Here is a 57,671-nt window from a genome sequence, read left to right on the forward strand (position 1 = left end):
AGCACCGCGTTCGAAAGCCCGACATAGCCGATACCGGCAACCGCGATTTTCATGTCTCACTCCAGCTCGATCCAGTGGCCCGGTCACACTCGCGGGTTTATCGCCCGCGGCATTTGAATTGGCAAGCCGCCCGCCAGTTCTATCTGGGCGACAGCCGGCATGGAGTGTCCCATGAGACCAGACTACTCGCCGCTTTGTCGATTCGCCTCCCGCCCCGCATTGGCGGCGCAAAGCCCCTTGATTGCCGGAACTTTCCCGGACTTGCGGAACACAGTGAGAACATGTATATTCGTTCTGGATTTGTTTCGAAGGGCCAGGGGCAGGAAATGCTGACACGCAAACAACAGGAATTGCTGTATTTCATTCACGAACGGATGAAAGAGACCGGTATTCCGCCGTCCTTCGATGAAATGAAGGAGGCGCTGGACCTCGCCTCGAAGTCCGGCATTCACCGGCTGATCACGGCGCTGGAGGAACGCGGCTTCATTCGCCGGCTTCCCAACCGGGCCCGCGCGCTCGAAATCCTGCGCATGCCGGACAGCGCGATCGGCCAGCAGCCGCGCCGGGGCTTCTCGCCCAGCGTGATCGAGGGCTCGCTCGGCAAGAAACAGGAAGAGCCGAAGGCGCCGGCCAGCGCCAATGACAGCGGTTCGGCGGGTATTCCGGTCATGGGCCGGATCGCCGCCGGCGTGCCGATCTCCGCGATCCAGGAAAACACCCACCAGATCAGCGTGCCGGCGGAAATGCTGGGCGCGGGCGAACATTACGCGCTGGAGGTGCAGGGCGATTCGATGATCGAGGCCGGGATTTTCGACGGCGACACGGTGATCATCCGCAATATCGCCACCGCCTCGCCCGGCGATATCGTGGTGGCGCTCGTCAATGACGAGGAAGCGACGCTGAAGCGGTTCCGCCGCAAGGGCGCGTCGATCGCGCTGGAAGCGGCCAACCCGGCCTACGAGACCCGTATCTTTTCGGCAAACCAGGTCAAGGTTCAGGGCAAGCTGGTCGGCCTGATCCGTCGTTACCACTGAAGGTGAGCGTCTCAGGAACCGAGATGACCGGCAGGTATTCGCCGGAGCGCCAGTCATAAAGCCGGTGCCTGTTCCACGGGCGGGTCAGTGCTCTGACCGATGTGCTGACTGAGATCGTCATGGGGCCGCAGGATGGTTTTATGGGCGCTGACGGGAGTGGTTGCGCCTTCGCATCCGCGATGCCTCCCGGCAACGGATTGGCATTGCCTGCCTGCTGATCGGGTTCGCCGACCCTGCCCGGCTCCGCGACCGAGCGCCGTATGTCGCCGTCGTCCATATCGCGACGGTCGGCCGGCGGCAGCGTGAATTGAAAGGCGCCGTGCTGGCGACGCATTGCTGGCGTGACGAGGTATGCGCCGGAACGGCAGGTCTGGAATCCGGGGCGGTAACGGCTGACGACGATATCGGCATTGTCGCAGGCAAGGCCGGCAAAGGCCGGCCGGTCGACCGTCATGATCCTGAGGCCCATCATGGTCGCATAGCACCATGCATCTTTCTTGCAGCGGAAGGTGCCGGGCATCCGGCCGGCTTCGGTGATCGTTTCGCTGAGCGCCCGCGCGGCGCTCGCCATATCCGCTGCTTCGAGCCGCGCGAAACGATCTTCCTCGTTCAGCACCAGTACGCTTTCCTCAACAGGCGGCAGCGACTCCGCGAGCGTGAGCGCCGTTTCCCACTGCTCGAACACGAAGGATGGCGGCCGCTTCGTGGTGAGCGCCGCGACATCGCCGGTGACGATCGCCACGAGATCGCCATCGCCAGCCACCAGGATTTGCGGCGGCGGAGGCTCGCGCGGCCAAGAGATCAGCGCGAAGGAAACCGCTATCGGGATCACACCGAGGAGACGCAGACGCGTGCGCAACAACACGAGCGGCAGGAAGCCGGCGAGAAACAGCAGCAGAAACCCCTCCGGGGCACGGCCGGTGGTGAACGCGCCGCCGAGGCTATCGACCCAAGTCACGGCCTGCATGACCCAATCAAGCCCCCAGCCCATGACGACCAGAAACGGCGCGTGGAGATTGAGCGGCATGGCGATGAGCGATAAAAGCCCGGCGGGCATGACGACGAAGGTGACCACCGGCATGGCGAGCAGATTGCCAAGCAGCCCGTAGCCCGCGATACGCGAAAAATGATGGATGGCGAACGGCGTCGTCGACAATCCCCCGATCAGCGCGGTGAGCACGATACCGGAGGCAGCGATCCAGAGCCAGCGGAGCGGCCCGCGGCTTTGGCGAAATCCTTGTGCGGGCCGGCGCTGCCATGCGCCGTAGCCCGCGATCAGCGCCAGCGTGGCGGCAAAGGACATCTGCATGCCCGGCCCCACCACTTCGGCGGGGGTCACGATCAGGATCACGAGCGCGGCCAGCGCCACATTGCGCAGGCTGATCGCCGGACGGTCGAAAATCGCCGCCGCCAGCATGACGGCCAGCATGATGAAGGCTCGTTCGGCGGACACCTGCATGCCCGAGATCAAGAGATAGAACAGTGCCGCCGCAATCGCCGCGGCCGCCGCGATCTTCTTCGTCGAAACCGCCTCGGCGGCGCGCGGCGACAGCGCCAGCAACAGCCTGAGGCTGGAGAAGAAGATGCCGGCGGCCAGCGCCATGTGCAGGCCGGAAATGGCGATGATATGGGCAAGACCGGCATTGCGGAGCACATCCAGCATGTCGTCGCTCAGCGCCCGTCGCTCGCCGGTGATGATCGCATTGGCAAAGGCACCGGTGTCGCCCGCAAGCACGGCCCGAATGCGACCCGCAATGCCATCGCGTATCCGCTCGATCGCAAAACCCGCCCTTGCGCTGAGCCCCGGCGCGGGCGCGAGGCCGGCATCACTCGGCGGCCCATAGAAAAAACCCACCGCACCGATGCCGTCAAAATAGGAGAGAAACCCGAAATCAACCAGGCCGGGCATGACCGGGGCGGAAGGCGGCAGCAACCGGCCAAGCCCCTGAATGGCGTGACCGATACCGACAGGCGGCAAATTGCCGCGGGCGACAAGCGTGACGCGTTCGGGCGGACGATGGATCACGGGGTCGTCCGTCGCCGTCACCCGCACAACATAGCGCCAGCCGGTTTCCGTCGGCTCGCGGCTTTCGACCACGCCGGTAATATGGGTGGTGACCGGCGAATCGAGCATCACCGTGGCCCGCCGCGCCGTCTCCAGCGCCGCAAGCAGCGCGCCGCAGAGGAACAGCGCGATGCAGGCGCTGGCAACGGGCAGCAGGCCTCTGCCGTTGCGCAGCAAGACGGCCGCGAACACCGCCAGACCGCAATAGATGCCAAGGCCCAGCGAAGACGGGCTCTCGTCGAGCGAGAACCACCAGCCTATACCGGCTGCCAGCGCCACCGGGACCATGAGAAACGGCCGGCCGAACGCCTGCTCTACGCGCCACAAGGCGGCAATATCGAACCGCCCTGCCCGGCCCGCGTCGCGCCTGCCAAAGCCGGCCTCGCGCTCGCCTTGCGGTTGGCGCCTTCTGAAGGGCGCGCGAAGCCGGTCGGCTCCGGCGCGCAAGCCCGTCGCCTTGTCTATCTCGCTCGTGCCTGTCCCGCTCCCGCGCATCCGAAACCGCCGCCCTACAACTTTTACATGTTGTGGCCAATGCTAATCGATTGCAATGCAAGCGCTGGCGGCAGAAGCAAAATTTTCCTTTTCTAAACCCCGTAAAACTTGCTAAACGCAGATATTACTCATCACCCGCCGCGCGGCTTCGTCGGCTTGGCAACATCTTGCCAATCCTATAGCTAATGAAAATCCCGATTGGCTTCGACAGCGTATTCGCGCCGGAAATTTGGAGGACAGGATGACGGAAACTGGAAAACTGCAACTCGACGGCAAGGAACTTGAGCTGTCGGTGGAAGAAGGCACATTCGGCCCGAAAGTCATCGACATCGCTTCGCTCTACAAGCAGTCGGGCATGTTCACCTACGATCCGGGTTTCACCTCGACGGCCTCGTGCAAATCCAAGATCACCTATATCGATGGCGATAACGGCATTCTGCTGCACCGCGGCTACCCGATCGATCAGCTGGCCGAAAACGCCGACTTCCTGGAAGTCTGCTATCTGCTGCTGTTCGGCGAACTGCCGACGGCCACGCAGAAGAAGGATTTCGACTTCCGCGTGACCCATCACACGATGATTCACGATCAACTCACGAGGCTCTTTAGCGGTTTCCGCCGTGATGCCCATCCCATGGCCATCATCTGCGGCGCCGTTGGAGCCATGTCTGCCTTCTACCACGACTCGATCGACATCTCCGATCCCTACAAGCGCGAGATCGCCAGCATCCGCATGATCGCCAAGATCCCGACGATCGCGGCCATGGCCTATAAATACCATGTCGGCGAGCCCTTCGTGTATCCGCGCAACGACCTCGGCTATGCCGCCAACTTCCTGCATATGTGCTTCGCCACGCCGTGCGAGGAGTACAAGGTCAACCCGATCCTTTCGCGCGCGCTCGACCGCATCTTCATCCTGCATGCCGATCACGAGCAGAACGCCTCGACCTCGACCGTGCGTCTGGCCGGTTCGTCTGGCGCCAATCCGTTCGCCTGCATCGCAGCCGGCATCGCCTGCCTGTGGGGGCCCGCCCATGGCGGCGCCAACGAGGCGGCGCTCAACATGCTGCAGGAGATCGGCTCGGTCGATCGCATCCCGGAATATATCAACCGCGCCAAGGACCGCGATGATCCCTTCCGCCTGATGGGCTTCGGTCACCGCGTCTACAAGAACTACGATCCGCGCGCCAAGATCATGCAGAAGACCTGCCATGAAGTTCTCAAGGAACTCGGCATCAAGGACGATCCGCTGCTGGACGTCGCGATGGAGCTGGAAAAGATCGCGCTGACGGATGAGTATTTCATCGAGAAGAAGCTCTATCCGAACATCGACTTCTATTCCGGCATCACGCTGAAGGCCTTGGGCTTCCCCACCACCATGTTCACCGTGCTGTTCGCGCTCGCGCGCACCGTCGGCTGGATCGCGCAGTGGGCGGAAATGATCGAGGATCCGGAACAGCGCATCGGCCGCCCGCGCCAGCTCTACACCGGCGCCCCGGAACGCGATTTCGTGGACATCTCCAAGCGCTGATCAAGGCTTGGCGAAACGACAAAAGGCCGGTCCAGCGACCGGCCTTTTCTGTATCCAGTGGGAAGCAGACGCTGCCGGACGGTCTACTTCGCAGGGCCCTTCTCCGCCAGAACATCCAGAACGATGGCCGCCGCGCGCTCGCCGGGCGGGACCTCGGTCTGCATCAGCGCGATGACCCGCTCGAAGCCTTCCATCATGCCGCGCCGCTGGTAGCTGTCCTTCGTCAAAAGCTCCATCCAGCGCGCCAGCGCGCCGGCGCGGATCGTGTCGTTGAAATATTCCGGCACCAGCGGCGCATCGGCGACCAGGTTGGGCAGCGACGCCGACCAGACGGTGATCTTGTTCAGCATGAAGCGGCCGATGAAATCCGCCTTGTAGGCGGAAACGGCGGGAATGCCCGAAAGCGCCAGTTCCAGCACCACCGTGCCCGAGGCGGCGACCGCGGCATCGGCCATGGCGAAGGCCTGCCACTTGGCCTCCTCGCCGACGAAGAGTTCCGGCTGCACCGGCCAGTCGGCGATGGCCGCGCGCACCTGCTGCTCCCGCCGCGTCACCGTCGGCAGGATAATGCGACACCCGTCATTGCGCGCCGCGAACGTCGCGGCGACATCGCGAAATATCGGTGCCAGCGCGTTGATCTCGGACTTGCGTGAGCCCGGCAGCAGCATGATGGTTGGCTTCGACCGTGCGCGCTCCAGACGGTTCTGGCGGCGCGCTTCGAGCACGCCCGGCTCCCCGGTCAGCCGATGGCCGACAAAGGTGGTCGGCGGGCCGCCGAGCCGCTCCATCGCCGCCGGCTCGAAGGGCAGCACGGCCAGCACATGGTCGACATAGGCGAGCATGTCACGCGCGCGATATTCCTTCCAGGCCCAGACGCTCGGGCAGACATAGTCGACGATCGGGATATCGGGTGCTGCGGCGCGCACGCGCCTCGCCACGCGGTGGGTGAAATCCGGGCTGTCAATGATGACGATGATATCCGGTTTCGCCGCGATCAGCGCATCGGCGGTCTGGCGGATGCGTCGCAGCAATTGCGGCAGGCGGGCGATCACCTGGGTGAACCCCATGATCGACAATTCGCTGTAGTCGAACAGTGATTCCAAGCCCTCGCCGGCAAGGCCGTCGCCGCCGACGCCGACCAGTTCCACCGGGCCGCCATGAAGCGCCTTCAGCGCCGCGATCAGGTTCGCGCCCAGTAGGTCGCCCGAAACCTCGCCGGCCACAATCCCGATTTTCAAAGCCACATCCCGCTCCCTTATGATCGAAGGTCAGGCTCCAGCCCGTAGACAAACAGACCGGCTGCATCGGCGGCCCGCAGGGTCTCTTCGCGCTCGAGTATCAGCGACCGCCCGGCCTCAACCACAATGCCGGCCAAGCCCGCTGCCGCCGCCAGTCGCGCCGTGTTGGCGCCGATCGATGGCAGGTCGGCGCGCAGATCCTGTTGCGGCTTGCACAGCTTGACAAGCACGCCGCGCCGCCGGGCGCTGATGCGGCCGGACTGGCGCAGCGCCGCCACCCGCTGCAGCATCTGGTCCGTGCCTTCCGCGCCTTCGAGCGCCACCACCCGTCCGCCGACGCTGACGGCGCCCTGCCCGATATCCATCACGCCGATCGTGCGCGCGGCGTGCGCGGCGGCCTCGATATCACCCTCGGCCTCGCGATCCGGCGCGTGCCTGCCAAGCGCGCCGGCCTCGGCCAGCAGATCGCCTGCGATCGATTGCGCGGCCACCACCTCGAAGCCATGCTTTTCAAACAGCGCGATCACCATGCGCAGGACCTTGTCATCCCCGCCGCTGCGCAGATTTGCGAGGATTGCGGGGATGGAAGCGAGCACGGAAAATGTGGGCCGCAGGCTCAAAAGCTCGGGCCGGCTGTTGACCCCGCCGGACAGCACGATCTTGTCGATCCCGCGTTTGCGCAGCGCCATCACCACCGGTCGGAAGCCACCGAGATCGGCGTCCATATGGTCAAAGCCCGACCAGTCATGGTCGCCCTCGCCGCGCAGCTGCACGATGAACGGGCTATGGCCGGCTTCGCGCGCCGCCTCGGCCACATAATAGGGCAACAGACCGTTGCCGGCGATGATCGCAATCGGCTCCTTTGCGGAGACCGCCGCGGAATTCACGCCGCGCCCTTGCGCCGCCTGGATCCCGGCGTCGTCAGCGAGCGCTCGGCATCGCGTTCGAGGATGAAACGCAGCATTTCGTCGACCGCATCGCTTTTGCCGCCGAATTCCGCGCGCGCCGCCTCGGCGTTTTCCAGGATCAGGCCCGAGGAGAAGATCGTCTTGTAGGCCTTGCGGACCAGATGAATCTCATCGCGCTCGATACCCGCGCGCTGCATGCCGACCACGTTGAGCCCGCCCATCATCGCCGGGTTGTCGACGATCATTGCATAGGGAATGACATCGTTGACGACGCCGGCAAGTCCGCCGACAAAGGCCTGCCGCCCGATCTGGACAAACTGATGGATCGCGGCGCCACCGCTGAGGATAACCTTGTCGTGCACCACGACGTGGCCGCCGATCATCACATTGTTCGACAGGATGACATTATTGCCGATCCGGCAGTCATGGCCGACATGGGAATTGGCCAGAAACAGGTTATTGTCGCCGACGACCGTGATGCCGCCGCCGTGGGAGGAGCCGGTGTTAACCGTGACGCCCTCTCGAAAGGTGCAGTTCTTGCCAATCTCGAGCCGCGTCTGGCTTGCATCGTGACGCACGCTCTGCGGCGCGCCGCCGATCACGGCCATCGGAAACACCTGACAGCCGGGACCAAGCCGGGTCGCGCCCTCGACGCTGGCGTGATGCATCACGACGACGCCATCGCCAAGCACCACGTCCGGACCGACATAGGACAGAGGTCCTATGACGGCGTTTTCACCGATAACGGCCCCGTCCTCCACGACCGCTTTCGGGTCGATCCGGGCGGAGCTGGCAATTCTGGTCATTCTTCATCCTTGCGCACCATCATGGCGCCGATATCAGCTTCCGCGACGAGTTGGCCGTCGACCGTCGCCTCGCAATGGAACTTCCACACCCGACGCCGCTGCTTCTGCTTGACGACCTTGTAGCGCACCTGGTCGCCCGGCACCACCGGTTTGCGAAAACGCGCATTATCGATGGTCATGAAATATACCAGATTGTCGACCTCGTCGGCCTTGCGCGCGCAGATCGCTCCGGCGGTCTGGGCCATGCCCTCCACAAGAAGCACGCCGGGCATGATCGGCATGGACGGAAAATGTCCCGTGAAATGCGGTTCATTCGCCGTCACGTTCTTGACGCCGACCGCGCTGTCGTCGCCCTCGATCTCGATAATCCTGTCAACCAGCAGAAACGGATAGCGATGCGGCAGGAACTTCATGATCTCCAGAAGTTCCATATGTTCCAAAGTCTCAGTCACAGCCTCATTCACCTTGCTCATCTCCCCCTGTCTGAGCCCGTCTGCTCAGTTCCGCAAGTTCGCGCAGATAGAGTTTCATCGGACGCGCCGGAATGCCGCCGACGCGCGATCCGGGCGCGATCGACGAAAGAACGCCGCTTCGCGCGGCAATCTGTACGCCGCTGCCAACCTCCAGGTGGCCATTGAGGCCTGCCTGCCCGCCGATCATCACGCCATCGCCGATCTTCGTGCTGCCGGCGATACCCACCTGGCTTACAATGCCGCAATGACGGCCGATCCGCACGTTATGGCCGATCTGAACAAGATTATCGATCTTGGTCCCCTCGCCGATCACGGTATCGTCCATCGCGCCGCGGTCGATCGTGGTGTTGGCGCCGATTTCGACATCGTCCTGGATGATCACCCGCCCGACCTGCGGCAGTTTGACCATTCCTGTCGGGCTGCCGGCATAGCCGAAGCCATCCTGGCCGATCCTGGCGCCGGTATGGATGATGACATTGTTGCCGATCAGCGCATTGGTGACGCTCACTTGGGCGCCAATCGTCACATTGCGCCCGATCTTCACGTCCGCGCCGATGACGGCGCCGCTCAGGATCCGGCTTCCCGCGCCGATCTGGGCGCGCGCGCCAATCACGGCGAATGGCGACACCTCGACGCCCGCTTCGAGCGCGGCCGTGGCGTCCACGGATGCCTGCGGAGAAATCTCGCCATCGCCCACAAGCGACTGCGGCCGCATCGCCGCCGGATACAGCAGCGCCGAGGCGCGAGCAAAGGCAAGCTGCGCATTGTCTGATACAAGCGCCGTCAGCCCATCCGGCAGCAACGAAGTCAACGCTTCGGGGCAAATGATCGCAGCCGCCCGGCAAGTCTTCAGATAATCCGCCGAACTCTTGGACTGTATATAGCAGATGTCTTTCGGTCCGGCGCGAGAGATCGGCGCGATCGATTCCACCAGACGATCGCCGGCGGTGGCCTGCGAGAGGGAAGCGCCGATTCGGCCGGCAAGCTCACCCAGAGGGATCGCCTGCCGTGCGCCGAAAAACTGGTTCTGATCCATATCCGTTCTCCAGAACAGTTAAGCTTTGAGTTCTGGAAACAGATATCAGAACGTGTTGGCGATGCCGAAACGGAAACGCTGGGTTTCGTCGAAGTCTTCCTTGGCGAACGGAACGGCATAGTCGAACCGGAGGTCGCCGAAGGGCGAATTCCAGATCAGCGCAACGCCGGCCGAAGCGCGGATCGAGAAATCGGTGCCCTCAATCGCCGTGTTGGTCACTTCCACGGCGTTGCCCCAGGCCGAACCGGCATCGACATAGGCGGCGCCGCGAAGGTTGATATCCTCCGGAATGCCCGGCAGCGGGAAATTGGTCTCTGCCGACAGCGTCGCGTAGTACTGCGATCCGAGTGCGTCACCGGTGGTGACGGTACGCGGACCGATACCGTTCTGCTTGAAGCCGCGAATCTGCTGGCCGCCGATCGTGAACTGGTCGAAGACGTTCAGATTATCATCGAACGGCGTGACGAAGCCGCCGCGTGCCGTGATTGAGCCGATGATATCGGCCTGATCGGAGATCATCTGATACCAGCGCGCCTTGCCGTCCAGCTTGTAATAATGCGAATCGCCGCCAAGACCGGCCACCGTATTGTTCAGCGCCGCCAGAATGCCTTCGCGCGGCAGCTGCCGGTTATCGACCGAAGAGAAGTTGAAAGACTGCTGCAGCGACGATACCGCCCACGGGCTGCCATTGATCAGGTCCTGATAAACCTGCGACACATTGTTCAGGTTCTGCCAGTCGCCCTGCCCGTCATATTCGAACTGCTGGTAGGAATATTTTACCGTCGAATAGAGGTTGTCGGTGAGCGGCGCGGTCAGGCGGATAGCGCCCGCCGTTTCGGCATAGTTGTAGTATTCCTGGGTCGAGGACGACGCGCGATAGAGATCGAAACCGGCAGCCAGTCGATAGCCCAGGAAGAAGGGCTCGGTGAAGCTGAAGTTGTAGATCTGCGAATCGTCATCGCCGAGACCGGCCGAAGCGCGGATATACTGGCCGCGACCGAGGAAGTTCCGCTCCTGGACCGAAAGCTCCAGAACCAGCGAATCGCCTTCCGCGTCGTAGCCGGCGCCGATCGAGAACGAGCCGGTGGGCTCATCCACCACATCGACCTCAAGCACCACGCGGTCGGGCGCGCTGCCCGGCAGGGTCTTGATCTCGACCGAGCTGAAATAGCCCAGCGCCTCGAGCCGACGCTTGGTGCGCGCAATCATCTCGCGGTTATAGGCATCGCCCTCGGCCAGATCGAACTCGCGGCGGATGACATAGTCGCGGGTGCGGGTGTTGCCGACGATATCGATCCGCTCGATATAGGCCTTCATGCCCTGATCGATCTCGTAGTTCACCGAATAGGTATCATTGGTGAAGCTGCGGTCGCCGCGCGGATTGACCTGCGCGAAGGGATAGCCCTGCGAGGACACCGAGGCGGCAATCGATTCCGACGTCTTCTGGATGTCGTCGGCGTCGTAAATCTTGCCGGTCCTGGTCTTGATATCGCCCTTCAGGTTCGAGATGTCGACGCCCTCGACCGTGGTCTCGACGCCGATATCCCCGAACCTGTAGCGATCGCCCTCGGAGATATTGAAGGTGATCGAATAGGAATTGTCTGTCTCGTCGTAGACGACATCGGTCGACAGAAGACGGTAGTCCGGGAAGCCGTGATTGTTGTAGAACTCGCGCAGCAGCTTCTCGTCCTGGCGCAGCTTGTCGGGATTGTAGATATCCTTGCGCGTCAGGAACGACAGCGGCGTCGAGCGCTTGGTCAGGATGACCGAGGCGAGGCGCGCATCGCCGAAGGTGTTGTTGCCTTCGAAATTGATCTTCCGGGTCTTGGTGCGACCGCCTTCATCGATGACGAAGGCGACATTGACGCGGTTATCCTGAACGGTCGCCGTCTGAATCGAGACCTCGACGTCGGAACGGCCGATCGAGGCATAGGCGTCCTTGATGTGCTGGATATCGAGCTGCGCCTGGGCTTCGTTATAGGGACCAAGCGAATGCAGCTCGACCACGCCCTGGAGCTTCTTGTCGGAGACCTTGCGATTGCCGTTGAACACGACCTGGTTGATGAGCTGGTTTTCCGTGACGTTCACGACCAGCGTCGAGCCGGAAACCGAAATCCTGACATCGGAGAAGTAGCCGGAGCTGTAGAGATTGCGGATCGACTGGTTGATATCGGCGTCGGTGAAGCTCTGGCCGGGCTTGATCGTCAGTTTGGATTTGATCGCGTCGGAGCCGGCCTGACCGGTTCCGTTGACGGTGATGTTCCTGACGACGGCGGCATATGCGTCTGCAGGCACAGCAACGGCGGCAACGACCCCCCCGGAAACGGCGACCGCAAACGAAAGCGCCGCACCTGAAACTGTGTTCAAAAATCTTGAACCGGCCATGCTACTATCTACCCTTTATAATCGCTCGGTATAAGCGGTTTTCGGCAATGTGGATTTAAGTTCTAAAGACTTCGCATCCCCACGCAATAGAAAGCCGCCCCTCAGATGCAACTTCCGCCCCAAGCGTGACCAAATCGCCACGTTCTTCTGTGTTTATGGTAAACCGAACGCTACGGAATACGTCAACAGCACGACGGAGATGCTCCCTCAGGGGTTTCCTATCATCTCCGACGCCAAAGGCAAGGCCACATTTGCACAAGAAACCGTTTGCGGCAAGATGAGAGCGCGCGCACGGTTAACCAAATAGTGTCAAGGGGTTAAAATCCGTCTAGCCCATCCGCCCGATCGTGTCGTTCCAGGTGGCGAACACCATCAGCGCCAGCACCAGGAAAAGGCCGATCCGGAAGGCAAATTCCTGGACGCGCGCCGAAAGCGGCCGCCCCCGCACGGCCTCGATCGCGTAGAACATCAGGTGCCCGCCATCGAGCATGGGAACCGGCAACAGATTGAACAAGCCAACCGAAACCGAAAGAATTGCAGCAAAATTAGCAAATGCGACAATACCGAGCGAGGCCATCTGGCCCGCCATCGTCGCCACCCGCACAGGGCCGCCGATCTGATCGGCCTTCATCCGGCCGGCGAAGACATTGGCGATATAGTCGTACGTGCTGACGACGATATGCCAGCTCTGCAGCGCGCCCTGGCCGATGGCGGCCACCGGACCGTAGCGCTCGACGCGAAAATTACCCGAATCACGGGTACCGACGACGCCGATACGACCGAGTTCCATTTCGTTGCCGAATCGGTCCTCGGTCTCCACCCGCTCCGGCACAACCGTCAGATCGACAAGTTCCCCGTTGCGCTCCACGGTCAGCACGACCGGGACGCCCGGGCGCACGCTGATATAGCGCACCACCGCATCAAAGGTATCGATGGGCTGGCCATCGAGCGCCGCCATGACATCGCCGGGCTGAACGCCCGCCGCCGCTGCGGGGCTATCCGGCGTGACCTCGCCCACAACGGGATCGGAAACGGCGCGGCCATAGACCATGAAAATCACGGCGAAGATCGCGATCGCCAGCAGGAAGTTGGCGATCGGTCCCGCCGCCACCGTGGCGGCCCGCTTCCACAGCGCCGCGCCGTTCAGCGTGCGGGCACGCTCCTCTTCCGGCAGCGTTTCCAGGCCCTTGAAGTCCGGGCGGCTTGCGACATCCTCGTCGCCGTAAAACCGGACATAGCCACCGAGCGGTATGGCGCACAGCTTCCAGCGGGTGCCATGGCGATCCGTCCGTCCGACGATCTCGGGTCCGAAGCCGATCGAGAAGGCCAGAACACGGATGCCGCACCAGCGTCCGACCAGGTAATGCCCGAGCTCGTGGAAAAACACGAGAAAGGAAATCGCCACGATAAAGGCGACGATCATCCCCGGGGCATTGGTAAAGGCGAACTGCAAGGTCAGGCTCCATTCATCGGAGCGGCAAGACCGCTCCAGTTCATCAGCATGTCGCCCGCAAAACCCTCATGGCCGGCGAGCGCCACCAGAACGACGACAACATACATCGCGAATGCCGCGGCGACGAGTCCGTCCACGCGATCCATCACCCCGCCATGGCCGGGAATCAGATGGCTGGAATCCTTGGCCCTGCAGCGCCGCTTCAGCGCCGATTCGAACAGGTCGCCCACCTGGCTACAGACAGATAGGAAAAGCGCGAGAAGGCCGATCGCGATCGAGGGGGAACCGCCATAGCCCCAGCACAGCACAAAGACCGCCGCGACGGCGAAGACTGCCCCGCCGATTGCGCCCGACCACGTCTTGCCCGGCGATATCGATGGCGCAAGCTTGGGGCCGCCGAGGGCGCGGCCCACGAAATAGGCCATGATATCGGTGCTCCAGACCACGGCGAACAGAAACAGAATCGCGAACAGGCCCGCGTCACCGCCATTTCTCAGGGCAGCAAGCGCGATCATGCTGCCCGCGGCATAGATCACCGCACCCGCAAACCAGAACGGCATCGCCGCGCGGCGCCCGAGGAACCAGAATGCCGCTGCGCCGAAACAGGCAAGCGCCAGCGCCAGCCCGAAAAGCTCGAGAAAGACAAGTATGGCAACGGCGATCATCACCGCGATGCCGCCAAGCACCGGCGTACTCCAACGGCCGACCGAACGATTAACCTGGCCGTCGCGCGCCCGGCTCATCTCCAGCCATTCATAAAAAACCAGAAAGCCGATCGCGACCGCAAGCAGATTGAAGAGCGAACCGCCCGCCCAGGTGATCAGCAGAACCACCGCCGCCAGAACAGCTCCCGAAACGATGCGCAGCCTCAGTTCCTGGGTCATCAGGTATCCGTCAATGCCGCCTGCGGCGCGGAAAGCGCGCCGAACCGCCGGTTCCGCCGGGCATATTCCGAAAGCGCTTCAAAAAACATCTCGCGGCTGAAATCCGGCCAGTTGCATGGCAGGAACACCAGCTCCGAATAGGCCGTCTGCCAGAGCAGGAAGTTGGAAAGGCGCTGCTCGCCGCTGGTGCGGATAACAAGGTCGGGGTCCGGCAGGCCGGCGGTATCGAGGCGCTCGCCAATGGCGGCCTCATCGATATCATCCGGGTCGAGCCTGCCCTCCGCCACCTGGCGGGCGAGTGCGCGGGCAGCGCCGGCAATCTCGGCACGCGACCCATAATTGACGGCGACGACGACATGCAGCCCGGTATTGTTGCGGGTCCGCTCCTCGGCGACCTCGAGGGCCTTCAATATCTTCGCCGACAGGCCGCTGCGCTCACCGATCATCTGGAAACGCATGTTCTGGCGATGGTAATTGTCGAGCTCGCGATGGATGAAGGTCGAAATCAGCTCCATGATGCCTTCGACTTCATCGGAGGGCCGCTTCCAGTTTTCGGAAGAGAAGGCGAACAGCGTCAGATAGCCGATCCCGCTTTCGCGCGCCGCATCCACCGTGCGGCGAACGGCCTCGACGCCCTTGCGATGGCCGAACAGCCGCCCGAGCCCGCGCCCGAGTGCCCAGCGTCCATTGCCATCCATGATGATTGCGACATGGCGCGGAATGGCTGGGTCTATAATTTTGTTCATAAGGGCGACCGAGTCTTCTTTAAAAGAATAGAGTGGTAACTAAACCTGCATGATTTCTTTTTCTTTGTCTGCGAGCAAGTCATCAATTCTGGAAATTGACTCATCGGTCAATTTTTGAACGTCTTCGGAAAGCGAACGGCTGTCATCCTGGCTGATGTCGCCATCCTTTTCCGCCTTCTTCAATCCGTCCATGCCGTCCCGACGCACATGGCGGATCGCCACCCTCGCCTTTTCGGCATATTCATGGGCGACCTTGACCAGAGAACGGCGACGCTCCTCGTTGAGTTCCGGAAGCGGAATTCTGAGCGTCTGGCCGTCCATGATCGGGTTCAGGCCAAGATGGGATTCACGGATCGCGCGGTCAACAGCGGCTGCCATCGACTTGTCCCAGACGTTGACCGACAGCATGCGCGGCTCCGGCACGGTGATGTTGGCAACCTGGTTGAGCGGCACTTTCGAGCCATAGGCTTCAACCTGCACCGGATCGAGAATATTGGCAGACGCCCGCCCGGTGCGAAGCGAAGTGATGTCGCCGATATAGGCGTTGATCGCGCCTTCCATGCGGCGCTTCAGGTCGTTCATGTCGGTTGGATCGCTCATCATCTGTCTCCCGTCACTCATGCCTCACAGCGGGCAGCAAGTGATCATTCTTCTGTTACGATTGTCTTGCGGCCGCCGCCGGCCATGATCTGGCCGAAGCCGCCGCGCTCGTGAATCGAAAAAACGATAATCGGTATGTAATTTTCACGGGCAACCGCCACCGCGGCAACATCCATCACCTGCAGCCCGCGTTCAAGCACCTGTTGATGGGTCAGGGCGTCGAAACGGGTGGCGTTCGGATCCTTTTTCGGATCGGCGGAATAGATGCCGTCAACCTGCGTGCCCTTGAAGATCGCCTCCGCGCCGATTTCCGCCGCGCGAAGCGCAGCAGCGGAATCGGTGGTGAAGAACGGATTGCCGGTGCCGCCAGCAAAGATCACCACCCTGCCCGCTTCCATATGGCTGCGGGTGGCGCGCTGGGAAAACGACTGACAGATTTCCGGCATGGCGATCGCCGACAGCACCACGGTGTCGACCTGCATCTTGCGCAGCGAGGTGGCAAGCGCCAGCGCGTTGATCACGGTGCCCAGCATGCCCATGTGGTCGCCGGTAACGCGTTCGCCGCCCTTGGAGGCAACGGCCACGCCCCGGAAAATATTGCCGCCGCCGACGACGATGCCGATCTCAACGCCCATGGAACGTACCTGGGCAATATCAGAAGCGATGCGGTCTGCGACGTTGACATCGATGCCGAAGCCCTGGTCGCCCATCAGCGCCTCACCGGAAACCTTCAGCAAAACACGGTTGAAAATCGGTTTCGTCAACGCCGCAAACTCCCTTAAAAAGCAATGCCATCCCGATACACGAAGGGCGCCGCAATGTCACGCGGCGCCCCCGGGATTTCAACGGCTGATCCTAAAATGAACCAGACGGACGGAAGGGCTTAGCCCTTGGCCGTGGCGGCAACTTCCGCCGCAAAGTCGGATTCTTCCTTCTCGACGCCTTCGCCAAGCGCCAGACGGGCGATGGCGGCAACCTTGATCGGCGCGCCGACGTCCTTTTCCGCTTCCTTGACGGCCTCTTCGACGGTCAGGTCAGGATTGATGACGAACTGCTGGGAAAGCAGCGCCACTTCCTGGAAGAACTTGCGCATGCGGCCTTCCACCATCTTTTCGGCGATGGCGGCAGGCTTGCCGGATTCCTTGGCCTGCTCCAGGAACACCGAACGCTCGCGATCGGCGATCTCGGCATCAACTTCCTCGGGGCGCACGGCGAGCGGGTTGGTCGCGGCGACATGCATGGCGACCTGGCGGCCGATCGCGTTCAGCGCATCCTTGTCGCCGTCCGATTCGAGCGCGACCAGAACGCCGAGCTTGCCGAGGCCATCGCCGACGGCATTGTGCATGTAGGTGGCGACAACGCCCTTGCCGACCGAAAGCTTGATCGCGCGGCGCAGCGTCATGTTCTCGCCGATCGTGCCGATCGCATCCTTGATCGTGTCGGCGACCGACTTGCCCGACTTCGGATAGGTCGCGGCGGCAATGGCGTCGACGGAGCCGTCGGTGCCAAGCGCTACGTCAGCGATGCCGGAGACGAGCTGCTGGAAGGCTTCGTTGCGGGCAACGAAGTCGGTTTCCGAGTTGACCTCGACGACGACGGCTTCCGCATCGCCGGCGGCGATGCCGATCAGGCCTTCCGCGGCCGTGCGGCCGGACTTCTTGTCAGCCTTGGAGATACCCTTGGCGCGCAGCCAGTCGATGGCGGCTTCCATGTCGCCGTCGGTTTCGGCGAGCGCCTTCTTGCAATCCATCATGCCTGCGCCGCTCTTTTCGCGCAGTTCCTTCACCATTGCTGCCGTAATCGTGCTCATAACTTGCCTCTCGTCCATTCGCTGGGCGGCGCCGTCGGGCGCGCCGGTCGGGAGTGTACCCGTGTCTGTGACAGGGTGATGAAGATCATCCCTGGCGGCCATGCCGCATGCGCGGCTGGCGCGATGAAAATATGTATCGGACGGCCGGTTTTGAAGGTCGCCCTAATTCCTGAAACCCAATGGTGGCGCCGATAACGCCGCCATTTTCAGGTCCTGTCGCGCATCAGGCACTCGGACCTGATGCCGGTCGCCTTACTCGGCGGGCTTTTCGCCGGTCGCTTCCTCGGCGGCGGCTTCCTCGGCGGGCGCCTCTTCAAGCGCCGGCTCGGCCGGTGCTTCAGCGGCAGCGCCGAGATCAACGCCCGAAGCGCCCTGCTGACGGGCGATGCCGTCGATGGCGGCGCGCGAAATCAGGTCGCAGTAAAGCGCGATGGCGCGCGAGGCGTCGTCATTGCCGGGGATCGGGTAGTCGACTTCATCCGGATCGCAGTTCGAATCGACGATAGCGACGACCGGAATGCCGAGACGCTTGGCTTCCTCGATCGCGATCTTTTCCTTGTTGGTGTCGATGATCACGATCAGGTCCGGGACGCCGCCCATGTCGCGAATACCGCCAAGGGCGCGGTCGAGCTTTTCACGCTCGCGGTCGAGGTTCAGGCGCTCTTTCTTGGTGAAGCCCTGGGCTTCGTTGGCGAGGATTTCGTCGAGCTTGCGCAGGCGCTGGATCGAGTTCGAAATCGTGCGCCAGTTGGTCAGCATGCCGCCGAGCCAGCGCGAGTTCACGTAGTACTGCGCCGAACGCTGGGCGCTGTCGGCAACGATTTCCGAAGCCTGACGCTTGGTGCCGACCATCAGCACGCGGCCGTTGCGGGCGACGGTGTCGGACACGACTTGAAGGGCGCGCTGCAGCATCGGCACGGTCTGTGCGAGGTCGATGATGTGGATGTTGTTGCGGTCGCCAAAGATGTAGGGCTTCATCTTCGGGTTCCAGCGGTGGGTCTGGTGACCAAAATGGACGCCTGCCTCAAGCAGCTGGCGCATGGTAAAGTCGGGCAATGCCATTGCCTTGTCTCCTTTTCCGGTTGAACCTCCGCAGACCTGAGAACGGACGGAAACCCGTCCGGCACCGGCGGAGCGCACCGGATTTCTCCCGGAACACCCCATGGCCTGCGTGTGGAATAGGGGCGCGATAGCCTGTTTTGCGATGGAATGCAAGTGCCGCGACGATTTGCGTCCGGAAGACAGCGGTCTCGGAGCCCCTGCCGGGCGGCACTCAGCGTTGCGAGGCGGCCGTCGTCGGCAGGGCCTCACAATCGGCGGGGTCAAGCATTTCGAGCTTGTCGAGACGTCCGGCCATCTTGAAGTTGCCGAAATCCATCAGCAGGTCGCGGCTGACGCCGTTTTCCGCCAGCATCATGGAGACGGTATAATCCGGCGTCTGGTCGCCATCATGCATCGCGATCGGAAAATAGGCGGTGGTGACCGGCCATTGGTCGGGCCCGCTGCCGACGCCCTTTTCGCGATCGCCGATCAGCGTGACCGCGCGCATTACGTCCTCGCCCGAGCCGTCAAAGGACGTCGCTTCGTAGACGTGCTTGCCGCTCTCAGCGGCATCCAGAACATGGGCAAGATACTCCGTCGGGAACTGGGCCTTGCCGATATCGAAGGGGTTCTGGTCGCCAAGCTTTACCGCGATCTTGTGATCGGCGGCGCGGTTGGCTTCGCCCGCAGTCTCCGATTGCAGGTTGTAATCGGCAAACATCTTGCTGGAAAAGCTGAAGGCGCCCTTTTCCAGATCCTCGAAGGATGAGGATGTCTGGTCGGTGACCATGGCGCCGTGCTCGCGGGCGATATCGGTCACCATTCGCATTTCGGTGACATAACCCTCGCAGGGCGCGCCGGTGAAGGAATAGACGAAACGCCCGTGCAGCCCCTCAATGCCCGACTGGCCGGACGCCCAGGCGAGCGTCAGGTCATAGACCGCGCGGTGGGGCTCGAGCGTTACCCCGGGTTGCGGCGGCATGCCGGCCGAAGCCGTCATTGCGAAGGTGGAGCAGAAAATTCCTGTAACGGCCAGTGTCCGCATCGACATTCCCCTTGGCTTTAAACACTGATGGTATAGAAAAGTCCTCGCTCTGCCAATCATCATCCGTCCCCCTATGGAGCAGAAAATGTCCCACGCCATCGAAGACAAGCTCAAGGCGCTGTCGATCGCCCTGCCGGAGGCCGCAGCCCCCGCCGCCAATTACGTGCCCTACGTCATTTCCGGAAACCTGCTCTATATCTCAGGGCAGCTCCCGACCGAGGCTGGCCGGATGGTCGCCGCCGGCCATCTCGGCGCGAATGTATCGCTGGAGGACGGCCAGAAGGCGGCGCGCGCCTGCGCCATCAACATCATTGCCCAGGCCAAAGCGGCGCTGGATGGCGATCTTGGCCGGGTCACCCGCATCCTGCGCATCAACGGCTTCGTCGCCTCAACGCCGGATTTCACCGAGCAGCACCTCGTCATCAACGGCGCGTCCAACCTTCTGGCCGAGGTCTTCGGCGAAGCCGGCAAGCATAGCCGCGCCGCCGTCGGCATGGCGGCCTTGCCGCTGGGCGCGGCGGTCGAGATCGACGCGATCCTGGAAATCGCGTGATGCCCGCCTGGTTGACTGCCAAACCCATCGCCCATCGCGGCTATCACGACATGAACCGCGCGATCTGGGAAAACACCCTGCCCGCCTTCGAGCGCGCGATCGATGCCGGTTTCGCGATCGAATGCGATATCCACCTTTCCGCCGACGGCGTGCCGCTGGTGTTTCACGATGACGATTTGCAACGGCTTTGCGGCCGCGACGGCGCGATCGAAGACCTGACGGCCGCCGAGGCGAAGACCATCGCCGTCGGCGGCACGACCGCGGTGATCCCGACCTTTTCGGACCTCCTCACCATTTGCGACGGCAAGGTGCCGCTGGTGATCGAATTGAAGGCAAGCCGCGCCGACCCCGCCGCCTTCGCCGCGGCGACGCTTGCCGTGCTGGCCGATTATAGCGGCCCGGTCGCGCTGATGAGCTTCGATGCCGCCCTCCTCGCCGCTCTCAAGCAGGCCGGCGCCTCGCAGCCGCTCGGCCTGACCGCAGAAGGAATGAGCGAGGAGGCGCTGGCGGATCACCGGAAAGCCTTTGCGATGGGCCTTGATTTCGTCTCCTATTATTACGATCATCTGCCCAATGCATTTGTTGCTGCGCTTCGGGCAAAGAGCGTGCCGGTGATTACCTGGACCGTGCGCGACGAGGACGCCCGCAGACGCACGTTTCTGAACGCCGACCAGATGACCTTCGAAGGTTTCGACCCCCGCCAGAGCGAGCCGCTCTGAACACGGGACGCGAAACCGGGCAGGACAGAGAGTTCCAAGACCGCATTCCGAGAGATTTCTTGAGCGAAAACCTGCAGATCCGCATCGAAAACAGCTTCGCGAATATCGAGCGCGCGGCGTGGGACAGCCTTGCCGCGACCACGCCCTCGCTTGACGGCGACGGGTTCTACAGCCCGTTCCTGTCGCACGCCTTTCTCTCCGCGCTGGAGGAATCGGGTTCGGCGACCGCCGAAACCGGCTGGCTCGGCCATCATCTTCTGCTGGAAACCGAGGATGGCCGCCTGATCGGCGCGGTGCCCTGCTATCTGAAGAACCACAGCCAGGGTGAATATGTCTTTGACCATGGCTGGGCCGATGCCTTCGAGCGCGCCGGCGGGCGCTATTATCCGAAGCTGCAAGCCTCGCTTCCCTTCACGCCCGCAACCGCGCCGCATCTTCTGGTGCGCGACGGCTATGATCACGCGACCGTCGCCAAGGTGCTGGCCGAGGGGCTTCAGGCCGTAAACGACCGGCTCGGCGTATCCTCCACCCACGTCACCTTCGTGCCGGAAGACGAGATCGGCATCTTCGAGCAGGCCGGCTACCTGCACCGCACCGACCAGCAGTTCCACTTCCTCAATCCGGGCTATGACAGCTACGACGCCTTCCTCGATACACTGGCCTCGCGCAAGCGCAAGGCGCTGAAGAAGGAGCGCCGCACCGCGCTCGAAGCCGGGATCGAGATCGACTGGCTGACCGGCTCCGACCTGACGGAGGACATCTGGGACCAGTTCTACGCCTTCTACATGGATACCGGCAGCCGCAAATGGGGCCGCCCCTATCTGACGCGCGAATTCTATTCGCTGATCGGCGAGCGCATGGCGAAGGACGTGCTACTGGTGATGGCGAAGCGCGAGGGGCGCTATATCGCCGGCGCGATCAACTTCATCGGCTCGGATGCGCTTTACGGCCGCCACTGGGGCTGCATCGAGGATCATCGATTCCTGCACTTCGAGGTCTGCTACCACCAGGCGATCGACTACGCGATTGCCCATGGCCTGAAGCGCGTTGAGGCCGGCGCGCAGGGCGAGCACAAGCTGGCGCGCGGCTATCTCCCTGTCACGACCCATTCCGCGCACTATATCGCCCATGAGGGGCTGAGGCGCGCGGTTGCCGATTTCCTTGAGCATGAGCGCGAGGACGTCGCCCGTTTCAATGATATTCTCGTCGACCACGGACCCTACAAGAAAGCCGGCGGCGAACGCATCGAGGAGGACTGAACCATGGCCGAGTACGACAACGACAACATCTTCGCCAAGCTGCTGCGCGGCGAAATCCCCTCCATCCGTCTTTACGAGGACGAACACGCAGTGGCGATCATGGATGTGATGCCGCAGGCGCCGGGCCATGTTCTGGTGATCCCGCGCGCGCCGTCGCGCAACCTGCTCGACGCCGACCCGGATGTGCTGGCGAAGACGATACCCGTGGTCCAGAAGCTCGCGCGGGCCGTCAAGACGGCCTTCGATGCCGATGGCGTCTTCGTCGGCCAGTTCAACGAGGCGGCCGCCGGCCAGACTGTCTATCACCTGCATTTCCACGTCGTTCCGCGTCATGAAGGCGTGGAGATGAAGCGCCACAGCGACGGGATGGAAGACATGGAAGTGCTGAAGGCCAACGCGGAGAAAATCCTGACGGCGCTGAAGGCGTCGCCATGACCCAATTTCTGGCCGAAGAGTTCCGAAACGCCTTTTCCGCCGATCATATCATCATGTTCGTCCGGCTGATCGGGGCTGCGATCTTCGGCGGGCTGATCGGCTTCGAACGCGAGATCCATCGCCATCCGGCGGGGCTCAGAACCCATATTCTGGTCAGCATGGCGGCGGCCCTGTTCGTGCTCGTCGCTGTGGAAGTGCCGGAGATCATGCGCAGCGACCGCGACGTGCTGCGCGTCGATCCGACCCGCGTTGTGCAGTCGATCACCGAGGGCGTGGCCTTCCTCGCCGCCGGCATCGTCTTCATGCAGAAGGGCACGGTGAAGGGGCTGACGACCGGCGCCGGGCTCTGGTTTTCCGGCGCGATCGGGCTGACGATCGGGCTTGGCCTCTGGAGCCTCGGCATATTCGCCTCAATGCTGGGACTTGTCGTCCTGTTCCTGCTCAGGCGTTTGGAGATCAAAACAAATCTGAGCAAACGCAAGGGCTTGTCCGATGAGACTGAGGAATAGGTTCAGCTCCGCTCCAGCGTGATGATGTCCGCCGCATCGCCCAACTCCCTGCGGGCGATCTCCACCATGCTCGATTCGTGGGTAAAGAGGATGGTCTGCAACCCTTCCAGCCCGGCCAACGCATTGAGGCCCGCCGCGCTGCGGGCGTCGTCAAAGGTCTGGAAGATATCGTCGACGATCAGCGGCGCGGGCTCGTTGCGGCTGGCATAATCCTCCAAAAAGGCAAGCCGGAGCGCGAGATAGAGCTGGTCGCGGGTGCCGTCGCTCAACCCCTCGACCCGGATTTCATCGCCGCCCGCGCGCACGGCTGAAAGCACAAGCGCGTCATGCTCTCCGTATGCCTGTGACAGGCCCTCGAAACCGTTACGGGTCAGCGTGCGGAAATGCCGCCCCGCCGCCGCTAGAATGGGATCGGAGCGGCTTTCCCGGTAGCGCTCCAGCGCGCCATCCAGCAGCCGCCCGGCCAGCTTCAGCACCACCCACTCGCGGGCAAGCGCCTGCGCCTCCGCCTCCGCCGAAGCGCGATCGAAGGCGGCGGCCTCGGCTCCCGGCCCGGTCTCCAGCGCCTGCTTGCGATGACGCAGGACCATCCGCCGCTCGCGCAGCGCCTCGATCTCGGCCGCGTCCTCCTCGGCATCGGCCTTCAGGTGTTCGAGTTCCTGCCGGCAATCGACCTCGTCCAGCGTTTCGGCCAGCCCCCGGACCTCCTCCACCGAGGCCCCATCGCTGATGCCGGAAAACCGCTGCCGCGCTTCCGCCAGCGCCTGACGCGATACCGCCCGCTGCCGCAAGCGTGCCGAAAGTCCGTCAATCGCGACGCCCTCCGGCAAGGTGGCGGCGACGGATGCCATGCGTTCTTCGATCTGCTCGCGCTCACCCGTGTCGGCCGCCAGTTCAATGCGAAGCCGCTCGGCGCTTTCCTTAAGCGTTGCCCGCTGCGCTGCGCGCGTCGCGTGAACGGCCGCGCGTTCGGCGAGTTCGTGGACGATCCGCGAGGCCGGCTCGCCCGCGATATCCGCCGCCACGGCTTCCGCCAGTTGCAGAGCGGCGGCATCGAACGCGGCAACGCGCTTGCCGTCGGCCTCTGCCTCCCGCGCCAGCCGCGTCCGGTCCGCGAAAAGCGAAGGCAGATCGGCCCACAGCGCAAGCGCCGCCTCGGCCCCGGCGAGGCCGGTTTCGCCCGGCAGGCCGACACCGGCGAGACTTGAGGCAAAACGCGCGTTCAGGGCTTTCTCACCGGCCTGCAACTTCTCATGCAGCTCCGCGCCCTTTTCCACTGCCTGCTGCGCCGCCTTCAGCGCGCCCGCATGCTCCCGCGCCTCCGTCCAGCGTTCGCCAAGACGGTCGAGCGCGGAGCCGACATCGCGCGCAAGCGCGCCGAGCGGCAGTGCCGCATCCGTGCCGAGATCGTTCGCGAGCCGCTCCAGCGTCTCCCGCAGCGCAGCGTTGTTGCGGTCAAGGACCGCTTTCCTGTCTTTCAGCGTATGGAGCGCGGTCCGCGCCTCGAGCAGCGCTTCCACGCGCCGGCGCCATTCGAGCATCGACTCGGGGGCCGCCGGCGTGAAATCGAACGCGACAAAGAGCGTCTCAAAATTCGCCTGCGCTTTCGCCAGTTCCAGAAGCGCCGCCTCGCGCTTTTCCGCGCCCTGTTCCCGTTGAGCGGCCTCACGCTCCAGCCGGCGCAGATTGTCGGCATGGCGGGCCACCCGTTCGGCATCGTCGAGCGCGTCGTCGGCAAGATTGTCGGCGGCGCGTACGGCATCGCGATAGGCGCTCTCCTCCCCATCCAGCGTCTCGAACAGCCGGTCGCGCTCCGCCCGCGCCGCATCGATCGCCGCACGGGTCGGAACCGGCCCGGCCTCGCGATCCTCGGCGAGCAAACCTTCCAGACGGGCACACTCTGCGTCGATCTTCGCCAGCGCGCCGTCACACTCGGCGAGCATGGATGTTGCCGAAGCGATATCATCGCACGCGGTCTTCAGCGCGGCCTCGGCGGGAAGATCGCCCGCATGCAGAGCGAGAATATCGCTCACCGCGGGACGCAGGCCGGCGGCCTGCTCGAACAGAACGCGCTCCTTGCCGGCGATCTCCATTTCAAGCGTCTCCGCTTCCTTGATGCCGGTAAGGTCCTCGCGCAGCGCCTCATAGCTCTTGCGCAGCGGCGCGGGATCGCGCAGGTGGCTCTCGCCATGCTGCTGTTCCAGCCGCGCCAGCGTTTCTCGGTTTTCAGAGAGCGCGTTTTCGGCCGCAAGGCGGGCACGGCCCTGCTCTTTCAACTGCTCGACAATCGCCTGAAATTCAGATCGTAAAATACTGTTTGGAAAGTTCTTTTCCAGATTTTCAAAAGAATCGAACCCAAGCTGAGCGGCAGCACTCCGCAACCGCGCCTCAATTTCCGTCAGCGCGTGCCGGCGACGCGGCAGGTTCTCAAGCGCCTGTTCGTAAAGTCCGCTTTCGCGCTGCAGCCGGGCTATTTCGGCACGGCGCTCCAGCAGCGCGTCGTCCACGACAAGCGCCTCCAGCTCCCGCTGACCGGCCGCCTGCCGGGCTTCCTTTTCCTCTAGCTGCTCGGCAAGTCGCATGTGGCGGGCTTCGAGCGCGGCGAGTTCCTCGCCGATACGATCATCAACCGCCTCGATATCGTCAAACGCCGCCAGCGCCGCGCTGTGGCCGTCAATCTCGCCAAGCAGGCCGCGCAGCCGCTGCAGCCGCTCAAGCTCACCGATCCGCCGCGCGCGCTGCGCCTGCCGCTCCTCGACCACGGCGAATTCCTGCCCGATCTCGCGCTCTTCCTTCAGGAGCGCCGTCCAGTCACTGGCGTTCAGCTGGCTATCGCGCTCGGCCTTGCGGGCTTCGTCATAGCGCTCCAGCGCCTGATAAAAGCTGCGGGTCTGCGACTTACGCGGCGCGTAGATGCCATCGGCCTCCGCCGCCAGCGCCTCGCTCGTTGCTCGCAGGCCGGTGAGGCCCGAGGCCGCGGAAAACAGCATCTGGCCGATCTCCCCGCCATCGGCCAGCATCTCGTCCGCCCCTGCCCTGAGCCTGACGGAATCGAGCCCGAAGGCCCGCTCGAACACCGCACGGTCGAGACTGCCTATAAAGCCGGAAAGCGCGTCATCGTTCAGCGCGGCTTCGGTTTGGGCATCGAGCAGCGTATTGCTGCGGCCCTTGCGCCGGCGAAACGCGAGTTCGATCCCGCCCTGCGCGCGCAGCCTCGCGCCGAGGCGCAGATCGCGCGCGGGATGGAGGAAATCGTAGCCGACATTGCGGTCGGGAAAGCCGAACAGCAGATCGGAGAAGGCGGAAAGCGCCGAGGATTTCCCGGCCTCGTTCGGGCCGTAGACGATATGAAGCGCGGCATCGGGCCGGAACGTGACGGTCCGGTCGGTGAAATGGCCGTAGCGGATGAGATCGAGCGAGAGAAACCGCATAAGTCACCCCTCCAGCCGGGCGCTGAGGATCGCGCGCGCTTCCGCCAGGATATCCGCATGCGACCCCGAAAAGGCTTCGTCCCTGGCGCTGACGCCGCCGGGCAGCTTCACGGCGATCTCGTTGATCAGCGCCTCGATTTCGGCGTGGATCGCTTCGTCGCCGGCCAGCGCTTCGATCATCGCCTCGATATCGAGGTCATTGTCCGCCGGAAGTCGGCGGGAGGACGCTGGCGCGTCAACCGCGATCACCAGTTTCTCCAGCCACAGATCGGCATGCACCCGCTGGCAGGCGGCCTGGAGATCGTCATGCCATTCGCCATGGGCCGCGCGCATCCTGTGCGCGTCGGCATGGCTGCCTTCAAGCGTCAGGCGCAGCGCCACGGGCCGCGCATTGGCCGCTTCCGCAAGCGCCGCCAGCGTCGCCTCCACCGCCTGAAGGATATCGCTTTCCTTCATCTCCGGCGCAATTGCCACGGTGACAGTCTCGAAGCGGGCGCGGTCCAGGATGATGCGTTCATAGCGGGGCCGGCCGTCCTCGACCGTCACCAGCACCGCGCCCTTGTCGCCGGTCTCACGGATATTGCGGCCCTGGAGATTGCCGGGATAGAGCGTCAGCGGATCGGCGGAGACTTCCTCGAAGGCGTGGACATGGCCAAGCGCCCAGTAATCATAGCCGCGCGAGGCAAGGTCCGCCGGCGTGCATGGCGCGTAGACGGCATGCGGCGGCCGGCCCGACAGCGAGGTGTGCAACACACCGATGTTGAAATGGTCCGGCACCGCCGGCGGATAGGCCAGCGCCAGATTGTCGCCGGCCACACGGTCGGCAAAGCCCTGGCCGTGCAGCGCCACTTTCAGGCGCTCGATGGTGAAGGTCTCCGGATGGCGCGTCGAGAATTCGTGGACGCCGTCCGGCATCGCGATCGTGCGGGTGACGATGCTTTCGGCATCGTGATTGCCGCGCAGGAAATAAACCGGGATTTCGGCGCGCGAAAGCCGGGCGATCTCGCGGTTGAAGAACAGGCCGACGCTGTTGTCGCGCCAGACCCCGTCATAGACATCGCCCGCGATCACCATGAAATCCACCGCGCTCTCGATCGCGCAGTCAATCAGCGCCGTAAACGCATCGCGCCCGGCGGCGGCAAAGCGCTCGGCGATCTGGCGGTCCTTGAGCGCAAGTCCCGAGAGCGGGCTTCCCAGATGCAGGTCGGCGGCGTGGATGAAACGGAAGCTGGTCAAGGTTCCCTCATTTGTCTTCTCGTCTCAAAGAGGTAAAAGAGTTCGCGACGATACTTCAACCCAAAAGCGCCGGCGTCGCGCTTTATCCCGCCCGCATTTTCGCGGGCTGGCCATCACCGGAGGAATTCATGCACTATCACAATTTCGGCCGCACCGGGCGGCCCGTCTCCAATATCGGCTTCGGCGCCTGGCAGATCGGCGGCAGCTGGGGCTCGGTCAGCGAGGAGGATGGCCGCGCCGCCCTGCACGCAGCCCTTGATTCGGGCATCAACTTCGTCGATACGGCCGATGTCTATGGCGACGGCCGCTCCGAAAAGATCATCGCCGATGTGCTCGCCGATCGCGGCGGCCAGAAGCCGTTCGTCGCCACCAAGGCCGGCCGCAGGCTGAACCCGCATACCGCCGATGGCTATAATCTCGAAAACCTTGAGGCCTTCGTCGACCGCAGCCTGAAGAACCTCAGAATGGAACGGCTCGACCTCGTGCAACTCCACTGCCCGCCGACCGAGGCGTTTTACCGTCCGGAAGTGTTCGAGGCACTCGACGCGTTGAAGGCCAAGGGCAAGATCGCCAATTACGGCGTCAGCGTCGAAAAGGTCGAGGAGGCGCTGAAGGCGATCGAGTTTCCGGGCGTCGCCAGCGTGCAGATCATCTACAACATCTTCCGCCAGCGCCCGGCCTCGCTGTTCTTCCCGGAAGCAAAGCGCAAGAACATAGCCATCATCGTTCGGGTGCCGCTGGCAAGCGGGCTGCTGTCGGGCAAGATCACCCGCGACACCGTGTTCGACAGCGAGGATCACCGCAATTTCAACCGCAAGGGTGACGCCTTCGATGTCGGCGAGACCTTTGCCGGCGTGCCGTTCGAAATCGCGCTCGATGCCGTCGAGGAAGTCCGCAAGCACGTGCCGCGCGGTACGGCCATGGCCGCCTTCGCGCTGCGCTGGATCCTGATGAACGACGCGGTCACCGTCGCCATCCCCGGCGCGCGCAACGCCGAACAGGCCAAGGCCAATGCCTCCGCCTCCGACCTGCCGGTGATTGGCGAAGAGGTGATGGCCGCGATGGCGGAAATCTACCGCACCCGCATCGCGCCGCATGTGCATCAGCGCTGGTAGGGTGCAACGCCCATCGTGTAGAAACGCAAAGAGGCCGGGCGGTGACGCCCGGCCTCTCTCTTTTCTGCAATGCGTAACAATCAGTTCAGCGAAACCGTGAAGAACAGCGTCTCGCCGGAGGAGTCGTCGACGCCGTCATTGTCGGTGACCGCGTAGGCGGTGCCGTCGGCGGCGATGGTGAAGCCTTCGATCTTGTCGACGACGAAGCCGTTGGTGGCCGACTTCATCAGCGGCAGCAGATCGGCGGCTTCCTGCTTTTCGACAACCGGCAGTTCGGAGCCGATCGGCGCCGGCTGCATGTCGGAAAGCGCGACCTTGTAGAGCTTCTTCAGCTTTGCGGCCTCGCCGATCTGGTTGTCGCGCTCGACGATGTAGACGCTGTCGCCGTTCGCCGTGATCTCGGAAAGACCGATCCAGCCCTGTTCCGGCGTTTCCAGCGGATAGGCGACCGCGCCCCATTCCTTGGTGGCGGGCTTGTAGGCGAGCAGCTTGACGAAACCCTTCTCGTCATCGGCCCATTCGCGCTGCACCGCCATCCACAGCGTCAGGTCTTCTCCCTCGCCAACCGTGGTGATGCCTTCCATGCCAAAGCGGGTCTGGTTGGCGAGCAGAGCCTCCGGCAGGTCGATCGTCTCGGTGATCGCGCCGGTGCCATCGATATGATAGACCGCATGCGGCACGTCCTTGTCGGGATTGCCTTCCGAGGCGAGCCAGAAGCCGCCCTGGCCATCGACCGCAACGCCTTCGAGGTCAAGCTTTTCAGCCGGCGCGCCATCGCGGGTCACGCGGATGACATCGGTGATCATCGCCGGCTTCTGCGAAGCGTCGATGACGAAGATCGACGGCTGGGCGGAATAGAAGCTGTCATTGACGGCGTAGAGCTTCGAAGCATCGTTCGGATCGGCGGCGAGACCCGAAAGCGCGCCGAAGCCAATCAGTTCATCACGCGAGACATCGGACAGGATCTGCGGATAGTTCGGCTCGGCGTCCTCATAGGCGTAGAGCATGACGTGGGCGCGCACGCCGCCATCGGGGCCGAGATCGGTCTCGTTGGCGGTGACCAGCAGGTTGCGGGCGGGAATGGCAACGCCGCTTTCCGGCGAAAGGCCGGACGGCAGGAGCTGCACAAGTTCGGGCGCGGCGGCGGCGCTGTCGTCATAGACGCCGACGACGGAGGCACGCTCGGAGAGCACGAACAGATAGTTGGTGTCGCCAAAGGTGCCCTTGATCATGCCCTCGGGCTCGACGCCCTTCTTGCCCGCGCGCTTGTCCGGGAAATGGCCGATCGAGGCGACGGCGCGCTCGAACGTGTTGCCGGAATCATAAAGCAGTTCGCCGGCATCCGAGAAAATCGAGAAGCCGCGCGAACCGCCCTTGTAATCGCCCTCATTGGCGATGGCGAAGCGGTCATTGTCAAGCCATTTGACGGTGTCGGGCTCGCGGGCGACGCCGGAAAGCGAACCGGTGAAATCGAGCTTGCCGTCCTTTTCGATATCAACGCCGCTGATATCGACGGAGCCTGCGGAAAAGTGGTTCTTCACTTCGCCGGTATTGCCGTCGATGATGGCGATGCCGTTGTTTTCCTGCAGCGTCACGACGATCTCATTGTCGCCGTTGATATCGACGAATTCCGGCTCCGGATCGGTGGGTGCGACCATTTCGGAGAAACCGGTGAGCGCGACATGCTTGATCGTGGCGCAATCGGCAACGCCGTCATTGAGTGAAATGATGACGAGATCGCCGGCCGGCATCTGCGGGATTTCGCCGTCGTTCAGCTCTTCGTCACGCTCGTTTTCGATGGCGATGGCAACGATCGAGCCATCCGGCGAAACGGCGACGGAATCGGGCTGGCCGCCGAGATCGCACTGGCTTTCCAGCGTGCGCGAGGCGATATCGACAACGCCGAGGAAACCGGAGGGAGCGGTGTAGCTTTCGGACGTATTGACGCCGACCAGCGCCTTCTCGCCGGAAACGGCAACCGAGGTCGGCTCGCCGTCAAGCGTGGTGATGCCGAGCGCGGCCGGGGCCTTCATGTCGGTGATGTCAACGAAGCCGATGGCACCTAGCGGGCTGTCGGAATAGATCAGCGTATTGCCGTCTTCGCTGGCCGCGATGATTTCCGCAGAGGTCTGGGTCGCGGGGTCCATGTCGGCGGGCAGGTTTTCGGCGACGGAGAAGACCGCAATGCGGTTGAAGACGGGCTCGGCGGCGGCCGGGAAAGCGGCGGAAGCCAGAAGTGCTGCGCTCAAGGCCGCGCCGGTGAGACGGAATCGCATGAATATACCCTCCAAGGTGATGATGTCCGGAGGGTTCTGCGCGCGCGGTGTGACAGCAGGATTACGCGGCGATGACAGGACGGTGACAACCCCGGCCTACTTCTCCCTTCGCCGCTCGATCAGCATGATCGAAAGCGAGGCGCAGAGGATCATCACGCCGCCGATCCAGAACAGCGTATCCGGCGCATAGCCGAACACCAGCCAGCCGCCGAGCACGTTGAGCGGCAGTTTCAGGTCGTCAAATGGCTGGACATAGGCCGCATCCGCGCTCGAATAGGCAAGCGTCAGGAAATATTGCGCCAGCGCCGTCAGCAGGCCCAGCGCCAGCATGATCCAGATCACATCGCCCGTGGGCACGGCAAAGCCGCCGCCAATGGCGACCAGCGCGTTGATCGGGGTCAGCAGCATCAGAAGCCAGACGGTGATCGATTCGGGCTTCTCATGGGCGGTCAGCCGCTTGGTGATCAGCGAGGTTCCGCCCCACAGAAGCGCAGACGCCACCGGCAGAAGTGCGGCCCAGGTGAAGCTTTCCGACCAGGGCTGAAGGATCAGCAGCGCGCCGGTGAAGCCCACCGCGGTCGCGATCCAACGCGACGGCCCGACTGTCTCGCCCAAAAACAGTTTCGCGCCGACGATGATGAAGAACGGCGAGGTCATGACCAGCGCGATCGCCTGGCTGATTGGAACCGAGGCAAGGCCGATCGCCCAGGCCTGCACGCCGAGCGCGGAAAGCGCGACCCGGAAAACATGCTGCCAAGGATGGTTTGTCCGCATCACCGAAAGTCCGGTGCGCCAGAGATAGGGCACGGCAAACACCAGCGCGATACCATATTGCCAGAAGGCGACCGACGAGGCGGCGAACCCCATATTCATCGTCACCTGCTGAAGCGCCACATTGCCGGCCGCGTAGACCACGCCGGCCATCACCATCCAGAAGGCCCCGGTCAGAGCCGGAGAGCGATAGATTGCCTTAGCCATATGTACGACAGACCTTTTAGCACGAGCGTGAAACGATGCCAGAGGTAAAGAAGTTGCGTCTTGCGGGCAAGCGCGTTTGCGCGTCGCGCGTCACAACGGCCGGACGCGGGTGACATAGGCCTCGAAGAAATCCGAAAACCGGGCGACCCGGATCGGCAGGCGGTCATAGGGTGGATAGTAGAGCGTCAACCACAGTTCCGGCGGCGTCCAGTCGGAAAGCACCTGCGTCAGCCGTCCCGCTCTTAGCGCTTCCTCAACGATAAAATGCGGCAGCAGCGCCACGCCCTCGCCATTCTCGGCAAGCCGCGCCAGCAATTCACCGTTGTTGCCGGCGAGTTTCGTCCCCGCCCTCACCCGCCGTTTTTTCCCGGCGCTCGTTAGCTCCCAGGTTTCACCCGTCGCCTCGGCGTCGAAGGCGAGACAGGCGGCGGCGGCAAGATCGTCGGGCGTTTGCGGCGTTCCGTTTGCGGCGAGAAAGCCGGGCGAGGCCACCAGCACCCGACGGACCGGGCACAGCTTGCGCCAGATCGTCGACTTATCGTCCGGCGGGCCGGAAATGCGGATCGCCAGATCGAAGGGCGCACCGACGATATCGACGAAGCTGTCCTCCAGCGTCACCGAAAGACTGATCGCGGGATGCTCCGAACGGAAGCCGGACAGCACATCCGGCAATATCTGTTGACCAAGCGAGAGCGGCGCATTCAGCCGGATGTGGCCGCTGACGGCGCTTTCACGCTCGCGCACCTCCTCGCTGGCATCGTCGAAGGCTTTCAGCAGCGGTCGCATCCGCGCCGCATAGATCGCTCCCGCCGAGGTGAGCGAAACCTGGCGGGTGGTGCGCACGAAAAGCTGTACGCCGAGCCGCTCCTCCAGCGCGCCGACCGCCCGCGTCACGCTCGGCGCGGTCATCGCAAGTGTACGCGCCGCTGCGGCGAAACTGCCCAGTTCGGCGACGCTCAGGAAAACGCGGATGTCGTTCAGATCCTTCATCAGTCAATTATTACATTTCTTGCAATAATAATGTCAATTTTATTACGCTACACGAAGAACACTCGAAGTGCCATCTTATGGCCAGAAGCGAGGCGCGGCAGACGCGCCCGCACAGGAAGGAACAGTTCGATGTTACAGCAGATCAAGGGCCTGCATCACATCACCTCGATGGCGGCGGATGCACAGGCCAATAACGACTTCTTCACCGGCGCGCTCGGGCTTCGGCGCGTCAAGAAGACCGTGAACTTCGACGCGCCCGATGTCTATCACCTCTATTACGGCGACGAAGTCGGCACGCCCGGCTCGGTGATGACCTACTTCCCCTTCCCGCACATCGCGGCGGGAAGGCCCGGAACTGGCGAGGTCGGCGAGACGCTGTTTGCGGTTCCGCGTGGCTCGCTCGGTTTCTGGAAGGAGCGTCTTGGCAAGCTTGGGGTCGGAAACATCACGGAAAGCGAAGTCTTCGGCGAAAAGCGGCTGCATTTCTCAGGTCCCGACCGGGATGCCTTCGCCCTGGTTGAAGTCGACAATGACGACCGCGCCGGGTGGCTGAAGGGCGATATCGCCGAGGCCGAGGCGATTCGCGGCTTCCATGGCGCAAGCCTGCGGCTCGCTGACAGCGGCGCTACGGCCGAACTTCTCGGCTTCATGGGTTACGACAAGATCGACAGCAAGGATGACTGGACTCGTTTTGCGATCGGCAACGGCAATGGCGCCGATTTCATCGACATCCAGACCCTGCCCTCGGCCAACGCCGCCCGACAGGGTGCGGGCTCCGTGCACCACATCGCCTTCGCGGTGGAAGATCGCGCCGCCCAGCTCGAAGTCCGCAAGGCGTTGATGGATACCGGCTACCAGGTAACCCCGGTGATCGACCGCAACTACTTCTGGGCGATATATTTCCGCACCCCAGGCGGCGTGCTGTTCGAAATCGCGACCAACGAACCGGGCTTCGACGCCGACGAGGACACGGCCCATCTCGGCGAAGCGCTGAAACTGCCGCCGCAATATGAACAGCATCGCGCCCAGATCGAGCAGATCCTGACGCCGATCAAAGACTGACGTTACAAGGCGCCTGTCCTGTTCCGGACGGGCACTGCCACCCTTTTCCCGGCCCGCGAGCCCGATTGACGAGCGCCATCGCGCGCCGGTTGGAGAACCACCAGCATGACCAACGATACATACAATGCGTTCACCCGCGCCGGCGCGGTTGGCGAGCCGCTGGTTTTCAGCTTTCACGGCACGGGCGGAAACGAGCATCAGTTCGTGCCCCTCGTCGACCAGATTCTGCCAAACGCGGCCATCGTTTCACCGCGCGGCGACGTTTCGGAATATGGCGCGCTGCGCTTCTTCCGGCGCACCGGCGAAGGTGTCTACGACATGGAAGACCTTGCCCTTCGCACCGCCAGGATGAGCCGCTTCATCGCCGAACACCGCAAAGCCAATCCCGGCCGCGCGGTCTATGGCATCGGCTATTCCAACGGCGCCAACATTCTCGCCTCGGTGCTGTTCGGACAACCGGACCTCTTCGACCGTGCCGTGCTCATGCATCCGCTGATCCCGTGGACGCCGCAGGACGATGCGGGTTTTGCGGGCAAACGGATACTCATCACCGCAGGCGAACGCGACCCGATCTGCCCGCCTGAAGGAACCCGTGCCCTGATCAGCTATTTCGAAGCGCAGCACGCCAATCTCGCCACGCTGTTCCACGCCGGCGGCCATGAAATCCGCCCACAGGAAATCGAGGCCGTCGCCGCGTTCCTGACAAGCTGACAGGCCTCATACCTTCTCGGCGTTTTTGAGTAAGGACGGCGAAAAACTCAGCCCGCGACCTTTCCGCCGGTCATCGGCGCGGGAACGCCGGTGGTTGTCGGGAAGCTGATCGGGAGACCGCGCAGCGTCCGGACCGCGAGAAACGCAAAGCACTCCGCCTCGATCGCATCGCCGCGCCAGCCGACCGTTTCCGCCGGCACGGCTTCGACGCCGGCGCGCGTTCCGAGCATCTGCATGATCGCCGGATTGCGCCGCCCGCCGCCGCAGACGATCAGGCGTTTCGGACGCACCGGCAAAAGGTCGAGCGCCTTGCCGACGGCGGCCGCGGTGAAGGCGGTGAGCGTTGCCGCGCCCGTGGCCGGGTCGAGGCCGTCGGCCATCTCAGCGGTAAAGTCAAACCGGTCGAGGGATTTCGGATAAGGCGCTGAAAGATAGGGATGTTCGAGCAACCGCGCGAGCCGTTCCTCGTCGACGGTTCCGGACAGCGCCAACTTGCCGTCGCGGTCCATCTCGCCGAGGCCGTTTGCCTTGATGAAGTCGTTGAGCGGCGCATTGGCGGGGCCGGTATCAAAGGCGATCAGCCGGTCGCCGCCATCCCATGACGTGACATTGGCAACGCCGCCGAGATTGAGCACGGCCGTCTCGCCGGAGGTATCGAGGCCGCGCAGCAGCGCCTGATGATAGCCAGCCGAAAGCGGCGCGCCCTGCCCGCCGGCGCGGATATCGGCGGTGCGGAAATCATAGGCGACCTTGCAGCCGAGCAGTGCGTGCATCAGCGCGCCATCGCCGAGCTGGCGGGTGTCGCCGATGCGCGCTTTCGTCGGCGCGCGATGGAGGACCGACTGGCCGTGGAAACCCACAACGCCGATATCGGCCATGGTCAGGTCCTCGGCCTCGACCAGCGCCTTCACGGCGGCGGACTGGGCGCGGGTCAGAACCTCTTCGGCCTTTGCGAAAATCGCGGGCTCCGGTCCCTCGAAATTCCATTTACGGGCGACGGCCAGCGTTTCCTCCAGCAGGTCGCGGGTTGATTGCGGATAGGGGGCAAGGGTATAGGCGCCGAATTGCTCGACGCTGACGCCATCGGTCTTCAGCATCGCGACGTCGATATTGCCGTCGAGCACGGTGCCCGTCATCAGGCCCACGGCCCAGACAGGTTTGTATTCCTCGGCCATTAATCCGCTCCGTTTATGTAATCGCTGACGGCGCGGCGCAGCGCCATAATGCCGCTATCGAAGTGGCGGCTGGGGTGAACGCGGTTGGTGAGCAGCGTCCAGGCGTGGCCGAGCTCGAAATCCACGCACAGCGAGGTGCCGGTGAAGCCGGTATGGCCGATCGTCGCGGGCGAGCACAAAGCGCCGCCGTGCCAGCCCTCATAGGGCCGCTCCCAGCCATGGGTGCGGCGCTCGGACAAAGGCTCCCGCATCAGCTTGAATGCCGCATCGCCCTCGGCGTCGCGCTCCAGCAAGTCGTGAGCGAAACCCAGGACGGCATCGACTTGGCCGAACAGTCCGGCATGACCGGAGCCCTGAAGCGCAAAGCAATTCTCGTCATGCACCTCGCCGGCCATCACCCGGCCGCGCCATGTGCAGCGCTCGGTCGCAGCCGTTTGCTCCGGCTTGGCGGACCAGGCGAATCCGGGCCCCGGATCGAGTTCGCGGATCGTCTTGCCGGACAGCCGTTCCAGCGCGATGCCCAGGAGGATGTAGTTGATATCGGAATAGACCGGCGTCTCCACCCGCTTCCATTCCCGCTGCAGCACGAACGCCCGCAGACGATCGGGATCGCCGCCGTAGGTGTAGATCGGCTCGACCGCCGGAAAATGCGTCTGGTGCCCGAGGCACTGGCGGAAGGTCACCTGCCGCTCCCAGCAATTCGGATCATATTGCCGGAAATCGGGGATGACGGAGGTGAGCGGCGCGTCGAGATCGATCTCTCCCGCCTCGGCCAGCGACAGAATGCGCGAGGTGGTGAAGATCACCTTGGTGAGCGAGGCGAGATCGAACCAGGTATCGATGGCCATCGGGCGTTCTTCCGGCACGATCGCGGCCCTGCCGACAGCCCGGGTCAGCCGGTTACCCTCGCGGTCCACGAGGCCCAGCACGCCGCCGGGAATGCGTCCGTCGGCAACGGATTGCTCAACTGCTGCAAACGCCTTGTCGAAATCGGTCTCGTTCATGGTTCGGCCCTCGCCAGATGATCATCGCCATAGGATATCCAATCCGCCTGCGCCGGCTCATAGCCCGCCGGCCGCACCAGCGACGGGACTTCGGTGGTGTCGAGCCGGTAATCCTGGTGGCGGCGGTCGATGCTGGGCACCGCCGAGATCAGCCGTTTGGTGTAGGAATGCCGCGGATCGGCGAGCACGGAACGGGCATTGCCGATCTCAACGATCTGCCCGGCATAGACCACGGCGATGCGGTGGGCGATGCGCTCGACCACCGCCATGTCGTGGGTGACGAACAGATAGGAGAGGTTCATGTCGCGCTGCAGCTCGGTCAGGAGCTCCAGCACCATGGCCTGCACCGAAACATCGAGCGCGGAGACCGCCTCGTCCAGCACCACGACGGAGGGTTTCAGCATCAGCGCGCGGGCGATGCAGAGCCGCTGACGCTGGCCGCCGGAGAACTCGTGCGGATAGCGTGTCAGCGCGTTTTCCGGCAGGCCGACGCGTTTCAAGAGTTCGGCCATGCGGGCGCGGGTCTCGGCATTCAGCCTTCCGCCGGTCGCGATCACCGGTTCGGCGAGGATGCTGTCGACGCGCAGGCGCGGATTGAGCGAGGCGTAGGGGTTCTGGAACACCATCTGGATCGGATCGCCATGGGCGGCGACCGAACCGCCCTCGCCCAGTGCAAAATGTCCGCGCGTGGGTTTGGTCAGCCCCATGATGGCGCGCGCAGTGGTCGATTTGCCGGAGCCGCTTTCGCCGACAATGCCGAGCGTCTCGCCCGGCATCAGGTCGAAATCGATGCCATCGACGGCATGGACGGCGCCCGTCTGCCGCTTGAAAAACCCGGACGCGACGGGAAAGCGCACGGTCAGGTTTTCGACGGCAAGCGCCGGCTTCGTATCAGGCTTGCGCGTGAAGTCGCTCCTCACAGCCCGCCCCTCGGCAAAATGCGGCACCGCCTTTAAGAGATGCTGGGTATAGGCGTGCTGCGGATTGTCGAGAACCGTGTCGGTCTCGCCCTGCTCCACCACTTCGCCGGCCTGCATCACCATCACCTTGTCGGCGATGCCGGCGACGAGGCCGATATCGTGGGTGATGAAGATCAGGCCCATGTCGCTTTCGCGCTTGAGGTCGGACAGAAGCGCGAGGATCTGCGCCTGAACCGTAACATCGAGCGCGGTGGTCGGCTCATCGGCGATCAAGAGGCGCGGATTGCAGGACAGCGCGGTCGCGATCATCACCCGCTGCAGCATGCCGCCGGAAAGCTGATGCGGATGGTATTTCAGCCGCCGGGCGGCATCGGGAATGCGCACCCGCTCCAGCGCCTCGCGCGCGGCGTTCATGGCCTGCTTGCCGGTAAGGCCGTGATGCAGGCGGAAACTCTCCGCAATCTGCTCGCCGATCGTGTGAACCGGGTTCAGCGAGGTCATCGGCTCCTGAAAGATCATGCCGATCTCGCGGCCGCGAATGCCGGTCAGGCGTTTTTCCGGGAGCGTCGCCAGGTCGACGGTGTTGCCGTCCGAGAGCGTGTAATCGATCCGCCCGCCGGTGATCTTGCCGCCGCCGAAATCGACAAGACGGTTGAGGCAGAGCGAGGTGACGGATTTGCCGGAGCCGCTTTCGCCGACAATTGCCATGGTCTCGCCGGCGGCAAGGTCGAAGCTGACGCCGCGAACGACCTCGTTTTTCTCCGGGTTCCTGCCAAAGCCGACGCGGAGATCGGAGACATTAAGAAGCCTGCTCATGCCTCTGCCCTCCTGGAACGTGGGTCGAGAATGTCGCGCAGCGCATCACCCAGAAGGTTGAAGCCGAGAATGCCGAGCATGATCGCGAGTGCGGGGAAGATCAGCAGCCAGGGCGCCATTTCCATCAGATTGCGCGCCTCGCTCAGCATCAGGCCGAGGGAGGCCTGCGGCGGCTGGGTGCCGAGGCCGAGGAAGGAAAGCCCCGCCTCCGTCAAGAGCGCCCAGGCAAGCGCCAGCGTCACCTGCACGGTGAGCGGAGCCACCAGATTGAGCAGCATGTGGCGCGAAAGGATGTAGGAGCGCGAGGAACCGAAGGTGCGCGCGGCATCAACGAATTCGCGGGTTTTCAGCGACAGCGCCGGGCCGCGCACCACGCGGGTGAAGATCGGCGTGTAGACGAAGGCGATCGCCATCACGCTGGTCCATGTGCCGGGGCCGACAATGGTGATGATCAGGAGCGCCAGCAGGATCGCCGGAAACGCCAGCAGAACATCCATCAGCCGCATGATCGCGCCATCCCAGTTGCCGCCGAACCACGCGGCGGCAAGGCCGAGCACGATGCCGGCGATCGTGGCGAGCGCCACGGAGGAAAACGAGACGATGAAGGATTGCGCGATGCCGATCATCAGCCGGCTTGCGACATCACGGCCCAGCAGATCGGTGCCCATCCAGTAGGTGGCGGATGGCGCATGCAGGCGGTCAATGCGGAACTGCATCAGCGGGTCGTGCGGGGTGACTCCGATCAAACCGAGGATCGCGATCACGATATAAAGCCCGACGATCGCGCCGCCAATGCGGCCGCTCGGATGGGCGAAGATGGAACGGATGAGAGCCATTACTGCGCTCCCAGCCGGATACGCGGATCGAGCGCCGCATAGGCGAGATCAACCAGCAGATTGACGATCATGAAATTGAGCGCGATGAACAGAACGCTGCCCTGCACCAGCGCATAATCGCGCTGAAGAATGGCATCCAGCACGGTGCGCCCGAGCCCCGGCAGCGCGAACACCTGCTCCACGATCACCGCCCCGCCCAGCAGATAGCCGAACTCGACGCCGGAGACGGTGACCACCGGGATCAGCGCATTGGGCAGCGCGTGATGCCAGATCACCTGACGCTGCGGCACGCCCTTGGCGCGGGCGGTGCGGACATAATCGTCGGAGAGAATATCGAGCATGGCGGAACGCGAGATGCGGGTCACGGCGGCGGCAAAGGCGAAGCCGAGCGTCAGCGCCGGCAGGATCATCTGCGCGAGGTTCTTCAAGGGATCGGCGAAGAACGGCGTGAAGGTGCCCATGGCGGGCAGCACGCCGAACCAGACGGAAAGCGCATAGATTGCCAGGAGCGCGACGACGAAGCTCGGCGTCGACTGGCCGATCATCGCGACGACGCGAACGATGAGGTCGGACGGCTTTTCGGCATGGGTGGCAGCATAGATGCCGGCCGGCAGGCCGATGGCGAGCGCCACGATCATCGACAGCAGCGCCAGCTCCAGGGTTAGCGGAAACACGCGCAGAATGACGTTCAACACCGGCTTGCCATAGGTCACCGAAATGCCGAGATCGCCATGCAGCACGCCGCCGAGCCAGTGCCAGTATTGGCCGAACCAGCTCTGGTCCATGCCGAAATAGGTTTCAAGCGCGGCGCGCTGTGCCGGCGTCAGCAGGCCGGCCTCGGTTCCCAGCATCGCCGTAATGGCATCGCCGGGAACCAGCCTGATGGAGATGAACACGAGGACGGACACCCCGAGCATGACCAGAGGAAAGGTCACCAGTCTTCGGGTCAGATAGTTCATGGGGCGTTGACCTCGCGTCGTTCTTTATTCGCCGATGGTGACGGCGGTGAGGCCGAAGAGCGAGCCGGTCGGCGTCGCCTCGAAGCCCTTCACCTTGTCGGTGCTGGCGGTGTAGCTGTAACCGGTATAGAGCCAGACCCAGGGCGAAACCTCGGTGATGTGCTTGGAGAATTCCACGAAGATTTCCTTGCGCTTGGCCGGATCGGTTTCCACGCGGCCTTCATTCATCAGCCTATCAAGCTCGTCGTCGATATAGTGGGCGACGTGGTTGAGGTTGCCGTCCTTGGTCCAGTAGCGGTTATACATGGTGTAGGGATCGGTGCGGCCACCGTTCAGCGCCACGGCCATATCGAAATCGCCCTTCAGCCAGCGGTCGATATAGACGTTCAGCTCCATCATCTCGATCTCGAGATCGATGCCGATCTCGGCAAGCTGCGACTGGATGACCTGGGCTTCGGCGGCGGCCGTCGGCGGCTCGCCGGTCGCGGCCATCACCTTGGCGGAGAAGCCATCCGCATAGCCAGCCTCCTCCATCAGCGCCTTCGCCTTGTCGAGGTCCTGCGTGTAGCAGAACAGTTCGGATGTGTCGGTGGCGAAGGCCGGCATGGTCAGCGGGCCGGTCACCTTGCCCTCGCCCAGAAGGGCGGCATCGAGCACGTCCTGCCGGTCGATCGCGCAGGAGATCGCCTGACGGACCTTCAGCTCCTGCATCGCGCCTTCTTCGGCATTGAGCTGGAGCACATGGTAGGACAGCACCGGTTCGCGATCGAGCGTGAGGCCGGGATTGTTCGGCACCAGCGTTGCGACCAGCGGATCGTTGATCAGCGCGAAATCAACCTGGCCGGTGCGCAGCGACGCGAGGATCGCGGTCTCGTCCGGCAGGACCGAAATGTCGAGCCCATCAATAGCGAGTTCGCCGCCAGCCCAGTTCTCATTGGCCGTCAGCGTCTCGCTGGAGTTGGGCTCCCAGTTTTCAAGCACGAACGGACCGGAACCGAGGGTCTCGGTGCCAAGCGTATCGGCCTCGATCGCCGAAGCGGGCACGATCGCCGCGTTGATCGACGACATCGCGGTGAGCAGCGGTACGTCCGGCTGCGACAGGTTGAAGACGACGGTTTCATCGTCCGGCGTATCGATGCTTTCGATCGACAGGAAGTTGGAGCGGGCCGAAGCACTGGTCGCCTCATCCAGAATGCGCTCGAACGACGCTTTCACATCCGCCGGCATCACCTTGTCGCCATTGGAGAATTTTGCATTCGGATCGAGCTTGAAGGTGAGCGTCTTGCCGTCCTCGGAGAATTCCCAGGAGGCAGCGATGGCCGGCACCACGTTCAGTTCAGCATCGGTGCGCACCAGCGGCTCGTAGACCAGTTCCAGCAGGCGGATCGACGCGAAGGCGGTCTGCTTGTGCGGGTCAAGGCCGGTCGCATCCTGCGACCATGCCATTTTCAGTGTCTCCGCCGAAGCCGGCGCTGCAGCGAGCGCGGCGGCAATCGCCAGCGCCGATGCAATCGTCTTGATTTGAACTCTTCCCATGATCAATTCCCTCGAGATGATGATTGTTGCCGGTCGTGCGACCGGAGCGACTTCAGTCTTCGCGGCCTAGCGCCGTCTTCTGGTCGATAGCCTTGCGCAGATAGCCACCCGATCTCGTCAGGAGATCGCGGCCTTCCTGCAATTCCATATCGGTCAGCGCCAGCAGAATCGCGAGCTTGACGTCATTCTCGGTTTTTTCCAGCAGCGCCGCCGCCTCTTCGGCGCTGGCGCCCGAGGCCTCCATGACGATGCGCACCGCGCGGGCGTAAAGCTTGGCGTTGCTGACCGTCACATCGACCATCAGGTTCTGGTAGACCTTGCCGATGCGGATCATGCTGGCCGTGCTCAGCATGTTGAGCACGAGCTTCTGCGCCGTTCCCGATTTCAGGCGGGTGGAGCCGGTCAGGACCTCGGGCCCGACGACGGGCGCGATCGAGATTTCGGCGATGGCCGCAATGGCGGATGACGGGTTGCAGGAGAGCGCGACCGTGCCGGCCCCGATCTCCCGGGCATATTCCAGCGCACCGATTACATAGGGCGTGCGCCCGCTGACGGCGATGCCGACGACGACATCGCGCTTCGAAAGATTGACGGCCTCAAGATCGGCGCGCCCCAAAGCAGGGTCATCCTCCGCGCCCTCGACGGCAGTGGTGAGCGCCGCATTGCCGCCTGCGATCAGGCCGACCACCATGCCCGGCGGCACGGAGAATGTCGGCGGGCATTCGGAGGCATCGAGCACGCCGAGACGGCCGCTGGTGCCGGCGCCGATATAGATCAGCCGTCCGCCGGCATTGAACGCGGCAACAATGCGCTCCACCGCTGCCGTGATCGGTGCGATCTCGCGGGCCACCGCGCCGGCAACCAGTCCATCCTCGGCATTGATGGTTTCAAGGATCTCGCGCGTGCTCAGCAGATCCAGCTCAACGCTTTTCGGATTGCGCCCTTCGGATACCAGTTTGTCGAGCTCGCCATTCAACAGATTCACGTCGAAATTCCCCTGCCCTTCAAGGCTTGCCGGTGGACGAATCCGCAGCCGCAGCCTTCTATCTTGCCCAGAGGCTATAATCGAGAATTCCAACTGTCAAATAATATCGCGAATAATTTATTCCAAAACGGACCACGCAATCGCGAAAATCAATTTGCAACAATTCCATTGTATTCCCGAATTCAGGAATTTATTATTCTTCACGTTCGACCCTTTCGGAAAGGCAGGCCGTGTCCGTCCTCAGCATCATCGAAGCCCAACTCGAAAGCCTTGCGCCCGCCGACCGGCAGATCGGCGATTTCATCCTCGCCCATCCGGACGAGGTGCTGCGGCTGTCGTCCGCAAGCCTTGCCGAGAAGACCGGGCGCAGCCAGTCGAGCGTGGTGAAATTCGCGCAGAAACTGGGTTTTTCCGGCTATCAGGACATGAAATTTGCCGTCAGCAAGGCGAAGGCCAGCGAATGGCGCGCGCCGGGCGCGCTGCATGCGAGCATAGAGCTTGACGACAGCCAGGCCACGATCGCGCAAAAGCTTCTTGCCAGCAAGATGCACGCCATGCAGCAGACGCTGGCCGCCAATGACGAGAGCGCGATTGCCCGGGCACTGGAGATCACCGACGCCGCTCAGCGCATCCATGTGGCCGGAGTCGGCGCTTCCTCGCTGGTGGCGCGCGATTTCTGCTACAAGCTGCAGAAGCTCGGCCGCTACGCGCTGCATGATTCCGACAGCCATGTGCAGATGGCCAATGTCTCCGCCGCTAGGCCCGGCGATGTGCTGTTCGCGCTCTCTTATTCCGGCGCGAGCATCGAGACCGTACGGATCGCCGAGCTCGCCCGCAAGCGCGCCGTCACCGTGATCTCGCTCACGGGTCCGAAACAGAACGCGATCGCCCGCGTCGCCGATCTCAACCTCTACACCATTGCGGACGAGGAGAAGGTGCGCTCCTCGGCGATCACCGCGCGCGATGCCCAGCTGATGCTCACCGACTTCATCTTCATTCTGCTGCTCCAGCGCCAACAGGACGCTGGCGACTACATTGCCGATAGCGGCGATGCGGTTACGGCGCTGAAGATTAACGAGAAATAGCGCGCGCTCCCTTGGCCGGCAGGCCTCCGATTGACGGAATCGCCCACCGGGTGCAATGATCCTGCCGCCCTTCCGCCGCCTTCAGGTAAAACGACCATGCCCACCCGTCTCGTTCCCAAAACCATTAGCGTTCTGCGCGAAGGTTATTCCGCTTCCCGTCTGAAAAGCGATGCCATTGCCGGACTGACCGTCGCGATCGTCGCTCTGCCGCTGTCGATGGCGATCGCGATCGCCTCCGGCGTCTCGCCCGACCGCGGCCTTTATGCCGCGATCATCGGCGGCTTCTTCGTCTCGCTGCTAGGCGGCAGCCGACACCAGATCGGTGGTCCGGCGGGGGCGTTCATCGTGCTGGTCGCAGCCTCCGTCGAGCGCCATGGCATTGACGGCCTGCTGATTGCCGTCATTCTTTCCGGCCTGATCATGATCGCGGCCGGCTATCTCAAGCTCGGAGCCTATATCCGCTTCATCCCCTATCCGGTGACCGTTGGCTTCACCGCCGGCATCGCCATCATCATCTTCGCCAGCCAGCTTTCTGCGATCTTCGGCCTAGATTTGCCCGGCAAGGAGCCAGGCCCGTTCGCCGAAAAGGTCGCCTATCTGGCGCAATATGTTGGCACGACCAACATTTCGGCCGTTGCCATAGCGGTGCTGACCATCGCCATCATCGTGGCCGTGAAGCGCTTCAGGCCGGGCTGGCCGGGCATGCTGATCGCCGTTGCCGTTGCAACCCTCGCGGCCTTTGCCCTCAACCTGCCGGTGGAAACCATCGGCAGCCAGTTCGGCGGCCTGCCGCGCGGGCTGCAGGCCCCGGCCCTGCCTGCGCTGTCGCTTCAGAAGGTCATCGCCGTGTTGCCCGACGCCTTCGCCTTCGCGCTCTTGGGCTCGATCGAATCGCTGCTTTCCGCCGTCGTCGCCGACGGCATGACCGGGCGCCGGCATCGCTCCAACATGGAACTGGTCGGCCAGGGCGTGGCCAATATCGCCTCCGGCCTGTTCGGCGGCATCTGCGTGACCGGCACCATCGCGCGCACCGCGACCAATGTGCGCGCCGGCGCGACCAGCCCGTTTTCCGGCATGCTGCATTCGCTATTCCTGCTCTTGTTCATGATCGTCGCAGCGCCGCTGGCCCGCTTCATCCCTCTTGCAACTCTTGCCGGCGTTCTGGCGGTCGTCGCCTGGACGATGGTGGAAAAGGCCGCGATCCGGACGCTGCTGCGCACCTCGCGCGGCGATGCCGTCATCCTGCTCGTGACGCTTCTGCTCGTCGTTTTCCGCGACCTGACGGAGGGCATCGTCGCCGGTTTCGCGCTCGGCGCCGTCATGTTCATCGACCGCATGGGCAAGAATGTCGCCGTAAACCCCTATTCCGACTACAACACCCGCCCGGAAGCCCCTATCGCCAACACCGACCCCGACACCGTGGTCTACCGCATTTCCGGCGCGTTCTTCTTCGGCGCGGCCGCCACCGTCGGCTCGGTGCTCGACCGGGTGGCCGGCGGTGCGAAGAATTTCGTGCTCGACCTTTCCGACGTTCCCTATGTCGATTCCTCCGCCGCCAACGTGCTGGAGGGCACCATCGGCAAGGCCGAACACCGCAAGGTTCGGGTTCTGCTCGCCGGCGCAACGCCGAGCGTCCGGTCTATCCTCGAAAGCCACGGGATCTCAGAACCGCGCGTCGCCTATTGCGCCACCCTCGACGAGGCGGCCGCACGAATCGAAGCCGACAAAAACGAAACGGCGGACTGAGGCGGGCGCGACCGGCGCTTTCCTCCTCCCGCAACGCCGTACACAAGCTTTCAAGCGGAAATACATAACCGGAACATTGTTGTCTTTCTATATATAAAACAATGATTTGACAGGGGCTTGCAGGAATGGAACAAATGGAGTACAAATATGTAAATTCTGAAATCGTCTAGGCGGCAGCGACAACAAGGGATAAGGTCCATGGCACAGAATTCACTAAAACTCGTCGAGGAAAAATCGGTGAACAAGAGCAAGGCGCTGGAAGCGGCACTTTCCCAGATCGAGCGCTCGTTCGGCAAGGGCTCGATCATGAAGCTCGGTGCCAATGACAGCGTCGTCGAGATCGAAACGGTGTCAACCGGCTCGCTCGGTCTCGATATCGCGCTCGGCATTGGCGGCCTGCCCAAGGGACGCATTATTGAAATCTACGGCCCGGAAAGCTCGGGCAAGACCACGCTCGCGCTGCAGACGGTGGCCGAGGCGCAGAAGAACGGCGGCATTTGCGGCTTTATCGATGCCGAACATGCGCTTGATCCGGTCTATGCCCGCAAGCTCGGCGTCGACCTGCACGACCTCCTGATCTCCCAGCCCGATACTGGCGAGCAGGCGCTTGAGATCGCCGATACGCTGGTGCGCTCCGGCGCGCTCGACGTGATCGTGATCGACTCGGTTGCCGCCCTCACCCCGCGCGCGGAAATCGAGGGCGAGATGGGCGACAGCCTCCCCGGTCTCCAGGCCCGTCTGATGAGCCAGGCGCTGCGCAAGCTCACCGGCTCGATCTCCCGCTCCAACTGCATGGTTGTCTTCATCAACCAGATCCGCATGAAGATCGGCGTCATGTTCGGCTCGCCCGAAACCACGACAGGCGGCAACGCGCTGAAATTCTACGCCTCCGTACGTCTCGACATCCGCCGGATCGGCGCGGTCAAGGATCGCGACGAGGTGGTCGGCAACCAGACCCGCGTGAAGGTGGTGAAGAACAAGATGGCCCCGCCCTTCAAGCAGGTCGAGTTCGACATCATGTATGGCGAGGGCGTTTCCAAGACCGGCGAACTGATCGATCTCGGCGTCAAGGCCGGCATCGTCGAGAAGTCCGGCTCCTGGTTCTCCTATAACAGCGAGCGTCTCGGCCAGGGCCGGGAAAATGCCAAGCAGTTCCTGAAGGACAATCCTGCGATCGCCGACGAGATCGAGCTTGCGCTGCGCCAGAATGCCGGCCTGCTTTCGGAAGGTCTGCTCGATACGGATGAAGACGGCGGCGATGCCACCGGCACCAATGACGACTGAGATCTGTTGTAAGGACACTTCATGATTTCGATTAAACAGCGGCTTTATCGGGCCGCTGTTTTCTCTTGTCTGGACAGTATCTTCGCCTGTCGTTAAAAGCCGGGAAACGGACACACCAGAATTCAAAGGGACGTGCGCAGCATGAATGGCGTGAATGAAATCCGGTCGACCTTTCTCGACTACTTCAAGCAGAATGGACATGAAGTTGTCGCGTCCAGTCCGCTGGTGCCGCATAACGACCCGACTCTGATGTTCACCAATGCCGGAATGGTGCCGTTCAAGAACGTCTTTACCGGGCTTGAATCGCGGCCCTACTCCACCGCGACCACCGCGCAGAAATGCGTGCGCGCCGGCGGCAAGCACAACGACCTCGACAATGTCGGCTATACCGCGCGCCACCATACCTTCTTCGAGATGATGGGCAATTTCTCCTTCGGCGATTACTTCAAGGAGCGCGCGATCTCGCTTGCCTGGAACCTGATCACCGGCGAATTTGCGCTTCCCAAGGACAAGCTGCTGGTCACCGTCTACCACGAGGACGACGAGGCCTTTAACCTCTGGAAGAAGATCGCCGGCCTGCCCGACGAGCGCATCATCCGGATCGCGACCTCGGACAATTTTTGGTCGATGGGCGATACCGGCCCCTGCGGCCCCTGCTCCGAAATCTTCTACGATCACGGCGATCATATCTGGGGCGGTCCGCCCGGTTCGCCAGAGGAGGATGGCGACCGGTTCATCGAGATCTGGAACCTGGTGTTCATGCAGTATGAGCAGATTTCCGCCGACCGCCGCGAGAACCTGCCGCGCCCCTCGATCGATACCGGCATGGGCCTCGAGCGGGTCGCGGCCGTGTTGCAGGGCAAGCACGACAATTACGACATCGACCTGTTTCGCAACCTGATCGCAGCATCGGTGGATCTCACCGGCGTGAAGGCCGAGGGCGAGCACCGCGCAAGCCACCGCGTGATTGCCGATCACCTGCGCTCGTCCGCCTTCCTGATCGCCGACGGCGTTCTGCCGTCGAATGAAGGCCGCGGCTATGTCCTGCGCCGGATCATGCGCCGCGCCATGCGCCACGCCGAACTGCTCGGCGCGCGCGAGCCGGTGCTCTACAAGCTGCTTCCGGTGTTGGTCGGCGAGATGGGCCGCGCCTATCCCGAGCTGCATCGCGCCGAGGCGCTGATTTCCGAGACGCTGAAGCTTGAGGAATCCCGGTTCCGCAAGACCCTCGACCGCGGCCTGACGCTGCTGGATGAGGCAAGCAGCAACCTGAAGAAGGGCGACAGCCTCGATGGCGAGACCGCTTTCAAGCTTTACGACACCTACGGCTTCCCGCTCGATCTGACCCAGGATGCCCTGCGCGCCCGCGGCATCCATGTCGACCTCACCGGCTTTCAGGACGCCATGCACCGCCAGCGTGCCGAAGCGCGCGCCCACTGGCAGGGCTCCGGCGACAAGGCGACCGAGACGATCTGGTTCGAGCTCGGCGAGAAGCACGAGGCGACCGAGTTTCTCGGCTACGATACCGAAAAGGCCGAGGGCATCACCCTGGCGCTCGTCAAGGATGGCGCCTCGGTGGAAGCCGCACGGGAGGGCGATGCCGTCGCAATCGTCGTCAACCAGACGCCGTTTTATGGCGAATCCGGCGGCCAGATGGGCGATACCGGCACGATCCGGACCGAAAAGGCCGTTCTGCGCGTGACCGACACGCAGAAAAAGGGCCGCGGCCTGTTCGTGCACTACGCCACCGTCGAGACGGGCGAAATCACCCGCGGCGAACCGGTTTCGCTGGAAGTCGATCATGCGCGCCGCTCGCGGCTACGCGCCAACCACTCGGCCACCCATCTCATCCATGAGGCGCTGCGCGAGCGGCTCGGCAACCACGTCGCCCAGAAGGGTTCGCTGGTCGCGCCCGAGCGGCTGCGCTTCGATATTTCGCACCCCAAGCCCCTGAGTGCTGAGGAACTGACCGACGTCGAAAACATGGCCAACGAGATCGTGCTGCAGAACGCCCCGGTCGCAACCCGGCTGATGAGCGTCGACGACGCGATCGCGGAAGGCGCCATGGCGCTGTTCGGCGAGAAATACGGCGAAGAGGTGCGCGTCGTGTCGATGGGTACCGCGACGTCGGGCGACAAGGCCGGCAAGACCTATTCGCTGGAACTGTGCGGCGGCACGCATGTGCGCGCCACCGGCGATATCGGCCTGATCCGGATCGTTGGCGAAAGCGCGGTCGGCGCCGGCGTGCGGCGCATCGAGGCGCTCACCGGCATCGATGCGCGCCGCTATCTCACCGACCAGGACGAAAAGCTGAAGGCGCTGGCGGCGAGCCTCAAGGTACAGCCTGACGATGTCGGCACTCGCGTCGAGGCGCTGCTCGATGAACGCCGCCGGCTGGAGCGCGAACTCACGGAGGCGCGCAAGCAGCTTGCCCTCGGCGGCTCGGGATCGGCCGACGAATCCGAGAAGATCGGCGACATCAACCTGATCGCCAAAGTGCTCTCGGGCGTGGCGGCGAAAGACCTGAAGAGCATGGCCGATACCGCCAAGACCAACCGCGATCACACCGCCGTCGTCTTCATCGCCGTGGCGGAAGACGGCAAGGCAAGCATCGTCGTATCGCTGACCGACGATCTGACGCAGAAATTTTCCGCGGTCGATCTGGTGCGCGCGGCCTCGGCGGCCGTCGGCGGCAAGGGCGGCGGCGGACGTCCCGACATGGCCCAGGCCGGCGGCCCCGATGGCGCAAACGCCGAGGCTGCCATCGATGCCGTGCGGACAGCGCTCGCCGGTTGAGGCCGGCAACGGAGCGCTGCAAACCTTGCGGGTGTATTGAGCCGCGCTTGTTCCCGTTCGGCGTCTGGAACCAAGTGGCCGGATCAGGCCGCTTTTTCATCCAGCGCAACGGCGTCGAAGGCGCGCGCGATCACGTCAGGCCCCGCGCCCGGCTTCGTCGCCTCGGTTGAAAGGATCTGGCGATAACGGCGCGCGCCGGCATGGCCGCTCATCAGGCCAACCATATGGCGCGTGATCTGGGAAAGCCGGGTGCCCGCTGCCATTTCACGGTCCGCATAGGCCATCATCGCGTCGCGCAGCGCTTCCCAGTCCAGCGCCCGGCGCGGCTCGCCAAACAGTCGATGATCAACGTCAGCCAGAATTGCAGGCGTCTGGTAGGCCGCCCGCCCCATCATCACGCCATCGACTTTGTCGAGATGGGCCTCGGCCGCATCCATGGTCAGGATGCCGCCATTGATGCCGATGAAGAAGTCGGGATGCCGCGCCTTCATGGCATAGACCAGCGGATAGTCGAGCGGCGGAACCGAGCGGTTTTCCTTGGGGCTCAGCCCCTTCAGCCATGCCTTGCGGGCGTGAATCCATAGCGCATCGGCCCCGGCGCCCACCATCCGGTCGACGAAATCCGGAAGCACCGTCTCGGGATCCTGATCATCCACGCCGATCCGGCATTTGACGGTGACCGGCACCGAAACAGCGGCCTTCATCGCCGAAACCGCCCGTTCCACGACCTCGGGCGTCTTCATCAGGCAGGCGCCGAACGTACCGGACTGAACGCGGTCCGACGGGCAGCCGACATTAAGATTGATCTCGTCATACCCGAAATCGCTGCCGATCGCCGCCGCCTCCGCAAGCTTCACCGGATCGGACCCGCCAAGCTGCAGCACCACGGGATGCTCCACCGGCGAAAAGCCCAGTAGCCTCTCGCGATCGCCACGCAGCACAGCATCGGCCACGATCATCTCCGTATACACCTGCCCGCGCGTCATCATCTGCCGATGAAAAAACCGACAATGCCGATCCGTCCAATCGATCATGGGCGCTATAGCAAAACGCCGAGATACGCTAATCTGCGATTTTCCTTCTTTTTCCACTACTTAGTCCATATCTCTCATTTTTGCCCTTGCCTCTTTTCGGCTCATTTCGTACCCTTTTACCCGGAAAGTACAACAGATGTTGTACCGCTAAAGGCAATGTTGTACCGATATGGGCACCATCGTAAAGCGTTCACGCAAGGATGGATCTGTAGCATGGCTCGCGCAGATTGTCATAAAGCGCGGCGGCAAGATCGTCCTGCGTGAGAACAAAACCTTCGAGCTCCGATCGACGGCCAACGCCTGGCTCAGGCAACGCGAAGATCGGCTCGGTCAACCTGGCGCGCTTGAGGCCGCGCTCGAATCCAGGTCGAGCGGGAACCAAGACCCGACGCTCTCCGACGCGATAGATCTCTACATCCGAGAAAGCAACAAGAAGATCGGTCGGACAAAGGCGCAGGTGCTCAGGAGCATCAAGGATTTCGATATCGCCGACAAAACATGTGCCTCGATCACGAGTGCCGATATTGTCGCGTTCGCGCGCGAGAAACTAGAGAGCGGAGTTCAGCCACAGACCGTCTCGAATTATCTCTCGCACCTCGGCGCCGTATTCGCCATCGCGCGCCCTGCCTGGGACTACCCTCTTGACCGGCAAGCCATGCAAGATGCCTGGATCGTCGCCGACCGGCTCGGTCTGACGACGAAGAGCCGTGAACGCGATCGTCGACCAACCCTCGACGAACTCGACAGGCTCATGCAGCATTTCAAGGATCGATCGGCTTCCAGACCTTCCTCGATTCCGATGCACCGCATCATCGCCTTCGCCATCTTCTCCACCCGCCGGCAGGAAGAGATCATCCGGATCACCTGGAAAGACTTGGACAAGGAAGGCAAGCGCGTACTGGTGCGCGACATGAAGAATCCCGGCCAAAAAATCGGCAACGATGTGTGGTGCGACCTGCAGGAGGAAGCACTTTCGATCGTCGAGGCCATGCCCAAAGTCGCCGATCAGATCTTCCCTTACACCACGGACGCGATCGGCGCGTCCTTCACGCGCGCCTGCAAGCTTCTCGGGATCGACGATCTTCGCTTTCATGACCTGCGGCACGACGGCGTTTCCAGGCTGTTCGAGCTTGGCTTGAACATACCCAAGGTCGCATCCAACTCCGGACACCGGTCGTGGACGTCGCTCAAACGCTATACGCACCTGCGGCAGACAGGAGACAAGTACGACAGCTGGAAATGGCTCACGGAAGTGACAAGGAAGGACCCTGCCCTGAAACTTGTCCAACACGGCCAGTTTCCACGCCGACGACGTTCGGAGAGAACTGGCAGACCTGCGGAGCTCCAATAAGGAAAATCTATCCTTATGCACATCGTGCCAAACGGAGCCTAACGTTTGGAGAGAATTGTGAGGATCGAAAAGGTCGAAGTCGAAGCCTATGGCGCGTATCTTAAGGACAAATCCCGGCCCCCAAGTCGGGGCGGCAACAAGCGCGCCTGGCATCAACACGTCATGACCATCAACGGCGAAAAATACTCCTTCCTGGCTCCGTGGTCGGGCAAGTTCGTGTTCAAAGGCGAGACGGTGAGTTTCGACTGGGAATGGGACGAAACCGGGAGGTATCGCAACGCGAATGTTGCTACCGTTGTTGCTTGGACGCCCGATGGAAAACAGATGCGCCGCGGCGAGCGAGGCGGCAAGGTTTGGCGCACAGCGGAAGCTCGGCCGCCAGGCCGCCGCAGCGAATGGGAAAACTGACAGCCTGTTGGCTTGTACCTATGATCGGGCGCACACGATGTTTGGGGATTCTAGGACGCCCAGAGAGCGGCCGCGATGAGAATCGGCTGGGAGGGCCGGGTCCGTCACGGAATAGTGCAAACTCGTAGTCGCCTGCCTCTCGGGTCGCTCCGTCGCGCCCCTCATCGATATCGAAGCCAGTCGGAGCATTGCCCGGCAACTTGTCAGGCGCGATACACGGCGTCAGCGCCCCTCACCGCGTCTAAACTCTTCGAATGACGAAAAGGATCTCCAGCCCTTCGAAGCATTCAATTTAGCCAAGCGCGTCTTCCCGATCCGGCCGTGCAAATACTCGCTTACGGGGACGAAGTGCTCCAACGAAAGAAGCTTCCACCGCGCTCCGAATTTGTGTTCGATATTCTTGGAAATCGCCCCATGACTGAATCTGGTCGCACGCCCAGGCTCCTGCATGGCGAATTTGTTGTAACGGCTGATGAGGTATTGAATATACCGGCACGCGTCCTGATCGGCTCCGATGGTACCGGCTGGTGGCTCGATCCTTACGGTGCGACCCCGAGCTTTCACGTTGACGGTGCCGCCGACAATCGCTCCAGGACTGTCGACAACGACGTTCCCGCTATTGTTGTTCACCACCAAACGGCGCGACGCGTTCAGCAACAACTTTGCAAAGAATGCATCCGTCGCCTGCTCAGGCCGGCCTAACTGCGCCGTCTGGATTTCCTTGATTTCTCGCAATGCGTCCACAGAGTAGATGTCGGATTCCGCATCAACAACTTTATGATGCCGCCGGCAAAGCAGGATCAAATTATCAAAGCCGTGCCGGTCCGCGTCAGACTGCGCTTCATCGTACCGGGGCCCACCCCTGCTTCGCGCGCGAATGTGACAAATCTCTCCTGCTACAGTCCCTCCCGATTCGACAATGGGCGAACTACAACCAGGAAAGGCGCACACATTACCGGATAATGCGAAGAGCCTGCGTATCGTCTTTTCCGATGGCCCTGACAATCGCCCCTCCAATCACAGTCCAACAAAACACTATCCCGCTCACCTGCTCTTGCGCGCTTGAAATACCTGCGGGAACAACCCGAGCGCTATCCGCCCCGTCAGACTTTGCGGATCGTCCTGAGGAGTCGCAAGTGCCGCCGCAAGCTTTGCTTGGACGCTAGGTGTTTTCAGCACGACGGTTTGGCCAGTGAGTTCCGCAAATCGACGCACAAGGCGCGCATAGCGATGTCGCCGGCTGGCATAGAGGAAAGTGTTCAGCACCTCGACAAGGTTCTTTTGCTGCGATCCAACCGGGTGTCCGTCCAGTAGCGAAAGCAGGCAGCTTATCAATGCATCGACGCCGAGATCCTCGAGGGCGCGGCCATCCACATTCTCAAGTGTCAGGTTCTCGATCAGCTCGCTGAGCAACATACCCCGTTCAGGCCATTGCAGAGCATGATTGCCAGTGGCAGCACGCCATCGCATCAGAAAATCCTCATGCCAGGATAGCGGCGGCGCCATGGCGAAAGCACGGCCACTCGGAAGCCACTGCAACTCCGAGAGCCTAACCAGCTTTGATTGCCAGACATGATCCCGCACCCAGAATGCTCGAAGACAGACATCGCTCTCTTGCCGTGACAGACTGATCGTCTCGTCATCCATCGCGAACAGATTCTTGTTGTGAGAATAGAATATGTCCTCGAATGAACTAGGAAGTCGGTCGCCCGGCGGAGGCGGTTCAAAGTTCCAGGTCAGCCACAACAGCCGATGAGCCTCATCGGTGTAGAAATCCTCACGCTGAACTATGATCGGGATCTGGGTTGTCGCGAGCTGAACCTCCACCACCAAAGGCGCGTCGTCGTAGACAACGCGCACGTCGGGACGCCGCCGACCGCTTTCCGTGACAAGATATTCATCGATAATCACGCTTCCCGGTTCTGTGCGGGCATCCGCGTTCAGCAACTCCCCGACGATATTCTTGATCCTAATATGAAGCGGGCTCTCCTGAGCGCCACTAAATTGTCGGGCACTTACCTTGTCCACCTCGGACGGGACCCCCGTCCACCATGGACAGTCTTCAGGTGCTCCGTAATGGTGTTTCCAATAGGGAAGTCCGGTCCGGGGTTCACGTGGCGCATAAACCGCATACCCACATTGGCCACACACATAGCGCGGCTGGTGATCGAGCCTGGCCCTCGTCGCGCGCCTGCGGATGACTTGGTAGTCATCCGAGCCCATCCCCATAAGTTCGTCACTCGAGATGGACCGCATCGTCTCGAGATCTACCACCCGTCTCAGTGTTCTCTTGAAATGCGGATTGGCCATAGATCATCCAAAATCACAAAACTCACACTGTAGTTTCAGAAATACTGCTCGATATTATTCATTGGCAGCTTTGAAACATCATGATGGAAGCTAAAAAGCTCCACAATGCGGCTTAGACGCATTGCCGGAAACGCGGTTTTACAGACAATCAAAGCCCCGCGGCACAATTCCACCGCTGTCCTAATTTTCTCGGCCACATTGGGCTTAATTGCTCGGCTTCGAGATTGGGGGAAGCCTGGGCAATCGATGTTCCGCAAGCCGGTTCATCGACACCGACAACGCCCGCCTCCTACCGGCCACCTTCGAAATGCAGGGCGAGTGTGTCCTGCTGCTTTCCCAGAGTTCCGTCTTTACGGAATCGCGTACCATTGACGATGAAAGTGGCGCCTTTTTCACTCGCGTGGAGGGTGACGTCACTCACGGACAAACGAACGAAACGACCACGATTTTCGGCGACCACGATATCTCCGACCTCTATGCCCAAGATCGACTGAGCCAATGCGGATCGCTCGGCTCCGAGTTCCTCCTCCCATCGCTCTAATTCGTCCTGTAAATGCTCCCAAGCCTCTCGCGCCGCTCGAAAAGGGCTTTCCTGACCGAACCATATTCGGTCCGCCAGCGCGAGTGTCTGATCAGGAACCTTCCGTTCCATTCCGTAGGCCGCGTCAGACATCATTCCGTGGACGCGATCAAGTTCCAGCAGTGCCTGAAGACGCTCGTGATACGGCTTGACCGTGACCCTTGAAATCGCAGGCGGCAAGGACACTTCCCGGACCGGCATGTAATCTATAGGCATGATCGCCTGCAGGCTCAGTCCGCCGGTCACAATGCGCTCTGGCGGACCTTCCTCGCGCCAAGCCTTGTGTGTCGCCTCTACCCAGACTTCAGTTCTCGATACACACAACGTGCTTTCCAAAAGAAGATACGCGTCCGGGCCATGGACGTGATGAGCGGACCAGGCATGATCGCATGCCATCAAAGGCATGACGACGTGACGCAATTCATGTTCGCGGACCAGGCAAACAAGCGACGCAATCCGTTCCTGTAGCGGCACCGTCAAGCGCACCAGCACTGCTGGACCGCTCGCCCTGTACCAGTTTCGATTTCCTTCGCTCTCGAACATCAACAGATGCGGACGCGCCATCGGCATGAGCTTCTCGACGAGCTTCGATGCACTCGCCTGTACGGAGTGGTTCCATCGCGTCTCCACCGCCCCGTCCTTGACCCAGTCATGTCCTCGACCCTGAATAAGAAGCAGGATTTGAGAAGCAATGTCCGCATCGAGATCGGGCAATCGCCCCGCCCGTAATTCGGCCTGATCGATCCCAATGCCTTGGCGTTTCAGATCCGACAGCGCAGCTTGGTAGAATTGTTGCTGTAGCTTCGACAGCAACCCCGCGGATTTGGCTCGCACGGTTTCACGTCGCCTGCGATCAACCTCTTCTCGGAAGGCAGCCAACGGCGGGCGCCTGGGCGTCTGCCCTGATCTCACGCGAGCCCAGTACCCGCGCGGCGGTTTCGGAACCTGAAGCCGCGCGCACAACTTGGAGATCGCCACGTCCGACACGCCGAGTTCCTTTGCCACCTCCTGAGTTGGTTTCTCCCAAACCAATGCGAATAGCTCGTCGCGAGAGAGTTCTCGTTTCCGCACCCCAAGTCCGCCTTCGTATCGCTACTTGCGAAAGTTCCTAACGCTGGCACAAACGACAATATCTATACAACTGATGAATCTCACAAACTCCGGTTGTATCGAGTTATGATAGTTCGAAGCAGAAGGACAGGTCGGGGAGTTATTTTGAGCGCCGCAACGGAACACGCTGAAAAAGATGTCGACACGCGACCTTCGGAGGAACTGGAAAAGCAGGTTCGCAAAGAGCTTGAGTCCGCCGTGCTTGCGCACCGCAACGGCTCGAAGGTCTACCAGAGCCTACAAAACCTGAACGAGGTTATCGGCACCGAATACGGTGATCGGGTTCTCTATGAGCTCATCCAGAACGCGCACGACGCCCACCGTTCCGGTCGTGACGGTCGAATTGCGATCGAGCTTGTCATCCGCTCGGAAAACGAAGGTATGCTTTACGTCGCTAACGGCGGGAACGGCTTTCGCTGGGAAGATGTGGACGCGGTCCGCAACCTCGCCACCAGCGCCAAGGACGTCGGTGAAAGCATCGGCAACAAGGGGCTCGGCTTCAGGAGCATTGAAGCACTGACCGATGATGTGCGTGTTTACTCACGCAACGGCGCTTCCCGGAGCGATGGATTTAACGGCTATTGCTTCCGCTTCGCCGAAGTCGGCGAGATCGAGGACATTCTTCGGTCCACCGGCGTCGATGCACCAACGAGCACCGCCGTCGCACAATCCGTACCGCGGTATCTCGTCCCCCTCCCCTTGGACGATCACCCCGACAAGATTTCGGCTTACGCCAGTCGCGGCTACGCGACGGTCATAGCCGCACCCTTGCGAACGTCGGAGGCGGTGGCTTTGGCAACGAAGCAGCTGGAAGCTCTGACTGATCTGGAGGTGCCGCTACTGTTATTCCTCGACCGCATCGCCGAAATTCGGATCGATGTCGAAAGGCCGGACCAGAAGCCGTACCGACGCCGT

Annotated in this window: 47 protein-coding genes and 1 pseudogene (1 of these 48 running past the window's edge); 17 read left to right on the forward strand and 31 right to left on the reverse strand. The window is 62.6% G+C overall.

Annotated features, from left to right (window positions below):
- Positions 1-326 precede the first annotated feature (326 nt).
- Complete coding sequence (gene lexA / locus V6766_RS18580; RefSeq protein WP_448469060.1) at positions 327-1,034, forward strand: transcriptional repressor LexA; 708 nt, start codon at positions 327-329, stop codon at positions 1,032-1,034.
- Here lexA and V6766_RS18585 read toward each other — a convergent pair.
- The gene (locus V6766_RS18585) at positions 988-3,546 is read right to left on the reverse strand and encodes a ComEC/Rec2 family competence protein (RefSeq protein ID WP_448469062.1); all 2,559 of its coding nucleotides are present in this window, start codon (positions 3,544-3,546) and stop codon (positions 988-990) included. The genes lexA and V6766_RS18585 overlap by 47 nt on opposite strands.
- Before the next feature lie 289 nt (positions 3,547-3,835).
- Here V6766_RS18585 and gltA point away from each other — a divergent pair, with 289 nt between their 5' ends.
- Positions 3,836-5,122 (forward strand): citrate synthase, encoded by a 1,287-nt coding sequence (gltA, locus tag V6766_RS18590; RefSeq protein WP_448432869.1) that lies wholly within the window; start codon positions 3,836-3,838, stop codon positions 5,120-5,122.
- Between the two features lie 83 nt (positions 5,123-5,205).
- On the opposite strand, the gene lpxB is transcribed toward gltA, so the two are convergent.
- The 14 genes and pseudogenes from lpxB to V6766_RS18660 all read right to left on the reverse strand — a co-directional run bounded on the left by lpxB (position 5,206) and on the right by V6766_RS18660 (position 19,547).
- Positions 5,206-6,366, reverse strand: a complete 1,161-nt coding sequence (gene lpxB / locus V6766_RS18595) for a lipid-A-disaccharide synthase (protein ID WP_448469064.1) — start codon at positions 6,364-6,366, stop codon at positions 5,206-5,208.
- An 11-nt stretch (positions 6,367-6,377) separates the two neighbouring features.
- Complete coding sequence (locus V6766_RS18600; RefSeq protein ID WP_448469066.1) at positions 6,378-7,247, reverse strand: LpxI family protein; 870 nt, start codon at positions 7,245-7,247, stop codon at positions 6,378-6,380.
- The gene (gene lpxA / locus V6766_RS18605) at positions 7,244-8,074 is read right to left on the reverse strand and encodes an acyl-ACP--UDP-N-acetylglucosamine O-acyltransferase (protein WP_448469068.1); all 831 of its coding nucleotides are present in this window, start codon (positions 8,072-8,074) and stop codon (positions 7,244-7,246) included. The genes V6766_RS18600 and lpxA overlap by 4 nt, the downstream gene beginning before the upstream one ends.
- The gene (gene fabZ, locus V6766_RS18610; protein ID WP_448469179.1) at positions 8,071-8,505 is read right to left on the reverse strand and encodes a 3-hydroxyacyl-ACP dehydratase FabZ; all 435 of its coding nucleotides are present in this window, start codon (positions 8,503-8,505) and stop codon (positions 8,071-8,073) included. Before fabZ ends, lpxA begins: the two co-directional genes overlap by 4 nt.
- A 25-nt stretch (positions 8,506-8,530) precedes the next feature.
- The gene (gene lpxD / locus V6766_RS18615) at positions 8,531-9,583 is read right to left on the reverse strand and encodes a UDP-3-O-(3-hydroxymyristoyl)glucosamine N-acyltransferase (protein ID WP_448469070.1); all 1,053 of its coding nucleotides are present in this window, start codon (positions 9,581-9,583) and stop codon (positions 8,531-8,533) included.
- Positions 9,584-9,628: 45 nt separating this feature from the next.
- On the reverse strand, positions 9,629-11,968 hold the full coding sequence (bamA, locus tag V6766_RS18620) for an outer membrane protein assembly factor BamA (protein ID WP_448469072.1): 2,340 nt from the start codon (positions 11,966-11,968) through the stop codon (positions 9,629-9,631).
- A 328-nt stretch (positions 11,969-12,296) separates the two neighbouring features.
- Positions 12,297-13,391: an RIP metalloprotease RseP gene (gene rseP / locus V6766_RS18625; RefSeq protein ID WP_448469181.1), complete on the reverse strand. Its 1,095-nt coding sequence runs from the start codon at positions 13,389-13,391 to the stop codon at positions 12,297-12,299.
- A gap of 32 nt (positions 13,392-13,423) precedes the next feature.
- Positions 13,424-14,305 (reverse strand): phosphatidate cytidylyltransferase, encoded by an 882-nt coding sequence (locus V6766_RS18630; protein ID WP_448469074.1) that lies wholly within the window; start codon positions 14,303-14,305, stop codon positions 13,424-13,426.
- Positions 14,305-15,054, reverse strand: a pseudogene (locus V6766_RS18635) (isoprenyl transferase); the annotation flags it as partial. The pseudogene V6766_RS18635 and the gene V6766_RS18630, both read right to left, overlap by 1 nt.
- Positions 15,055-15,090: 36 nt before the next feature.
- Positions 15,091-15,651, reverse strand: coding sequence for a ribosome recycling factor (frr, locus tag V6766_RS18640; RefSeq protein WP_448469076.1), 561 nt, complete (start codon positions 15,649-15,651; stop codon positions 15,091-15,093).
- Positions 15,652-15,695: 44 nt separating this feature from the next.
- Positions 15,696-16,415 carry a UMP kinase gene (gene pyrH / locus V6766_RS18645; protein WP_448432877.1) on the reverse strand — a complete coding sequence of 240 codons (720 nt, stop codon included), beginning with the start codon at positions 16,413-16,415 and terminating at the stop codon, positions 15,696-15,698.
- Between the two features lie 119 nt (positions 16,416-16,534).
- The gene (tsf, locus tag V6766_RS18650) at positions 16,535-17,461 is read right to left on the reverse strand and encodes a translation elongation factor Ts (RefSeq protein WP_448469078.1); all 927 of its coding nucleotides are present in this window, start codon (positions 17,459-17,461) and stop codon (positions 16,535-16,537) included.
- 252 nt (positions 17,462-17,713) lie between these two features.
- Positions 17,714-18,523: a 30S ribosomal protein S2 gene (gene rpsB / locus V6766_RS18655; RefSeq protein WP_230718055.1), complete on the reverse strand. Its 810-nt coding sequence runs from the start codon at positions 18,521-18,523 to the stop codon at positions 17,714-17,716.
- A 211-nt stretch (positions 18,524-18,734) separates the two neighbouring features.
- On the reverse strand, positions 18,735-19,547 hold the full coding sequence (locus tag V6766_RS18660; protein WP_448469080.1) for an EipB family protein: 813 nt from the start codon (positions 19,545-19,547) through the stop codon (positions 18,735-18,737).
- Between the two features lie 85 nt (positions 19,548-19,632).
- On the opposite strand from V6766_RS18660, the gene V6766_RS18665 reads away from it, so the two are divergent.
- The 5 genes from V6766_RS18665 to V6766_RS18685 are packed head-to-tail and all read left to right on the forward strand — an operon-like array spanning position 19,633 to position 23,022.
- Positions 19,633-20,100: a RidA family protein gene (locus V6766_RS18665; RefSeq protein ID WP_448469082.1), complete on the forward strand. Its 468-nt coding sequence runs from the start codon at positions 19,633-19,635 to the stop codon at positions 20,098-20,100.
- Positions 20,100-20,819 carry a glycerophosphodiester phosphodiesterase family protein gene (locus V6766_RS18670; RefSeq protein ID WP_448469084.1) on the forward strand — a complete coding sequence of 240 codons (720 nt, stop codon included), beginning with the start codon at positions 20,100-20,102 and terminating at the stop codon, positions 20,817-20,819. Before V6766_RS18665 ends, V6766_RS18670 begins: the two co-directional genes overlap by 1 nt.
- 59 nt (positions 20,820-20,878) lie before the next feature.
- Complete coding sequence (locus tag V6766_RS18675) at positions 20,879-22,078, forward strand: GNAT family N-acetyltransferase (RefSeq protein WP_448469087.1); 1,200 nt, start codon at positions 20,879-20,881, stop codon at positions 22,076-22,078.
- Between the two features lie 3 nt (positions 22,079-22,081).
- Complete coding sequence (locus tag V6766_RS18680; protein WP_448469089.1) at positions 22,082-22,513, forward strand: HIT family protein; 432 nt, start codon at positions 22,082-22,084, stop codon at positions 22,511-22,513.
- Positions 22,510-23,022, forward strand: coding sequence for an MgtC/SapB family protein (locus V6766_RS18685; RefSeq protein WP_448469091.1), 513 nt, complete (start codon positions 22,510-22,512; stop codon positions 23,020-23,022). The genes V6766_RS18680 and V6766_RS18685 overlap by 4 nt, the downstream gene beginning before the upstream one ends.
- Before the next feature lie 2 nt (positions 23,023-23,024).
- Here V6766_RS18685 and V6766_RS18690 read toward each other — a convergent pair whose 3' ends face one another.
- Entirely contained in the window at positions 23,025-26,453 is a 3,429-nt protein-coding gene (locus tag V6766_RS18690) for an AAA family ATPase (RefSeq protein ID WP_448469093.1), read from the reverse strand.
- Positions 26,454-26,456: 3 nt separating this feature from the next.
- A complete protein-coding gene (locus V6766_RS18695; protein ID WP_448469095.1) occupies positions 26,457-27,689 on the reverse strand; it encodes a metallophosphoesterase family protein in 1,233 nt (410 codons plus the stop codon).
- A gap of 128 nt (positions 27,690-27,817) precedes the next feature.
- Here V6766_RS18695 and V6766_RS18700 point away from each other — a divergent pair, with 128 nt between their 5' ends.
- The gene (locus V6766_RS18700; RefSeq protein WP_448469097.1) at positions 27,818-28,804 is read left to right on the forward strand and encodes an aldo/keto reductase; all 987 of its coding nucleotides are present in this window, start codon (positions 27,818-27,820) and stop codon (positions 28,802-28,804) included.
- 80 nt (positions 28,805-28,884) lie between these two features.
- On the opposite strand, the gene V6766_RS18705 is transcribed toward V6766_RS18700, so the two are convergent.
- From V6766_RS18705 to V6766_RS18715, 3 genes are all read right to left on the reverse strand, one after another.
- Complete coding sequence (locus V6766_RS18705; RefSeq protein ID WP_448469099.1) at positions 28,885-31,080, reverse strand: esterase-like activity of phytase family protein; 2,196 nt, start codon at positions 31,078-31,080, stop codon at positions 28,885-28,887.
- A 96-nt stretch (positions 31,081-31,176) separates the two neighbouring features.
- The gene (locus V6766_RS18710) at positions 31,177-32,058 is read right to left on the reverse strand and encodes a DMT family transporter (RefSeq protein ID WP_448469101.1); all 882 of its coding nucleotides are present in this window, start codon (positions 32,056-32,058) and stop codon (positions 31,177-31,179) included.
- A gap of 90 nt (positions 32,059-32,148) precedes the next feature.
- On the reverse strand, positions 32,149-33,048 hold the full coding sequence (locus V6766_RS18715) for a LysR substrate-binding domain-containing protein (protein ID WP_448469103.1): 900 nt from the start codon (positions 33,046-33,048) through the stop codon (positions 32,149-32,151).
- Positions 33,049-33,177: 129 nt separating this feature from the next.
- Here V6766_RS18715 and V6766_RS18720 point away from each other — a divergent pair, with 129 nt between their 5' ends.
- Positions 33,178-34,110, forward strand: a complete 933-nt coding sequence (locus tag V6766_RS18720) for a ring-cleaving dioxygenase (RefSeq protein ID WP_448469105.1) — start codon at positions 33,178-33,180, stop codon at positions 34,108-34,110.
- Between the two features lie 105 nt (positions 34,111-34,215).
- Positions 34,216-34,821, forward strand: a complete 606-nt coding sequence (locus tag V6766_RS18725) for an alpha/beta hydrolase (protein ID WP_448469107.1) — start codon at positions 34,216-34,218, stop codon at positions 34,819-34,821.
- A 47-nt stretch (positions 34,822-34,868) separates the two neighbouring features.
- Here V6766_RS18725 and V6766_RS18730 read toward each other — a convergent pair whose 3' ends face one another.
- Genes V6766_RS18730 through murQ form a run of 7 tightly spaced genes read right to left on the reverse strand, consistent with a single transcriptional unit; the run spans position 34,869 to position 43,052 of the window.
- The gene (locus V6766_RS18730; protein ID WP_448469109.1) at positions 34,869-35,996 is read right to left on the reverse strand and encodes an anhydro-N-acetylmuramic acid kinase; all 1,128 of its coding nucleotides are present in this window, start codon (positions 35,994-35,996) and stop codon (positions 34,869-34,871) included.
- Positions 35,996-37,000, reverse strand: a complete 1,005-nt coding sequence (locus V6766_RS18735; RefSeq protein WP_448469111.1) for a serine hydrolase domain-containing protein — start codon at positions 36,998-37,000, stop codon at positions 35,996-35,998. Before V6766_RS18735 ends, V6766_RS18730 begins: the two co-directional genes overlap by 1 nt.
- Complete coding sequence (locus V6766_RS18740) at positions 36,997-38,736, reverse strand: ABC transporter ATP-binding protein (protein WP_448469113.1); 1,740 nt, start codon at positions 38,734-38,736, stop codon at positions 36,997-36,999. The genes V6766_RS18735 and V6766_RS18740 overlap by 4 nt, the downstream gene beginning before the upstream one ends.
- A complete protein-coding gene (locus V6766_RS18745; RefSeq protein ID WP_448469115.1) occupies positions 38,733-39,572 on the reverse strand; it encodes an ABC transporter permease in 840 nt (279 codons plus the stop codon). Before V6766_RS18745 ends, V6766_RS18740 begins: the two co-directional genes overlap by 4 nt.
- The gene (locus tag V6766_RS18750) at positions 39,572-40,531 is read right to left on the reverse strand and encodes an ABC transporter permease (protein WP_448469117.1); all 960 of its coding nucleotides are present in this window, start codon (positions 40,529-40,531) and stop codon (positions 39,572-39,574) included. Before V6766_RS18750 ends, V6766_RS18745 begins: the two co-directional genes overlap by 1 nt.
- 24 nt (positions 40,532-40,555) lie before the next feature.
- On the reverse strand, positions 40,556-42,067 hold the full coding sequence (locus tag V6766_RS18755) for an ABC transporter substrate-binding protein (protein WP_448469118.1): 1,512 nt from the start codon (positions 42,065-42,067) through the stop codon (positions 40,556-40,558).
- Positions 42,068-42,119: 52 nt separating this feature from the next.
- Positions 42,120-43,052: an N-acetylmuramic acid 6-phosphate etherase gene (murQ, locus tag V6766_RS18760; protein ID WP_448469120.1), complete on the reverse strand. Its 933-nt coding sequence runs from the start codon at positions 43,050-43,052 to the stop codon at positions 42,120-42,122.
- 230 nt (positions 43,053-43,282) lie between these two features.
- Here murQ and V6766_RS18765 point away from each other — a divergent pair, with 230 nt between their 5' ends.
- From V6766_RS18765 to alaS, 4 genes are all read left to right on the forward strand, one after another.
- Entirely contained in the window at positions 43,283-44,137 is an 855-nt protein-coding gene (locus V6766_RS18765; RefSeq protein WP_448469122.1) for a MurR/RpiR family transcriptional regulator, read from the forward strand.
- Between the two features lie 96 nt (positions 44,138-44,233).
- Positions 44,234-45,883 (forward strand): SulP family inorganic anion transporter, encoded by a 1,650-nt coding sequence (locus V6766_RS18770; protein ID WP_448469124.1) that lies wholly within the window; start codon positions 44,234-44,236, stop codon positions 45,881-45,883.
- A gap of 198 nt (positions 45,884-46,081) precedes the next feature.
- Complete coding sequence (gene recA / locus V6766_RS18775; protein ID WP_448469126.1) at positions 46,082-47,167, forward strand: recombinase RecA; 1,086 nt, start codon at positions 46,082-46,084, stop codon at positions 47,165-47,167.
- 141 nt (positions 47,168-47,308) lie between these two features.
- The gene (gene alaS, locus V6766_RS18780; RefSeq protein ID WP_448469128.1) at positions 47,309-49,963 is read left to right on the forward strand and encodes an alanine--tRNA ligase; all 2,655 of its coding nucleotides are present in this window, start codon (positions 47,309-47,311) and stop codon (positions 49,961-49,963) included.
- A gap of 83 nt (positions 49,964-50,046) precedes the next feature.
- Here alaS and dusA read toward each other — a convergent pair whose 3' ends face one another.
- Positions 50,047-51,030 (reverse strand): tRNA dihydrouridine(20/20a) synthase DusA, encoded by a 984-nt coding sequence (gene dusA, locus V6766_RS18785; protein WP_448469183.1) that lies wholly within the window; start codon positions 51,028-51,030, stop codon positions 50,047-50,049.
- A gap of 136 nt (positions 51,031-51,166) precedes the next feature.
- On the opposite strand from dusA, the gene V6766_RS18790 reads away from it, so the two are divergent.
- A complete protein-coding gene (locus tag V6766_RS18790) occupies positions 51,167-52,348 on the forward strand; it encodes a site-specific integrase (protein WP_448469130.1) in 1,182 nt (393 codons plus the stop codon).
- A 57-nt stretch (positions 52,349-52,405) separates the two neighbouring features.
- Positions 52,406-52,756 carry a hypothetical protein gene (locus V6766_RS18795; protein WP_448469132.1) on the forward strand — a complete coding sequence of 117 codons (351 nt, stop codon included), beginning with the start codon at positions 52,406-52,408 and terminating at the stop codon, positions 52,754-52,756.
- 222 nt (positions 52,757-52,978) lie between these two features.
- On the opposite strand, the gene V6766_RS18800 is transcribed toward V6766_RS18795, so the two are convergent.
- The 3 genes from V6766_RS18800 to V6766_RS18810 form a co-directional block, all read right to left on the reverse strand.
- Positions 52,979-53,560, reverse strand: a complete 582-nt coding sequence (locus V6766_RS18800) for an HNH endonuclease signature motif containing protein (RefSeq protein WP_448469134.1) — start codon at positions 53,558-53,560, stop codon at positions 52,979-52,981.
- 240 nt (positions 53,561-53,800) lie between these two features.
- Positions 53,801-54,784 carry a DUF6035 family protein gene (locus V6766_RS18805; protein ID WP_448469136.1) on the reverse strand — a complete coding sequence of 328 codons (984 nt, stop codon included), beginning with the start codon at positions 54,782-54,784 and terminating at the stop codon, positions 53,801-53,803.
- Positions 54,785-55,355: 571 nt separating this feature from the next.
- The gene (locus V6766_RS18810) at positions 55,356-56,525 is read right to left on the reverse strand and encodes a hypothetical protein (RefSeq protein ID WP_448469138.1); all 1,170 of its coding nucleotides are present in this window, start codon (positions 56,523-56,525) and stop codon (positions 55,356-55,358) included.
- A 336-nt stretch (positions 56,526-56,861) separates the two neighbouring features.
- Here V6766_RS18810 and V6766_RS18815 point away from each other — a divergent pair, with 336 nt between their 5' ends.
- Positions 56,862-57,671, forward strand: the start of a protein-coding gene (locus V6766_RS18815; RefSeq protein WP_448469140.1) for a sacsin N-terminal ATP-binding-like domain-containing protein. 4,512 nt of this gene lie beyond the right edge of the window; the window shows 810 of its 5,322 coding nt (coding positions 1-810); its start codon is at positions 56,862-56,864; its stop codon lies off the right edge, out of view.

It is taken from the genome of Martelella sp. AMO21009, from assembly GCF_053484295.1.

Excerpts from the sequence above, each read along its gene's own strand:
- V6766_RS18730 (WP_448469109.1), bottom strand. The coding sequence starts at position 35,996 with ATGGCCGAGGAATACAAACCTGTCTGGGCCGTGGGCCTGATGACGGGC.
- V6766_RS18685 (WP_448469091.1), top strand. The coding sequence starts at position 22,510 with ATGACCCAATTTCTGGCCGAAGAGTTCCGAAACGCCTTTTCCGCCGAT.
- recA (WP_448469126.1), top strand. The coding sequence starts at position 46,082 with ATGGCACAGAATTCACTAAAACTCGTCGAGGAAAAATCGGTGAACAAG.
- lexA (WP_448469060.1), top strand. The coding sequence starts at position 327 with ATGCTGACACGCAAACAACAGGAATTGCTGTATTTCATTCACGAACGG.
- V6766_RS18720 (WP_448469105.1), top strand. The coding sequence starts at position 33,178 with ATGTTACAGCAGATCAAGGGCCTGCATCACATCACCTCGATGGCGGCG.
- V6766_RS18700 (WP_448469097.1), top strand. The coding sequence starts at position 27,818 with ATGCACTATCACAATTTCGGCCGCACCGGGCGGCCCGTCTCCAATATC.
- V6766_RS18750 (WP_448469117.1), bottom strand. The coding sequence starts at position 40,531 with ATGAACTATCTGACCCGAAGACTGGTGACCTTTCCTCTGGTCATGCTC.
- V6766_RS18660 (WP_448469080.1), bottom strand. The coding sequence starts at position 19,547 with ATGCGGACACTGGCCGTTACAGGAATTTTCTGCTCCACCTTCGCAATG.
- lpxD (WP_448469070.1), bottom strand. The coding sequence starts at position 9,583 with ATGGATCAGAACCAGTTTTTCGGCGCACGGCAGGCGATCCCTCTGGGT.
- lpxA (WP_448469068.1), bottom strand. The coding sequence starts at position 8,074 with ATGACCAGAATTGCCAGCTCCGCCCGGATCGACCCGAAAGCGGTCGTG.
- gltA (WP_448432869.1), top strand. The coding sequence starts at position 3,836 with ATGACGGAAACTGGAAAACTGCAACTCGACGGCAAGGAACTTGAGCTG.
- V6766_RS18665 (WP_448469082.1), top strand. The coding sequence starts at position 19,633 with ATGTCCCACGCCATCGAAGACAAGCTCAAGGCGCTGTCGATCGCCCTG.
- V6766_RS18745 (WP_448469115.1), bottom strand. The coding sequence starts at position 39,572 with ATGGCTCTCATCCGTTCCATCTTCGCCCATCCGAGCGGCCGCATTGGC.
- V6766_RS18735 (WP_448469111.1), bottom strand. The coding sequence starts at position 37,000 with ATGAACGAGACCGATTTCGACAAGGCGTTTGCAGCAGTTGAGCAATCC.
- rseP (WP_448469181.1), bottom strand. The coding sequence starts at position 13,391 with ATGATCGTCGCCTTTATCGTGGCGATTTCCTTTCTCGTGTTTTTCCAC.
- V6766_RS18690 (WP_448469093.1), bottom strand. The coding sequence starts at position 26,453 with ATGCGGTTTCTCTCGCTCGATCTCATCCGCTACGGCCATTTCACCGAC.
- V6766_RS18705 (WP_448469099.1), bottom strand. The coding sequence starts at position 31,080 with ATGCGATTCCGTCTCACCGGCGCGGCCTTGAGCGCAGCACTTCTGGCT.
- V6766_RS18630 (WP_448469074.1), bottom strand. The coding sequence starts at position 14,305 with ATGACCCAGGAACTGAGGCTGCGCATCGTTTCGGGAGCTGTTCTGGCG.
- rpsB (WP_230718055.1), bottom strand. The coding sequence starts at position 18,523 with ATGGCATTGCCCGACTTTACCATGCGCCAGCTGCTTGAGGCAGGCGTC.
- V6766_RS18755 (WP_448469118.1), bottom strand. The coding sequence starts at position 42,067 with ATGGGAAGAGTTCAAATCAAGACGATTGCATCGGCGCTGGCGATTGCC.
- tsf (WP_448469078.1), bottom strand. The coding sequence starts at position 17,461 with ATGAGCACGATTACGGCAGCAATGGTGAAGGAACTGCGCGAAAAGAGC.
- bamA (WP_448469072.1), bottom strand. The coding sequence starts at position 11,968 with ATGGCCGGTTCAAGATTTTTGAACACAGTTTCAGGTGCGGCGCTTTCG.
- V6766_RS18790 (WP_448469130.1), top strand. The coding sequence starts at position 51,167 with ATGGGCACCATCGTAAAGCGTTCACGCAAGGATGGATCTGTAGCATGG.
- frr (WP_448469076.1), bottom strand. The coding sequence starts at position 15,651 with ATGAGCGATCCAACCGACATGAACGACCTGAAGCGCCGCATGGAAGGC.
- V6766_RS18740 (WP_448469113.1), bottom strand. The coding sequence starts at position 38,736 with ATGAGCAGGCTTCTTAATGTCTCCGATCTCCGCGTCGGCTTTGGCAGG.
- V6766_RS18715 (WP_448469103.1), bottom strand. The coding sequence starts at position 33,048 with ATGAAGGATCTGAACGACATCCGCGTTTTCCTGAGCGTCGCCGAACTG.
- V6766_RS18725 (WP_448469107.1), top strand. The coding sequence starts at position 34,216 with ATGACCAACGATACATACAATGCGTTCACCCGCGCCGGCGCGGTTGGC.
- alaS (WP_448469128.1), top strand. The coding sequence starts at position 47,309 with ATGAATGGCGTGAATGAAATCCGGTCGACCTTTCTCGACTACTTCAAG.
- V6766_RS18770 (WP_448469124.1), top strand. The coding sequence starts at position 44,234 with ATGCCCACCCGTCTCGTTCCCAAAACCATTAGCGTTCTGCGCGAAGGT.
- V6766_RS18670 (WP_448469084.1), top strand. The coding sequence starts at position 20,100 with ATGCCCGCCTGGTTGACTGCCAAACCCATCGCCCATCGCGGCTATCAC.
- V6766_RS18680 (WP_448469089.1), top strand. The coding sequence starts at position 22,082 with ATGGCCGAGTACGACAACGACAACATCTTCGCCAAGCTGCTGCGCGGC.
- V6766_RS18710 (WP_448469101.1), bottom strand. The coding sequence starts at position 32,058 with ATGGCTAAGGCAATCTATCGCTCTCCGGCTCTGACCGGGGCCTTCTGG.
- fabZ (WP_448469179.1), bottom strand. The coding sequence starts at position 8,505 with ATGGAACTTCTGGAGATCATGAAGTTCCTGCCGCATCGCTATCCGTTT.